The organism is Ructibacterium sp. SJQ-7 (genome assembly GCF_054696575.1).
Genome location: NZ_CP195193.1, coordinates 2,479,872 through 2,536,806, shown reverse-complemented (window position 1 = coordinate 2,536,806; position 56,935 = coordinate 2,479,872). Strand labels below are relative to the sequence as shown.

Genomic DNA, 56,935 nt, shown 5'->3' with positions numbered 1-56,935 from the left:
ACAGAAGTTGAAACACCGTATGTAACAGAAAACAACACTACATTGGTACCGTTAAGAGTAATAACAGAGGCTTTTGGTGCAAAAGTTGACTGGGACGGCGATACTCAAAAAATAACTCTTACATACCCTGCCGTAAATATTGAACTTCAAATCGGCAATATCGTTGCAACTGTAAACGACCATACAGAAACACTTCTTGAATCACCTGCACTTTCCGAAAACGGCGTTACAATGGTTCCGCTAAGATTTATTTCCGAAACATTCGGTGCAACAGTAGGTTATGACAACGACACTCAAGCAATACTCGTAACAAAAGAAAATATGGACAATTCTTCTACCGTTACAGGTATCACCGATATGACAAAAACAGGTGACAGCTATTATTTATGGAGCATTGACACTCCTACTCAAATGAAAATGGCTGACAGAACTCTTGACGCAATGACAACAAAATTTGTCGCCGATGACGAAAGTTCGATATATATAGATGTTTGTCCTATAACAGAAGATACTGTTGATTTTGACGAAGAATATTCATTTATAAAAGATTCTCTATCTTCACTCACACTTGTTAATGCAGAAAAGTTACCTGAATCAAACGGAATACAGCATATGCACTTTCAAGCAAAAAATAAAGAGGAAATTGTTGATTTACACGAATACTATGCAAAGAACTACAAATATTTAGTTTCGTCACTTATAAAAATTAATGACGATACATCAACAAAAGATATGATACTTTCTTTAGTGGATTCATTTAAAATCGGTAAAATAGATAATGAAACTTATGATCTTTCTACGGTAAAAACAGAAGGTACAAGACAATACCGTGAAATCACTGACGATACATATAAAGTAAGTTTCTATGTACCTGCCGATTACCAAATGGACGAAGATAATCCCGAAAATGAATTCACATTCTTTGATCCTGAAAATGAATCAAAAGCGCATATCTCATTGAGCATTTATTCAAAAACAGGCGACACGACTGCTTATTCGCTTGCCACACATGACCACGCTATAAGAGAAAAATATGCAAGTACAAAATATTCTACTCTTACCCCTGTATCAGAAACAGATACTAATTCATACAAGTACACTCAAACCATTTCGGGTTCAACAAATTCCGATTTATACACGGTTGATACTTTCTTTGAAAAAGGTGATTATGTATACAATTTTGCCGTAACGACTAATTTAGATTATGACGAAATGGAACTTAACACAATTTTAAACAGTATAAAAGCAGAAGAACTTGATTCTTCAAAAATCGGTAAATTGATAAGAAACGACCCTGAAGATACTTTAACTACGGTAAAAGTCGACAATTATCAGTTCTCCGTCCCTGCATCATGGAAACCGTTTGCAAAGTCAAATCAAGGTATTTCTTATATAAACACATACACAACTTCGGGAATTATTTATTCTTACCAAAACAATTCCGAGTTCAAACAAACTAACCTTTCTTCAGTTGCAAATGCATACTCAAAGCATTTAACTCAAGACGAGGGAAACGAAATATACAAAAAGATTGAATACACTTCAATAAACGGTAAACGTTATGCTTATTTTACATTCACGACAAAAAGCAAGTCCGATTCTAAAACATACGGAACAGTATATATAACTTGCGATAACGGAACGGCTCATATATTCACGCTTATACAAGACGAAGTATTCTACGGTTCTGCCGAAACAAATGATTTTGAAGACATTGTCAGCTCACTTCAAAGCAAATAAAATACGTAATTAATTTTTTTATCCGAACTTTTATTTATATATTTTTTAAAAATAAATATATATAAATTGTAAATTTTTTTTTAGGTTTGTTGACTTTTCACAAAAAATATGTTATATTAAATTACAATTAATAGTGGTGCAGTATCCTAGTCAGTACGGCTCTTCGGAAAGCGGGCCTAAAAATCCGCCAAATGGCACATCGATGAAGTTTCTGGTGTTTTGCTTTGAACGCCCAGTTCGGGGCTGATGCTGGGAGTTAAGGTTTAGGGGCGGTTTCCAACGGCATGGTAACCTTACCCCCTTTTCCGTGGAGGCCTATGACTGTGGCGGCCCATACCTCCTAAGGGAGCAAGTCGTTACGGCATAGGGGAAAACCTGTTTTGCGGTTAGTAATTCACGCCCTCACAAGGGACGTGGTATGAATGCTGTGGGCAGCGTAGCCAGCCTTGAGTGGATATGGCGGATAGACGCCCAAAACTTTTTCGCCGCTCGGCCAGTGGCAAAAAGGCAATGCGTCTTGAAACCATATTTGCAAAAGAGGATACGGAAAGCTCAGGCTGTTTGGGAAAACTTCTAGGCTGTCGTAATTGAATGAACAGGGGATTGCAGTGCGGACTCAGTGGCAATCCGGTAACTACAAAATAGTATAAGTCTTTAATGGGAAACCGCTTTTTCGGCGACGATTAAGCAGATTTATGGGAAAGCCAACCGGACCTATGCCGCAAACTTTACTCTGTTCATTACCCTATTTTAAATATTGAAATTCTTGATCGGCATTTTGCCGATTTATTATTATAGAAAAGGGGATTTAAAAACTTGGATAAATCTGACTCTCACAGGCGAAAAAAATTTAAAGTACCAAAACCTGATTCAAATGTTTCGACTTCACACAAATGGACGATTTTCGTAATCTTCCTTTCGTTCGTGTTGTCATTGGTATTCAGTCTTATAACATCGGTTGCAATGCAATCGCTCAATTTATTTTTTGCATTTATAGTTTTGTTCGCTATCATTGCAATAAATATTTTATTCGATATGATTGGTACGGCTGTTCAGTCTGCGGAAGAAAAGCCTTTTCATTCCCTTGCGGCACGCAAAGTCAAAGGTGCAAGAGAAAGTATTTCCGTAATACGTCACGCACCTCAGCTTGCAAACTTATGCTGTGACGTAATCGGCGATATTGCCGGAATTATTTCCGGTGCAACGACAACTCTTATTGTTTCGGAACTTGTCGCAAAATTTAACCTGAGCGGTATATTGCCGAGTCTTATACTTACAGGTATTGTCAGTTCTCTTACTATCGGCGGTAAAGCTATGTCCAAGGGAATCTCTATGAATAACGGTAACTCAATCGTTTTTACGGTTGGAAAAATAATGAGTGTTTTTAAACGTTGCAAATAACATTAATGGGGCATTGGTGATGGAGAAAATTTTAAATAAAATCGAATCACCCGATGATTTGAAAAAATTAAATAAAGACGAATTGAAAACTCTTTGCAGTGAAATTCGTGAGTTTCTGATTGACAGTGTATCGGAAACCGGCGGTCATCTCGCCTCAAACTTGGGGATTGTTGAATTGACCGTTGCTATTCACACTGTTTTTAATGTGCCTGAAGATAAGATTGTCTTTGACGTAGGTCATCAGTCTTATGTGCATAAAATTCTTACCGGCAGAAAAGACGGGTTCAAGTCGCTCCGTCAGTTCGGCGGAATGTCGGGATTTCCGAAAACAAGTGAAAGTGATTGTGACGTATTTAATACCGGTCACAGTTCAACTTCAATTTCAGCCGCACTCGGTATTGCCAGAGGGCGTGACCTTGCCGGTGACAATTACAATGTAATTTCAGTATTCGGTGACGGTGCTCTTACGGGCGGTATGATGTACGAGGCTATGAATGACGCAGGTCATTCAAAAACACCGCTTATACTTATTTTGAACGACAACGCAATGTCTATTTCAAAAAATGTCGGTGCGGTGTCAAAACACTTGCGTTCACTCAGAATGTCGCCTTTTTATTTTCGCTCAAAACACGCGGTTGAAAATTTTTTAAAAAAAATGCCTACAATAGGCAAACCTACCGCAAATATATTAAAGCAAATAAAACGTTTCTTCCGCAGGCTTGTAATCCCTACAACGATTTTTGACGATATGGGATTTATATATATGGGACCTGTTGACGGTCACAATCTAACAGAAATTATACAATGTCTTGAATACGCAAAAGAAGAAAAACGACCTGTCTTTATACACGTCCACACGAAAAAGGGCAAAGGTTATGCCCCGGCGGAAAACAATCCGCAAAAATTCCACGGCATATCACCTTTTGACAAAGCTACGGGTGAAACGAAAAAAGGCAGTGAAACATACAGTGCAAGATTTGGCAATACGCTTGTCAGATTAGCGAAAAACAACAAGAAAATAGTTGCAATCACAGGCGCAATGCCTAACGGCACAGGACTTGACGAATTTCAAGAGCAATATAAAGACAGATTTTTTGATGTCGGTATTGCCGAACAGCACGGTGTTACGCTTTCAGCAGGACTGGCAACGGTCGGATACACTCCTGTTATACCGTTGTATTCATCATTCTTGCAACGTGCATACGACCAAACTTTGCACGACGTCTGTCTGCAAAAACTTCACGTTGTATTCCCTATCGACCGTGCCGGTATAGTCGGTGCAGACGGTGAAACACACCAGGGTGTATACGATATTTCGTACTTATCACATATGCCGAATATGACAATTCTTTCACCTGCCACGCTCGATCAGCTTGAATATATGCTTGATTTTGCAATCAATAAATTCAATGCACCGATTGCAATACGTTACCCACGCGGCGGAACAGAGGCTGAAAACGTGCCTTCCGCTTTCACTTTGGGACAAGCACAGTGCATACAAAACGGCTCGGATGTTACAATTATCGCAACAGGCAGAATGGTTAAACGTGCCGAAGAAGTTGCAAAACTTACAACGAAATCCGTTGAAATTTTAGCTATGCCTACAATAAAACCGCTTGATACAAAGAGCATAATCGAGTCGGCAAAAAAGACAGGCAGCGTTATAACCATTGAGGACAACGTAAAAATCGGCGGTATGGGAAGTATGATAGGCACATTGCTTGAAGAAAACCATATCGACTGCAAATTTAAAATATTTGCTTTCCCCGACCAACCGATTACGCACGGCTCAATAGATGAACTTGATAAATTATACGGACTTGATGCAAAGACGATTGCATCAAAAATAGATTAAAAGGATAAGAACTATGGGAAAAATAAGACTTGACGCACTTCTTGTCAAAAACGGACAGGTACAAAGCCGTGAAAGAGCGAAGGCTCTAATTATGGCAGGACAAGTGTATGTAAAAAACCAAAAATGCGACAAAGCCGGACAGATGGTTGACGAAGATACAACCGTTGCGGAAATTCGCGGCGAAACTTTAAAATATGTAAGCCGCGGCGGATTAAAACTTGAAAAAGCTATGCAGGAATTTCCGATTACCCTTGAGGGTAAAACCACAATGGACATAGGTGCGTCAACCGGCGGTTTCACCGATTGTATGCTCCAAAACGGTGCTGTTAAGGTATTCGCCGTTGACGTCGGCTACGGTCAGTTCGCGTGGAAATTACGTCAGGACGAAAGAGTCGTAAATATGGAGCGTACCAATATCCGCTATGTGACACCTGAGGACATTGGCGAAGAAATTGATTTTGCGTCTGTTGACGTGTCATTTATTTCGCTTAAACTTGTACTTCCCGTTGCAAAAACACTTCTTGCCGATAACGGCGAAATTGTCGCACTTATAAAGCCACAATTCGAGGCGGGACGTGAACAGGTCGGTAAAAAAGGTGTTGTAAAAGACATAAAGGTACACTATGAAGTTATAAAGAAAATTCTTGACTTCGCACGAAGTATTGATTTGCACGTTGCAGGTCTTTCATTCTCACCTATCAAAGGTCCGGAGGGCAACATTGAATATCTTGCATATTTGAAGAAAGCCGAATGTGAGGATAACATCACAGATGAAAAAATACAAGAAATAGTAGATAAATCACACAATCTGCTTTAAGAAAGGAATGAACAGAAATGCTTGCCGAAAATACAGTTTTAACAGGCAGACGTGCGATAACACGTTCATATGCAAAAATAAATCTTACACTTGACGTACTTTCAAAACGTGAAAACGGTTATCACGACATTAAAATGATTATGCAGACAGTATCGCTATTTGACCTTATTTTAGTCGATAAAACGCACAAAGGTATTTCTATTTCAACAAATTTGCCGTATTTGCCTTGCAATGAAAAAAACATCGCCTATAAAGCGGCAGACGCATTTTTCAAAGCGACATGTATTCGCGGCGGTGCAAAGATTGTAATTCACAAAAATATACCCGTAGCCGCAGGGCTTGCCGGCGGCAGCGGTAATTGTGCGGCGGTTCTTACCGCAATGAATATGCTCCACGGCAATCCTCTTTCTAATGATGAGCTTATGCATATCGGTGCGTCACTCGGTGCAGATGTGCCGTACTGTTTTGACGGCGGTACACAGCTTGCGGAGGGTATCGGTGAAATTTTAAAACCGCTCTCTCCTATGCCGAATGCGTACATCTTACTTGTAAAACCGCCTATCAACGTATCTACGGCGCTTATTTACGAACAAATCGACAACGCACCTATCGAAATTCGTCCCGACACAGACGGAATGATTGACTCTTTAAATAATAACGACCTTTACGGCGTTGCAGACAGGCTTTGCAATGTTATGGAAAACGTGACCGCTAAAATGTATCCGATTGTCGGCGGTATCAAAACCAAAATGATGATGAACGGTGCCGTTAATGCCGTTATGAGCGGTTCAGGTCCGACTGTTTTCGGCATTTTTGATAATTTTGAAAAGGCGAAAAAATCCGCCGACAGTTTTGCTTATCAGTTTAAGGACGTATTTCTTACGCAAGTTTTAAATTAAACGAGGTGATTATTTTTGGAGAAAGACAAGGATATTATAGAAGTAATCATTGACGAACAACCGACAAACAACAAAAAAATCAAGTTTGCATATTGGGATAATCTCGCAAAGGATTTATCACCGCTGTTTATAAAAATATCATCGGCAATATGTATTGTGATTGTTTTGGGAGTATTTTTTGTCGGCTTTTTTATACCGAAAAACGATAACAAAATAACAAAACGACTTGAAAAATTACAAAATACAAATTCGGAATATATTACGGCACAAAACAATTATTCATCGCTTTCCGATGAAATAAATACTCTTAATTCGGATTTAGCCGATAAGAAAAAAAACTATGAAGAATTTACAACGTCGCAAAACGGTCTTGAAAAAATAAATGACGAAAATGATAAACTCGAAAAGGAAAAAGAGGAATTGCAAAATTCAGTCAATACAAAGCAAAGCACACTCGATTCCTTGAATAACCGGGTATCATCGACTTCTCAATCAACCTTGACTTTGACATCAGGCACTTATACAGTAGGTGAAAATATAAAAGCGGGTAAATATACAATTATGGGTTCGGGAAGTATTGCGATTTCGTCATCAGGAAAAGCAAGAGTAAACTCGAATTTAACCGCTGACGGAAAAGATTACGTATTAAACGATGATGAAACAATAAAAATCAAGGGCAAGGCTCAATTTATTCCGATAAAATAATGAAAGGATATGACGATTATGACGCAAAAAAAATTATATGTTATAATACTTTCGTTTTTCACGATTATAATCGGTGTGGTTTGTTTTTCACTCGGCAACTATTTTGACACAAATTCTCTTGCAACAGAAAAACTGAAAACTCAAATATCTGCACTTGAAGAAAATACATCATCACTTACCGATACAAAAAATGATTTGGAAAGTCAGATAAATGACCTAAATTCGGAATTGAGTACAAAAACCACCGTAAACAATTACTTTATGGAGGCAAAGAAAAAGAACGACAAATTAAAAAATGACATTACCGAATTAAATCAAAAGTCATCTGAACTCGACTCACAAATTGAGGAACTGCAAAATCAAAACTCGTCATTACAAACAACTGAAAAGACAGGCAAAACATATACATTAAAGAAAGACCAAAGCTATACTTGCCCGTCAGAAATCCCTGCCGGACGATACATCGCCACAGGTACGGGAACTCTTGTAATTTATTCATCAAACGGTAAAGCTCGTGTAAGCGAAGATTTGGCTGTTGCTTATAATAATTCGTATTCCTTTACACTTTCCGAAAAAGAAAAAATCAAAGCGACTGATGATATTAAATTAACTGAAATTAAATCAAATTAGCAAGAAGGGACACTAAAATTTAGTGTCCCCGCAGACTGTCGACAAATTGTCCGGAACGTGCAAAATATTATTTTTTATATTTTACAATTTAATTTATAGCTATAACAAATAACAGGCAAGCCTATCTTCGATATACGGCTTGCCTGTGCACTTTTTGCGAAAATAAACTCTAACGTACCATCGTACGCCGACGAGTTCATTTTCACAAAATCCGAACTAATTTCTCGACCTCTGCCGGTGTGTAGACACTTTTGTTTATATATCAATATCTACTCTGTTGCGTTTACCGCCCATCATAAACGTTTCTATATTCTTAACAATCTCATTCATACATCTGACTCTCGCTTCATACGCACCCCATGCCATATGCGGAGTTAATATAACATTACTGCGGTCTAAAATCCGATTGTACGGGCTGTCATTCGTAATCGGCTCAACCGAATACACATCAACACCCAGTCCGCCTATTTTGCCGTTTTCAACCGCCGTAACAAGTGCGTTTTCATCTGCCACAGCACCGCGTGAAACATTAATAAATATAACACCGTCTTTCATTAATGAAATGCGTTTTTCGTCTATCATACCTTTAGTTTGACTTGTAAGCGGTACATGAACGGATATAATATCCGCAACTTTACACAATTCATCAAGTTCAAGCCACTCATAACCCTCATGGTATCTGCGTGAATTTGACACGATTTTCATACCGAGTGCATAAGCAATATCAGCCGTTCTCTGACCGATATTACCAAGTCCGATTACACCCCAAGTCTTACCTTTAAGCTCATTAAAATACGGTTTCAAGTGGTTTTGCACACCGCTTATCATATACTTTCCGCTTTTGACATAGTTATTAAATTCATTCAAATGACTTGCCAATGACAATGCCATAGAAACGGTAATCTGTGCAACGGAATCGGTTGAATAGCCTTTTACGTTGCACACACCTATTCCCTTGTGCCAACAATAATTTATATCAATATTATCATAACCTGTTGCCGTAACGCATATCAATTTCAATTTTTTTGCGTCGGTCAAATTATCTTTGTTAAGTCTGATTTTGTTTACGATTATAATATCGGCGTCCTTTATTCTGTCTTTAAGCTGCAGAGATGACGTTGTTTGATATACGCTCACATCACCCAACTTATTAAACACAGAAAATTCAATATCGTCACCAAGCGTCTTTGCGTCAAGGATTACTATTTTCATATTTTAATCCTCCAAAAGGTCGTGCATTTTGTTCCATATTTCAGGATATAGCTTTTTAAGATTTATCGGTACAAATTCACGGTTTACAAATCCGTGACCGGTCTTTCCGACAGTCATAAGCTTCTTTTCCGGAAGTTTATAGACTTCGTAAGTGAATTCACATCTTGCAACGGTAAGCTTTGTCATTTTACAAGTTACAAGCACTTCGTCCTCATATTTTAAACCGTAATAATACTTTGCAGCTGTTTCGGTAAGCGGTAACATTATCCCCATTTTCTCCATTTCGGTATAGCTCATACCGATTTTTTTGATAAAATCCGTTCTCGCAACTTCAAACCAAGGATAATATCTCGAATGATGGACAATTCCCATCATATCGGTTTCTGCGTATCTTACTGTCAAATGCGTTTCACTTACAAATGCCATTTTTCTTTTCCTTTCCGATGTATATTATTTGGAGCTGTCGACATTTTGCTGGCAAGCTCAGTTTATCTCTTCCATTCCCGAATAAACAAGTCCGCGTTTTGCGTCCATAGTAATGGTCGTGCCGCTCTTTAGTACTTTTGTGGCACCTGCCGCCGCAACAATTACAGGAATATCAAGTGCAACTGCAAGCACGCTTGCATTATTCGCCTCGCCCACTTCTTCAGAAATAATACCTGCTGATTTTTTCAAAATAGGTATCATATTCTTTGTGACGTTGTTTGTTACAACAATATCGCCGTCACAGAAACTCTTTTTAAGTTCTTCATAGCTTGTAGCAACACATACATTAGCCGTTGCATTAATCGAATCAAGTCCGCGGCCGCTTACAAGTATATGACCGACAAGGTGAACTTTCATAATATTAGTCGTACCCGCAACGCCCATAGGTGCACCTCCTGTTATAACAACAAGGTCGCCGTCTTTGATAAGACCTGTCTTTTGAGCACATTCAACCGCATGGTCAAAAAGTTCGTCGGTATTCTTTCTTGTTTCACTCATAATCGGGATAACGCCCCACGAAAGATTAAGCTGACGTCTTGCTTTTACACTCAATGTCGGTGCAATAATCGGACAAGTAGGTCTGAACTTTGAAAGCTGCATTGCAGTACCGCCCGAATATGTCAACGCAATTATAGCCGCCGCGTGCAAATCATGTGCCGTTGTACAAGTAGCATGGCTGATAGCGTTTGTAACGTCCATACGCGAATCGAAATTCATTCTGTCAAGACGTTTTACATAGTCAATATCATTTTCCGTTCTTTCCGCGATTGTTGCCATTGTCTTGACCGTTTCAACCGGATATTTTCCGATAGCCGTTTCACCCGAAAGCATAATCGCACTTGTACCGTCATAAATTGCATTTGCAACGTCAGTTGCCTCCGCTCTTGTCGGTCTTGGGTTTCTTATCATTGAATCAAGCATTTGTGTTGCCGTAATAACAACCTTACCTGCTCTGTATGTTTTCTTGATAAGGCTCTTTTGAAGCACAGGCAAGTCATGCATATCAATTTCAACGCCCATATCACCTCTCGCAACCATTATACCGTGAGTTTCACGAATAATATCATCAATATTATCAACGCCCTCGGCATTTTCAATCTTTGCGATTATTCTTATATCTCTTCCGCCGTTATCTCTCAAAAGAGTTTTAATTTCTCTTATATCATCGGCAGTTCTTACGAATGACGCCGCAATAAAATCAACGTCCTGTTCGATACCGAAAAGAATATCGTCAATATCTTTTTGGCTCATATAAGGCATTGAAAGTGCGACATTTGGGACGTTAACACCTTTTTTATTTGAAACAACTCCTCCGTTTTTAACCTTACAAAGAATTTTGCTATTCTTTACGCTGATAACTTCCATCTCAATAAGACCGTCGTCAATAAGAATTTTACTTCCCACCTTAACGTCATTCGGAAGATTTGCATAAGTGATAGAAACTTGATTTTCGTCACCCACAACGTCATCTGTGCACAAAGTGAACTTTTGACCTTCTTTAAGTTCAACCTTGCCTTCCTTAAAGTCCTTTATACGAACTTCGGGGCCTTTTGTGTCAAGCAAAATTGCAACAGGAATATTAAGTTCATCTCTGACCTTTTTAATTCTGTTGATTCTTTCTAATGCTTCTTCATGACTTCCGTGTGAAAAATTAAGACGCGCAACGTCCATACCGTTAAGCATCAAATCCCTAAGCACATCTTCGTTGTCGGTCGCCGGACCCATTGTACAAATAATTTTTGTTCTTCTCATAAATCTATTCTACTCCTTTAATAAGTGTTATACCCCATTCTCTTTTATATCAAACGTAACCGTTTGTTTTTTACCCTTATCTAACAAAAGGCGGACAAAAATGTCCGCCTCATATATTATACTGTTAACTTCTTTGCTAAATCAACTAAATTCTGAGGCAATTCTTTCTTCATTGCAAGACCTTCTTCAATATCAACATCAACAATTTCATGTTGTTGCATACATACGATTCTGTTCTGCTTACCTTCAAGTAAAAGCTCAACTGCCTTACAACCCATTTCACTTGCCACAACTCTGTCACGAACTGTCGGACTGCCGCCTCTTTGAACATGACCAAGAATAGTAGCTCTTGATTCAATGCCTGTCTTTTCTTCGATTTCTTTAGCCATTTCAATAACACCGCCGATACCTTCGGCAACGATAATAATAGAGTGCTTTCTTCCTCTTGATTTACTCTCAAGAATAGGACGAAGTACGTCTTCGTCAAAACTCCACTTTCTTTCAGGAACAAGAATAACCTCAGCACCGCAAGCGATACCTGCCTGAATAGCAATATAACCTGCCGCTCTGCCCATTACTTCGATGATTGAACATCTTTCGTGGCTCTGTGCTGTATCTCTGATTTTATCGACTGCGTCTTTAACAGTGTTAAGACAAGTGTCGTAACCAACTGTATACTCACTGCAACTGATGTCATTGTCGATTGTACCCGGAAGTGCGATAGTCGGAAGACCTGCCGCACATAAATCTCTTGCACCTCTGAATGAACCGTCACCGCCGACGACAACAAGACCGTCAAGACCGAATACCTTTGCAATCTCAACAGCTTTCTTTACGCCTGCCTCTTCCTTAAATTCAAGACAACGCGCTGTTTGAAGAATAGTTCCGCCTCTTTGAAGAATTTCAGAAACAGATCTTGCATTCATTTCTTCCAATTCACCGTTTATAAGACCGTTATATCCACGTCTTACGCCAAAGACTTTAAGTCCGTAATATGAACCTACTCTGACAACCGAACGAATTGCCGCATTCATTCCCGGTGCGTCACCACCACTGGTTAAAACACCTATTGTTCTTACATTTTTGTTCTCCATAATTTGTCAATCCTCCCACGAATTTTTAAAACAGTTCGTTTTCAAAAATTAAATCCTGTGCTGTTTCCAGCTCCGTACTCGGTACAAGTACCTCGTAACAACTACTCTCATTTCCATTGCAGTTATTTGTGCGTCTTAATTTGGAAATTACTTTATTCGTCAAAAGTACATCTATAAGCTTTTTTGCTGTTTCGATTGACTGCGATACATAAATTACTGTCCACATAAAATAAACCTCCTGCCGATAAGGCAAACCTTATCTCGCATCTGACATTAGCTTACCATGTTTCGTGTATATCTCAGCAGCACCGTTAATCTTTATTGCTGTTGTAACATCTGTGAATTGAGCAAGAAATACCTCTCCCTTATCAAGTTTCTCCGTATGATGAAACTTTGTATCCTTGCCGCTTGTAAGCCCTATAATATTCACACCGTTTTCAAGTGCTTTTACTACAATATACTCATCCATAATTAATACCTCGTTTCGGTAATTTTGCAAAATACTACATCTATAATATAATATAGCATTTCGCAAAATATTTCAAGAGTAAATACAATAAAATTTTTAATTATGCAAGTTTATGTTTTCGTGAATATTGCTACTTTATTTTAACATTATCCTCTCCGAAGATATTTTTCAAGTCATAAATTGCATTTTCTGTACCGTTAAACCATAATCTTCTCGGTACAGACGACATTTTTCTTGTATCTTTAAAGAAAAGTCTTACTTCCATATCACCTTGATACGGTGACAGATACTTTTCTACGTTTTTCAAATTTTCGTCATTTCTCGTTTCAAGCTGAATGTACAGTCTTTTCGGCTCTTTTTTTGCCATAAGTGCCTCGTCTAAAAGCTGAACGGACTGCATTAATATTTTAGGAGCCTCGTCTTCCCTTATCGACAATCTGCAAGCTATCGCAACCAGATTGTCTTCCTGCAAAAGCGGTGAAAATTCATTCAGAACTTTAGGGAATACTATACATTCGACAGAGCCGTATACGTCCTCCACATTAAGAAAAGCCATCTGTGCATTTGAACGTGTCGTTTTATTTTTTCTTGACGCTATGGCGGCGCATATAATCATCATATCGCCGTCCTGAAGTCCGCCCTCAACCGCGTGATAATTGCCGTCCTCGTCCTTATGCACACTGGTTAAAACATCGCTTATATTATATTTTGTAAGTTTTTTTATTTTATCCGTATATTCCTCCATCGGATGTCCGGAAAAATATAGTCCGGTAGACTGTTTTTCCATCTTTAACATCGTCTTTTTGTCAAGTTCGTCAATATTCGGAAATTGCATTTCACTTTGTTCCTCTATTGTATCAAAAAGCGACATTTGACCCGCAACATTATCCCTTGCGGCTTTTGCCGTACCGTCAAGTGCTTTTTCGTAAACAGCCAAAAGCTGTGAACGTTTAACGCCCATGGAATCAAACGCACCGCATGAAATCAATCCCTCAAGCGCACGTTTATTCATATCCCGACCTGCCATACGGTCGATAAAATCAGAAAAGGTTTTAAATTCGCCGTTATTTTTACGCTCATTGACAAGATTTAAAATCATCGCACGACCGACATTTTTAACCGCCGACAATCCAAAACGAATACTGTTATTTTCAACAGTAAACGTATCCTCACTTTTATTTACGTCAGGCGGCAAACGGTCGATACCCATTTCCTTGCAGTTCGCGATATAGTGGTTTATCTTGTCAAGGTCATCAATACTCGATATAAGTGACGCCATATATTCAACGGGATAAAACGTCTTTAAATATGCGGTCTGATACGTTACAAATGCATATGCCGCCGCGTGTGATTTGTTGAAAGCATAATTTGCGAAATCGTTTATTTCGTCAAATATCGAAATTGCCGTCTGTTCGTCAATTCCGTTTTTGATACAACCCGGTATATCTCCGTCGTCACTGCCGTAAATAAAGTTTTTACGTTCAATAACCATTTGGTCAGCTTTTTTCTTACTTATAACTCTTCTCATAGAGTCAGCCTTACCGAGCGAATATCCCGCAAGTGTACGCACAATTTCAAGCACCTGTTCCTGATACACCATACAGCCGTATGTAACGTCAAGAATATTTTTCAAAAGAGGATGCTTATATTTAATTGTTTCAGGATTTTTCTTACTTTTTATATATCGCGGAATTTGTTCCATCGGGCCCGGTCGATAAAGTGCAATACCCGCTATAACATCTTCAAGCGTATCAGGCTTTAATTCCTGCATAAACGACTGCATTCCGGCACTTTCAAGCTGAAATACGCCGTCTGTATTACCGCTTGAAATTAGTTCATATACTTCCTTACAGTCATAATCAATTTCGTCCATATTGAGGTCAATACCCCTTGTACGCTTGATAATTTTTACTGCGTTTTCAATTACGGTAAGATTTCTAAGTCCCAAAAAGTCCATTTTCAAAAGACCGAGATTTTCAACCGTATCTTTCGTAAACTGCGTCGTTATAAAATTTTCACTGTTTAACTGCAACGGCACATAATTTACTATCGGCTCACTTGTTATAACCACACCTGCCGCGTGCGTTGACGCGTGACGCGGAAGTCCCTCAAGTGCCATTGACGTATCAAGCAATTCCTTTATTTGGGGATCATTTTCATAAAGTGCATGAAGTTCCGTACTTATGTCAAGTGCTTTGCTTATCGTCATTTTCAAATCAAACGGCACAAGTTTCGCAACTTTGTCAACCTCCGCATACGGTATATCAAGAGCACGTCCGACATCGCGAATCGCAAGTTTTGCTTTCATTGTACCGAATGTAATTATCTGTGCAACTTGTCCTTCACCGTATTTTTCAACAACGTAATCTATAATCTTCTGTCTGCCGTTTGGCGCAAAGTCTATATCAATATCCGGCATACTTACACGTTCGGGATTTAAGAAACGTTCAAAAATAAGTCCGTATTTTATCGGGTCAACCGTAGTTATGCCAAGACTGTACGCAACGATACTGCCTGCCGCACTTCCACGTCCCGGTCCGACCATAACACCGTTATTTTTTGCAAAATGTATGAAGTCCCATACAATAAGAAAGTAGTCCACAAACCCCATACTTTTTATTACACCGAGTTCGTAATCAAGACGTTTCTGTAATTCGTCCGATACCGGTGAATATCGTTTTTCAAGACCGCTTTGACAAAGTTCACGCAAATATTCAAACGCGTCCTTACCGTCCGGCACCGCATAAGCAGGCAAGTGCCTTGTACCGAAATCAAAATCAACATTACATCGCTTTGCGATTTTTTCCGTATTCTCAATCGCTTGCGGTACATATTCAAAAAGCGACATCATTTCTTCCGGTGACTTGATATAAAATTCTTCCGTTTCAAACTTCATTCTGTCGGGATCGTCAACCTTTTTTTCCATTTGAATACACATCAAAACGTCTTGATACTTTGCGTCCTCTTTTTTCAAATAGTGTATATCGTTTGTCGCAACAAGTCCGATACCCGTTTCCTCCGACAATCTCAACATATCCGGAATTATTCTCTTTTGTTCGCTGAGTCCGTGGTCTTGAATTTCAAGGAAATAATTATCCTTACCCAAAACCTCCGCATATTTTAAAGCGATTTTTTTAGCCTCGTCATAGTCGCCTCTAAGCAATGCTTTCGGCACTTCACCCGCAATACAAGCCGACAGTGCGATAATACCCTCGCTATGCTCTTTAAGCATTTCAAAATCAATTCTCGGCTTATAATAAAATCCGTCAATATATCCCGCCGAAACAAGTTTTATAAGATTTTTATAACCCTTTTGATTTTCGGCAAGCAAAATAAGGTGACTTGTTTTATTATCAATATCGTGTACCTTATCAAAACGACTTCTCGGTGCCATATACACCTCACAGCCTATAATCGGGTGTATTCCCTGTGCTTTTGCTTCACGATAAAAGTCAACCACACCGTACATTGAGCCGTGGTCGGTAATGGCACACGAATCCATGCCAAGTTCTTTAACTCTTGCAACAAGTTTTTTTATACTTGCCTCGCCGTCCAAAAGACTGTATTCAGTATGTGTATGAAGATGGCAAAACTGCATATGCCCCAAACCTCCTTTATATCGTTTCCGCTAATTCAACCAATCTGCTCAGTCTGTGATTTACACCCGATTTGCCAATCGGCGGATTTGTTTTTTCGCCCAATTCTTTCAAACTGTCCTCGGGATATTCTTCGCGTAAAATCGCGATTTCCTTTAATACATCTGGCAGTTTGTCCCATTGTTTTGCGTCCTTGATTTTTTTTATCGCAAACAAATGCTTTGATGACGCCTTCGCGGCTTTGTTCGTATTAGCATTTTCACAATTTACACGTCTGTTGACTTCGTTACGCATTTCTTTTTCAATCTGTACCGAAAACAGTTCAAACGCTCCCTGTGCCGCGCCCATATATCCGAGTATATCCGCAATTTCTTCGCTACCCTTGATATAAACAACATTATACCCTTTACGGTATGTTATTTTTGAATTAAAGCCCTCATTTTTAAGCAATTTCTGCAAACGAAGTGCCTGCTCATCGCTTTTCGTATTAAATTCCATATGATACCCTTTTTGAGGGTCTGTAACAGAGCCGCCGCCCAAAAACGCACCTCGCACAAACGATGCTCTGCAACACGAAAACGGTATATCGTCCGATTGCGATATACCGCCTGTGATATTTTCAACCTGATATATATTATCTATAATGATACGCTGTACTTTTGAAATAACCTGTGTTTCCACCTGTATTCCGTAAGCCGTATTTATATCCGCTGTTATTCTCTTTGCAATGTTTTCGTTTTCTGTTGCAAACTTAATGCTGTCACTGCCTATATTTCCGCCGAACATCAATGCTCCGGACAATTCATATGCAGCGCAGTTCATACAACCGTATTCACTCTTACACAGCTTTTCTTTTATCTGTGATGAAAAAGACATTAAAATAATCCTCTCATATCTTTATCTTATTTATTTTCAAAATAATTTACGTCACTGCCCAATCTCATAATAGTTCTTGCCAAACGGCTGAAATTGTGACGGATTTTATCGTTTCGTACAAGCAAAAGATTACCTTGCACAAGTTTCGCTCTTTTGAGAACGTTTATTGAGTCAATCATAACTTCACGCGCATGTTCGGACGCGTACTTAATTCTAAGACTTTCGGGAATTATTGCGTTATTCGCAATAACTATATCCGCAATACCCTCATACGAATGACGTTCAATCGCCGCAAGGTGATCGGACACCGTATAATTTTCCGTTTCGCCTGCCTGGCTCATTATGTTGCACACATAAATTTTTACGGCATTACTCTTTTTGATTGCGTCAACAACACCGTCCACAAGCAAATTAGGTATAATACTCGTGTAAAGACTTCCCGGGCCTAAAACAATTATATCGGCTTTTTCAAGAGCCTTTATAACTCCGTCAACAGCCTTTGGTTTTTCGGGATTAACCATTAATTTGACTATACCGTTTTTAGGGCCGTCATGGTGTACGCCGATATGCGACTCACCCTCAATCAGTCTGCCGTCCTCAAGCAATGCGCTTAACGTTACAGACTCATTCGTAACAGGATACACCGTTCCTACCACGCCTGCAAGGTGGCTGAATTTTTTTACCGCCTCATCAAAGCTTGACGAGGTTTCATTAAGTGCCGCCAAAAAAAGATTGCCGAGACTGTGACCTTTTAAACTTCCGTCTTTAAATCTGAAATTCAAAAGTTCGCCCATTACGGGATCAACCTCTGCCAACGCACTTACGCAGTTTCTCACGTCACCGGGTGCAAGCATACCGAGGTCACTTCTGAGTATTCCCGATGAACCGCCGTCATCGGCAACCGTTACAACCGCTGTTATATTATGAGTATGTAGCTTTAGACCCTTGAGCATAGTCGAAAGACCTGTTCCTCCGCCTATCGCCACAACCTTTGTATCTGAAATCATCTGCCATTAACTCCTTTCACAAAGCTAACGTCGGCGAAATATTCGCCTTTTAAACTATTCCCTGCCCATATCACGATACGATACATTAACCGTATAGTCACATGATTTTAAATAATCCGCAAGTTTATTTGTCATAGTAACACTTCTGTGTTTACCGCCTGTACAACCGATTGCGATTGTAAGAGAAATTTTTCCCTCCTCAATGTAAAGAGGTATCATAAATTCCATAAAATCTTCGAGCTTTTCCATAAAAGTAACCGATTTCGGAAAGCTCATAACATAGTCCTGAACTTCTTTATCATTACCTGTTTTATGCTTTAATTCATCAATATAGAACGGATTCGGAAAACATCTTACGTCAAACACAAGGTCGGCGTCAAGCGGCATACCGTATTTAAAACCGAATGCCATTACATTAATTTCAAGTCCCTGCTTTGTATCGCCTGACGCATAAATTTCTTTTAATTCCTGCAAAAGTCCCTGTGCCGTAAGATGTGACGTATCTATAACATAGTCCGAAGCCTCATAAAGAGCGGAAAGCATTTTTCTTTCCTGTCTTATTGATGCCAAAAGCCCGTTTGTATTTTCAATAGGGTGCATACGTCGTGTTTCTTTATATCTCTTTACAAGTGTTTCATCATCCGCATTGATGTACAAAAGCTTGCAATCGTATCCCTTTTGCTTTAAATCATCAATCTGTGCCAAAAGTTCATTTATCATATCGCCGACACGGGTATCGACAACGAACGCAACATTATTAAATTTACCGTTTACCGAAGTCAGCATTTCCGAAAACTTCGGTATAAGCATAGGAGGCATATTATCTATACAGAAATATCCCATATCCTCCAAATATCTTATTACTTTAGTCTTTCCGCTGCCCGACATTCCTGTTACTATTGTATATTGCATCCGATTTCTTCTCCTTACTGTTCCCCTATAAGCCTTACTTCAGGCTCTAATTTTACTCCGAATTTTTCTTCCACGGTATCTTGTACATACTTAATTAAATCCAAAACATCTTTAGCCGTTGCACCGCCTTTGTTCACAACAAAGCCTGCGTGCTTGTCGCTGACCATTGCACCGCCTACGGAATATCCCATAAGTCCCGCGTCCTGTATCAGCTTACCTGCAAAATAGCCCTCCGGACGTTTAAATGTACTTCCCGCTGACGGCTGTGACAAAGGCTGTTTATCACTTCGTCTTTTATTGTAATCAGCCATCAATGCCTTAATTTCGTCATAATTGCCTTTTTTAAGTTTTAATTTACAAGATAAAATAGTATAACCGCCGTTTTCAAACATACTGTGACGATAACCGAAATCAAGCTTATCTGCCGTTTCGGTTTTTATAAGTCCGTCAGGACATATAAATGTTACGTTTTCAATTATATCCTTAAGCTCACCGCCGTACGCTCCTGCATTCATATATATACCGCCGCCGAGTGTACCCGGTATTCCGCCGGCAAATTCAAAACCGGTAAGATTAGCCTCAAGAATTTTCTTTGAAAGCGTTGACATCAGTATTCCTGCGTCGGCATATACTTCTTCACCCTCAATTCTGCACTTTGACATACCGTTTCCGATGTGTATGACAACACCTCTTATACCGCCGTCACCGACAAGCATATTTGAGCCGTTGCCCATAAGCATATACGGTGTATCGGTATCTTTGCAAAAATGAATAATCTTTTCAATTTCAAGTGCGTTTTCAGGCGATACAAACGCGTCTGCCGTGCCGCCTATTCTGAATGTTGTATGCTTACTCATAGGTTCATCGTAAACAACATTGTCAGTAATAGCCGAAAGTCTTTCTCTGTCTAACATATATTCCGCCTTTCCGTAATTACATATGCCACTTAAACAGTTCTTTTCCCTTTTCTTTCATATATGCTTCAAATGATTTTAAATCTCTGTTTATAACCAATTTTTCGGGGAATGAAATTTCACTGAGCATACCAAGCGCATTATTGTAATTACCCAAATCAAACGTAATGTGTGCGTCAGAACTTACAACTATTCCGACTTCTTTTTCTTTGCATATTTCCGCAATTTTTCTGCAATTCGGAATACTTGCTTTTCTGACATCAAACGAATGATTGTTTATTTCTATTAGCTTATGATTTTTCTTTGCAAGGTCTATGATTTTTTCATAATCATACACAAACGCCGGTGAACCGCTGTGACATATAACATCTACAAGAGGGTTGTTGACTATCGCCAAATATGCACTCGTATGATCTGTCGCGTCACCGTCCTTGTAGCAAGGTGCGTGTATGCTTGCATTTACAACGTCAAGTTTTTCAAGCACCTCATCGGCAAGGTCTATATTACCCTCCAAGTCAAGTATATTCACTTCCGCACCGTATAATATCTTTACACCGTATATTTCACGCGGAATGGCCTTCAAATTCTGAAAATGCCAAGGATGTGCACCGTCGGGAATAGCAGGCGCATGGTCTGTTATCGCAATAGCCTCCATTCCAGCCTCCGACGCATATTTTGCCATTTCAAGAACCGTTGAATATGCGTGTGTACTTGCCAATGTATGTGTATGTGTGTCCAATAATATCTTCACGTTATATCTTCCTTATCTAAAAATTACAATAGTTTGGAGCTGTCAACATTTGTCGACAGGCTCTTTACAAATTACCAAGCTGACTTTCCATCTGGCTCATAAGTCTGTTGTTAAGCTCAACAGCCGCATTATATCCCATACGTTTCTGTCTGTTGTTCATTGATGCAACTTCGACAATTACCGCAAGGTTTCTGCCAAGTTTTACAGGTATCGTAAGTGACGGTACGTTTATACCCATTATATTTGTATACTCGTCCACCATACCGAGTCTGTCATATTGCTTGCCCTCTTCCCAAGGCTCAAGATGAATAATCATATCAATATTTTCAGTGTCTTTAACCGCACCTATACCGAATATTTCCTTTACGTCAATAATACCGATACCGCGCAGTTCAACAAAGTGACGTATAATTTCAGGTGACGAGCCAACCAAAGTCTTGTCCGAAACTCTCTTAATTTCAACCGCGTCATCGGCAACAAGTCTGTGACCTCTTTTAACAAGCTCGATAGCCGTTTCACTCTTTCCGACACCGCTTTCACCCAAAATAAGAATACCCTCGCCGTATACTTCGACAAGCACACCGTGACGTGTACGTCTTGGCGCAAGCTGTACATTAAGATACGCGATAAGCGCACTCATAAATGCCGAAGTACCGCTCTCACTTCTCAAAAGCGGAACATTATACTTTTCAGCCAATTCAATCATTTCAGGGAAAATCTGAAGTCCTCTTGTGACGATAAGTGCAGGAATATGCTGTGACATAAGTTTTTCAATCTTCTCCGCTCTCTCGTCGGCATGTAACTGTTCAAGGTAAGTAAATTCAACCTTTCCCATAATCTGAATACGATTATTGTCAAAATAATCGAAAAATCCCACCATTTGAAGTCCCGGTCGGTTTACGTCTGTATTTGTTATCATTACAGAATCAAGATCATCCGTTTCGTAAATCTTTTCAAGTTCAAACTCCTCAATAACCTTTTTTAGCGGGAGCTTATATTCATCAACATTCATCATTTGGAACGTCCGCCTTTCATGACATTTTTATAAATATCCTATTCTATTATTATAACCCATACCGATACATTTTTCAATAAAAAATACATAAGTTTTTAGCTGTATTTACGGTCATAATATGTGCAAAAGCATAATTTTAAAAAAATTTAATAAAAAAGTAATAAAAGTCTTGCATTATTAAAAATTTTGTGTTAAAATATTTCTTGATGTTTTAACAAACGTGTCAGGAGGTGTAATGAAATGGCAAAATGTGATGTTTGCGGAAAAGGCGTTGCTTTCGGTATTAAGGTCAGCCACTCTCACAGAAGATCTAACAGAACTTGGAAGCCAAACGTAAGAAAGGTTAGAGCAGTTGTTAACGGCTCAGTTAAGTCAATGCATGTTTGTACTCGTTGCCTACGCAGCGGAAAGGTAGAACGTGCTGTTTGATTACTTTTTTAGATAGAGACAGCTTGCTATTTTTTAGGCAGGCTGTTTTTTTCTTACTTTTATTCATTACATACCGCAATTTATTTTCAAAAAATAAGTCAATTTTTTTATAAATTAAATTGCTTTTTATTGGTTTTTCTGTTATAATAGTTTAGAATAGATTTTGAAGGGGTGTATCGGATTGGAGAAACTCTTAGTCAAGGGTGGTAACAAGCTTAAAGGCGAAGTTACTATAAGCGGTGCAAAGAATGCCGCAGTCGCAATATTGCCGGCTTGCCTTTTGGTTAAAGGTAATTGCAGAATTGAAAATCTGCCTGATATAAAAGACGTAAAATTATTTTTACGAATACTTGAACAGCTTAATGCTGATGTTAAATATATAGATAAAAATACTGTTGATATAGATTGTACAAATGTTGATTCATATCGTCCGTTGGGTGACCTTACACGCAAAATGCGTGGTTCAAGCTATCTTATGGGCGCACTTTTGGGTCGTTTTTCTAATTTTATTGTTGACCCGCCGGGCGGATGTGACTTTGGTACACGTCCTATCGATCAGCATATAAAAGCATTTGAAACGCTCGGTGCTGACATTGACACATCAAAAGGTGTTATCGAAGGTTCTGCCGAAAATCTTTCTGGCGGAAATATTTTCTTTGACGTTATAACCGTCGGAGCGACAATCAACGCTATGCTTGCGGCGACAACCGCAAACGGTATTACCGTTATCGAAAATGCCGCAAAAGAACCTCATATTGTTGATCTTGCGAATTTTCTTAACAATATGGGTGCAAACATAAGAGGTGCGGGAACTGATACAATTAAAATTAAAGGTACAAAAGATTTGCACGGCGGAACATACACAATTATCCCCGACCAAATTGAAGCAGGTACATTTATGATAGCGGCAGCCGCTACAAGAGGCGATGTTGTTCTTAAAAATGTAATTCCGCGTCACCTTGAAATCATAAGTGCAAAACTTATCGAGGCAGGCGTTAATATTTCAGAGGGTGAAGACAGCGTAAGAGTTTGGGTTAATGACGATACAAAGTTTAAACACATTAATTTTATCGCTATGCCTTATCCCGGATTTCCTACCGATATGCAGCCTCAGCTTGTAACGTTCCTTACAACAATCGAGGGTACAAGTATGGCGCGTGAAGGTGTTTGGGACAACCGTTTCAGATATGTAAACGAATTAAAGCGTATGGGTGCTGATATTCGAGTTGAGGGCAAACTTGCTATTATTGACGGTGTTAATTCGCTTATCGGTGCACACGTTAAGGCAACAGACCTTCGTGCAGGTGCGGCAATGATTATTGCCGGTCTTATGGCTGAGGGTACTACCGAAATCACCGACATCTATCATATTGACAGAGGTTACGAAAACTTTGAAGAAAAGTTCGTTAAACTCGGCGGCAGTATTGAAAGAGTACAAGTCGTTGATGATTTATTGGATTAATTCAAAAATACAAGCCTGCTTGACTTTTGTCGGCAGGCTTAATTAATTTTAGGAAGGTTAAAATGGCTACTTTTGTTTCACTTATAAGCGGTTCGTCCGGTAATGCGACATTCGTTTCGGACGGCAAAACAAATTTACTTATAGATTGCGGTATGTCGGGTGCAAAATTAAAAGAATCGCTTCACGCTATTGACGTAATGCCAGAAAGCATTGACGCACTCCTAATAACGCACGAACACGTTGACCATACAAAAGGTGCAGGGGTTATTTCAAGACGCTACAATATTCCTATTTACACCACACAAGGGACTCATACAAGTATGGATATAGGCAATATCGCCGATGAAAATATTAAAATAATCACCGAAGATACAGATTTTGAAATAGGCAATATCGGAATATGTCCTTTTGCAATTCCGCATGACGCCGCACAACCTGTCGGTTTTAATTTTATGATTGGCGATGAAAAATATTCGCTTGCAACAGATATAGGTAAAATAACAAAAAGTATTTTAGAAAAGATAACAGGCAGTAAAAAAATATTGCTTGAATCAAATCACGACGTTGAAATGCTGAAATGCGGTACATATCCGTATCCGCTGAAACGCAGAATATTGGGTGAATACGGTCACTTGTCAAACGAAACCGCCTCAAAAGTTGCTCTGCACCTTGTACAGAACGGCACCGAACACATTATGCTCGGTCATTTAAGCAAAGAAAACAACCGTCCGGAAATAGCTATGCTCGAAACATACAATTTACTTTCACAGTCGGGTGTTGATGTCGGCAAAGATATGACTTTGCAGGTTGCCGACAGATATAAGCCCACTTTATTTTAAACGGAGGAAAATATGAATATAACTGTTATTTCCGTAGGCAAAATTAAAGAAAAATATTTCACTGCCGCTATTGACGAATATTCAAAGCGACTTTCAAGGTTTGCGAAATTAAATATAATCGAAGTAGCCGATGAAAAGATACCTGATAATGCATCAGAAAAAGAAATGGAGCAAATAAAAGAAAAAGAGGGAAATAAAATCCTTGCAAAACTTCCGCAAAATTCGTTTGTCGTTACACTTTGTATTGAGGGTAAGGAACATTCTTCCGAAGAATTAGCGAAAAAAATCGCCGATATTTCAATGACTTCAAGTCATATTACATTCATAATCGGCGGCTCACTCGGTCTGTCCGATACCGTAAAATCAAAGTCGGCATTAAGATTGAGTTTCGGTAAAATGACACTTCCCCACCAGCTTATGCGTGTCGTTCTTCTTGAACAAATTTACCGTGCATTTAAAATTAATAATAATGAAAGTTATCATAAATAAAGGAGTGGCTTAGCCACTCCTTTTGAATTATCTGTTATTGTTTATAAATTCAACAACGTCATTAACTGCGTCATCAATATTCTTTTCAACAGCATTTTCTGCTGTTCTTTCCTTATATTCAACAACGCCCTCGCCGCATTTTTTACCTATGACAATTCTTACAGGAATACCGATAAGGTCAGCGTCTTTGAACTTAACGCCGGCTCTTTCGTTTCTGTCGTCAAGCAATACTTCTATTCCCTTTGCCTTTAGGTCATTATATACTTTTTCGGCAATTTCACTCTGTTCTTCATTCTTAGAATTTACAGGGATAACGATTGCGTGATACGGTGCGATTGATACGGGCCAGATAATACCGTTTTCGTCATTGTTTTGCTCGATAGCCGCTGCAAGACAACGTGTAACGCCTATACCGTAGCAACCCATAATAACAGTCTTGCTCTTTCCTGTTTCGTCAAGGCTCTTTAGTCCAAGTGCGTCAGAATACTTTGTACCAAGCTTGAATATATGTCCTACTTCGATACCTTGAGCAGTCTTTATAGGCTTACCGCACTTAGGGCAAACGTCGCCTGTTTCGATTGTACGAATATCAGCAACTTCTGTCGGTGTGAAGTCCTTATTGATATTTACGTTCTTGTAGTGCATATCTGTTTCATTTGCACCAACAATAAAGTTCTTCATCATTGCGACTTCTTTATCAACGTATACAGGAATATCAAGTCCCACAGGACCTGCAAAACCGACTTCTGCATTTGTAATCTGTCTTACCATAAACGGCTCGGCAAGTTCCAAATCGTCTGTGCAGCCGACAAGATTTTTAAGCTTAACTTCGTTAACTTCTCTGTCACCTCTTACCATTGCGGCAACATACTTATCGTCAGCCTTATATATTATAGTCTTTGCAAAGTTATAAGCCTCTGCATTTAAGAAACTTACAAGTTCTTCGATTGTATGAGCATTCGGAGTATGGATTTTTTCCATATCAAAATCACCCTCAGGTGACGGCTTTTCTTGAGGAATACATTCAGCTTTTTCATAGTTAGCCGCATATCCGCAATCGTCACAATACGCAATACCGTCCTCACCGATTGGCGACTTAACCATAAATTCCTGACTTCCGCTGCCGCCCATAGCACCGCTGTCAGCGTCAACGATAGTGAAATCAAGTCCAAGACGGTTGAATATTCTGCAATATGCGTCATACATTTTTTGATATGACTTATCAAGCCCTTCTTCCGTAAGGTCAAAGCTGTACGCGTCCTTCATTATAAATTCACGGCTTCTTATAATGCCGAATCTCGGACGTCCCTCGTCACGATACTTATGCTGAATTTGATATAAAGTCATTGGATATTCTTTATATGAACGGACACTGTCAATTACAGTTTGAGTGAAAAGTTCCTCGTGTGTAGGACCAAGACAGAAATCACGGTCGTTTCTGTCTTTCATTTTGAACATACTCGGTCCGAACACTTCCCATCTGCCCGAAGCCTGATAAGCCTCTGCCGGCAAAAGTGCAGACATCAAAAGTTCCTGTGCACCAGCGTTGTCCATTTCTTCACGGACAATCTGTTCAACCTTTTGCAAAGTGCGAAGTCCAAGCGGAAGATATGAGTATATACCCGCCGCAAGTTTTCTGATAAGACCTGCTCTCAACATTAATTTATGACTTGTTATTTCCGCCTCTGCCGGTACTTCTCTAAGCGTCGGCATAAGCAAGTTAGACATTCTCATTATATAAATTCCTCTCTTTATTAATATTTATCACTCTTAATAAGCGTGCCAATACCTGTCTTTGTAAAGATTTCAAGTAACAGGCAATGCGGTATACGTCCGTCAATGATATGCGCACCCGTAACACCGCCGTCGATTGATTCAAGACAGCCAAGTACCTTTGGTATCATACCGCCGCTGATGCTGCCGTCATGTATCATTTCGTATATTTCATTTTTATGTATTTCGGCAATAACATTACCGTCTTTATCCTTAATACCCTCAACATCAGTAAGCAAAATAAGTTTTTCCGCCTCAACAGACGCCGCAACTGCCGCCGCAACCGTATCTGCATTAATATTGTAGCTGTTACCGTCCTCATCTGTACCGATAGGAGCGATAACAGGGATATATTGATCCGATGACAATAAGTCAATCAAGCAATGCTTAACGTGAACAATATCGCCGACATAACCTATATCAACCTTTTCGCCGTCCACTTCCGTATACTGCTTTTTACACTCGATAAAACTGCCGTCAATACCGCTGATACCGACTGCACGACCGCCGTTTGTATTAAGAAGTGCGACAATTTCTTTATTTGTTTTACCTATAAGTACCTGTTGAGCAGTCTGCATTGTAATATCGTCCGTCACACGCAAACCGTTTACGAATTTACTCTTTACACCGCGTTCGTTAAGTGCCTTTGAAATATCGGGACCTCCGCCGTGTACGACAATCGGATTAAGTCCGATGAACTTCAAAAGAGTAATATCCTCCATTACGGAGTTCTTTAATTCTTCGTTTATCATAGCATTACCGCCGTATTTGATAACAACGGTTTTGCCGGAAAATTTCTGTATATACGGAAGTGCCTCTATAAGTATTCCCGCTTTTTTTATAAGTTCTTGCATTACTTCCACCCTCTATTATAAATAAAATCCCGGATTTGTAAGGGCTGTCTTTTCGTCCAAGCCGAATAATAAGTTCATATTCTGAACGGCTTGTCCCGCAGCACCCTTTACAATATTGTCAAGTGACGATACGACTACGGCTCTTTGAAGTCTTTCATCATAGCACACGCCTATATCAACGAAGTTTGAACCTGCAACGTGTTTTGTTTCTGGCAAGTCGCCCACTTCCTTAACTCTTACAAAAAATTCGTCTTTATAAAATTCCTTGTACATTTCCGTCAGTTCTTCCGCACTTGACTTTCTGTTTAGATTTACATAGATTGTCGAAAGTATTCCGCGTTTTTGCGGAATAAGGTGTGGCGTAAACGAAATCATTATTTCTTCACCGGCAACATTGCTAAGCTCCTGCTCAATTTCAGAAGTATGACGGTGAGTTGCTACCTTATACGCTTTCATATTTTCAGTACATTCGCAGAAACTGTTTTGAAGTTTAAGACCGCGTCCTGCACCTGTAACACCGGATTTTGCATCAACAATAATATTCTTTGTTTCAGCAATTTTATTTGCCAAAAGCGGAACTGTTCCGAGTATTGAACAAGTTGTGTAACAGCCGGGGTTACCGATAAGTCTTGCATTCTTAATCTTATCTCTGTGAAGTTCGGGAAGTCCGTAAACAGACTCCTTTAAAAGTTCCGGTGATGAATGTTTTTCACCGTACCACTTTTCATACACTGCCGCATCATCATATCTGTAATCACCGCTAAGGTCGATAACTTTAAGACCTTTTTCAAGTAATGACGGAATTACCGATTTTGACGCACCGTGCGGAAGTGCGGTAAATGCCACATCACAAGCACCGACCTTATCAAGGTCAAGTTCTTCACATTCCTTTTCAAGTACATGATTGAAGTTCTTATAAACATCACTTATCTTCTGTCCCGCAAAACTGTGCGAACCGAGTATTTCAATACTTACCTCCGGATGTGATGTTAATAATCTTACAAGCTCAATACCTGCATATCCCGTTGCTCCGAGAACTGCCGCTTTTATCATTTCGTATCCTTCCTTCCAAATAAAAAATAAGGCACTACCCTATTTTTTGCTACTATCTTATTAATTATAATACACATTTTGAAATTTGTAAAGGGTAAAATGCCACATTATTGTAATATGCTCTTAACAAAAATCAAGTTGAATTGTCACAGATTTCCTTGTATAATGTATAATATTAAGAATTATGTAAACATAGGGGGGTGTGATGTTGAAAAACAGAATATTCAGGTTGTTATCTGTTTTCTGTTCGATTGTAATTTTAATGTCCTGTCTTACGTTCAGCACTGCTGTTGCTGATGAGCCTGTCGGCAAGATGGCGGCGGTATATGCTTATGTACTTAATAATTATTTGTACACTTACAGTTCAATGCACACCGAAAACGCAGGTGATTCTCTTTCAATTTCGGAGGACAATATACCTAACGGCGTTGTGTACAGTGATATAGTAAATTTTGACGCAAATGAAAATCCGTATCTTGTTATTTTCCTTGCGGACAGCGGATACACTACCGCTTCATGTCACGTTTGGAAATATGACGAAGAAACAGAAAATGCGGAACGTATCGCTATTTTAGACGTTAATTACAATCAAATACCGCTTGGTCAATCAGGTGTATTTTCTCTCGGTTCAAACGCTGAAAAACGTTATATAACATACAAGGTGTTTGAAGGTGACGAACTTGTTCACGCGGATTATTACACCGTTATCGACGGTGATGCATTTGAATATGTAAACGCACCGCAAGTGCTTTCGGAAACAGGTGTTATGGACTTCAGTTCGGAATATTTCCACCCAAATGTTGACGTTTCTCATTATAACCAAAATATCGGCAACTTTTTCGACAAGCTGAAAAACTCAGCCGCAGACAGTGTTACATATGAGGATATTGCGGAACGTTTGAGCGATGAGGACGAACATCAGATTGAAGAAGTTCTTAAAAATGTAGTAAGCTATACCGATTTTGATATTGCAAACTACACTACTATGGACGAATATCAAAACGCACTTAACGTCGAACCGAACGGTGACAGATTTTATCTGATTTCAGAGGCATATAATCTTGGTGACGAGATTTATTACGTTCGTTTCTCTACCGACCGTTCATATTACAACTATGCACTTTTGCGCAGAAGTGATATGGCTGATAACGGTTATCAGATTTTGAAGGTCAGAACGGACTGTATACCTCTTTCGGACAGAGAACTTAAACAGATAAAAGCCGATTACGACAGAAACACTTTACTTTATAAAAAATCAAAAGGTACTCTGAAGCTTTCAAAAACATCAAAGTATGATGACAGCGACGGTCTTTCAGAACCTACAAAAGAACCGACTATTCAGATTGAGAAATCATTAAAGAGTTCAACCCGTCTGCCGGCAGTATGCTTGGGCGGCGGTATTGCAATAGCCTTGCTTACAGTTTTGTGGGTTTACCTTTACAGTGACAACAACTAAAAACAAAAATCCGATGGTTTGAAACCATCGGATTTTTTGATTATTTTTTATTTTTCTTTTTTAATTTCCACGTTTTTTCTTTAAGTTTTGCAAGCTGTTCTTCGTATCGTCTTGATGTCAAATTCGGGAATGCTTTAATAATACGTTTTTGGAATATATGCGTTTCTTTAACAAGATTATCGTACTTCGCTTTAAGTTCGTCCAAATCGTCCTTATGCTTTGACTTGATTTCTTCTTTCTTATGCTCGTACTTCTCTTTCATATCGTCCAAATTCTCACGAATTTCCTGTACATTTTCACTGTTGTATATCTCAATGCCCTTTTTCATAATATCGTTGGCACTGTCATAAATATGTTCGCCGACTTCGTCGGAAACATTATGAATTTTCTTTGCAATATCATTCATAAGTTTAACACGTTTTGTAAGATTATTAATGGTTATAACGGTTATAATAACGTCAGCCACAAACACTGCCGCAAAAAATACAACTGCAACCAGTCCCAACATATGCGGTATAAATCTTACAAATCCGAGTATAACAGGGTGAATACCTTTCATAAGCGCGATACACACAAAACCCCAATATATCGAAAATTTAAGGCATATGTAACCGCCTATGTTAAACGGCATATCCGTATAATCCCACCAACGTGCGTGGAATATTTTGTCGAGTGCAAAACCTGTAATCAGTTCCAATATTGACGTAAGCAACGCCGAGCCTACGAAAAGTAAAAATAAATTATCTTTTATCGGCGTAAGACATAATACAACTATCACACCTCCGACACCGTATATCGGACAAACAGGTCCGTTTAGGAAACCGCGGTTTATAAAATGACCTTCATTCAGTCCGCAAAATACCACTTCGATACACCAACCGAAAAATGCGTAAATGAAGAACAGCCATAAAAGTTCATAAATTGAATAGCCTAATATCATTTGTTTGTTCCTTTCATTAATAATAATTATTTGGTATCTTTGTTGATGTATTCCGCTTTCAACTTTGAATACATGATCTTTTGACTGCTGTATAATCCGTAATATCCCGATAACATATAACTCACGCCTGCCGCAATGGCAAAAAGTATAAAGCCTTTTGAGCCGAACAATTCAATACTTAAAACTATCGACGCAATCGGACAGTTAAGCACACCGCAGAACATTGCAATCATTCCGATCGCCGCCGCAAATCCCGGATTTAAACCGAACAAATGACCGACAACACAACCGAATGTCGCACCGATAAAGAATGTCGGAACAATCTCTCCGCCTTTAAATCCCGCACCGATTGTTATTGCGGTGAACACGATTTTCAATGCCCACGCCCAACCTTTTGCGTGACCGCCGACAACGGCGTGTTCGATTATATCCATTCCCGAACCGTTATAATCTCGTGAGCCTGTTAAATATGTAAGTGCGATTATCGCCAACGCACCGACAACTACTCTTATATATGGATTTTTAAACCATATTTTTAAATATCTTGCCGTATAGTGCATTGTCGTACAGAATATTATGCTCAGTTCCGCACACAATGCTGAAATAAGTATTGTCTGTAAAATTGTTATAACGCCTGTTTGCGGAATAACGGTGATTGCGAACTGAGTCGGTTCAAGTCCCGCAAATCTTGTAACCAAAAATGCCGCCAGTGACGACATAAGACACGGTACAAGTGCCGAATAATACATAATTCCCACGCTTGTTACACCGAGTGCAAACACAGCCGCCGTTATCGGTGTACCGAACAGAGCCGAAAACACCGCACTCATTCCGCACATTACAACCATATGCATATCTTTTTCGTCAAGCTTAAAAAGCCTGCCGATATTGCTTCCTATACTTCCGCCAAGCTGAAGTGCCGCACCTTCTCTGCCGGCACTGCCGCCGCAAAGATGCGTTATAACCGTACTTACAAATATAAGCGGTGCAAGTGAAATAGGTACTTTTTCATCATTTCTTATTGACGAAATAATACTGTCCGTACCCTTGTTTTCAAGCATTTTACACGCTTTGTACATTGCCACGATTATAATACCGCCTATCGGAAGAAACAGTACAAACCAATCGTGCATTGTAAAAATAATATTCGCATAATTTACACTCATATGAAACAACGCGCCGACGCACCCACCGACCACTCCGATTATTATTGAAATCAACGCCCATTTCAAAAACGTAATAACGTAATTTGACGCAGATTTCATTTTTTCAATCGCTATATCCTTTATCATATTTATCTCCCTGTTTCTTTTTATAATATATTAAATTATATCATTTTACGCCGTTTTTTTCAACATATTTATATTCTAAATATTACTAATAAAATTTTTGAATATAATTTTCATCAATGTACAAAATATTAGTGTAGTCGATACAATTCGACACAAAATTTTAAATAGATTAAGACTTTGGTTTTAAGGAGGGAAACAAAATGAGTAAAAACAAGATTCAAGTTCCTGAGGCAAAGCAAGCTATGGAACAGTTCAAAATGGAAGCAGCTAACGAAGTAGGCGTAAACCTAAAGCAAGGTTACAACGGTGACCTTACAGCAAAGCAAGCCGGAAGTATCGGCGGTCAAATGGTTAAAAAGATGATAGCTGATTACGAAAGCAGAATGAAATAAGACATTCTGAAAGTAAACTTACTATCATAATTTAATCAAATCACAAAAACGGTGATTAAAAATGAAAATCATTTTTAATCACCGTTTATCTTTTGCTTTATTTCCTGAACTATTTCAACCAACTTAAATTTAACAACAACTTCTTTATCGTTTTTGGTAATTATATCGTAAGTATCTTTATCAAGTTTTTCGCGAAGAATTTTTTCGCTTTCTTTACTGAGCCGAACTTCCTCACCCTCTTTAAAGCACAACGGCGGATACATAACGCACCACCAATTATGTCCTTCACCGCTGCCGAGAACAATCCTTACGCCGTAATATTCGCCCGCCGGCAAAACCATTGACTTATATGTTTTTTCGGGAAATTCAAATTTACCGTATTCGGCGTGTGCCGTATATGAAAAACCGTTTTCGCGAAGTACGTCATTCGCTATATCTTCAAATTCATTCAAATCATTTATTATCTCATCGCGACATTCGTTTTTGTCCGTTTTTGATAGTCTGTCGCCGACATTTTTTAAAATTGCGTCACGCACCTTTAATTTAACTGCTTGGTCGTTATCATCGTCACTGTCCGCGATAATATGTAATCTTATCAAGTTATCCTGCAAATCCGCCTGTACACCGTCCGAATATGCAGTTACACAAACCGTCATACAAAGTGCCACCAAAAATACCGCTATTATCTTATTCATAATTCATACCTCACTGATTTAATCTTGTATTGAAATTATTAACCTATTTTTCATCTCGCATACATATTTATTACGATTTTATGGAAATACTAAAGAAAAATCACAAGGAGGAAGTAATATGAAAAAATTAATATCTGTCGTTCTGGCATTTGCATTGATAACTTGCGGCGTCATTTATTACACTAACGAAAACAACGCATATGCGGTAAGTGCCTCATCAAACGAAAAACAGCTTTTGGCAAGAGCGGTAAACGGCGAGGCACGCGGCGAGCCTTACGAAGGACAAGTTGCCGTTGCGGCAGTTATTTTAAATCGTGTACGTCATTCGTCATTTCCTAACACAATTTCGGGTGTTATCTATCAGCCCGGTGCATTTACGGCGGTCAGTGACGGACAGATAAATGTTCCTATCGACGAAAATTCTACGGTTTACAAAGCCTGCAATGACGCTTTAAACGGTTGGGATCCGTCCGGCGGTGCGATATACTATTTTAATCCCGACACCGCCACAAATGCTTGGATTTGGTCAAGACCGCTTATAAAAACCATCGGCAAACACAGATTTTGCAAATAATATGAGAGAGAGGAAAATAATATGGAGAGAAAAAAAAGCATACACGTTTGGCTGTATACAATACTTATTGTAGGAATAATCGCCGCAGTCATATGGGGTGCTACCGCAACGAAAAATGCAAAAGCACTTGAAGTCACCACAGAAAATCAATACAACAGAGCGTTCCACGAGCTTGTCGGTTATGTTGACGATATAGACACTCTTTTGAGCAAAACACAGCTTACAAAAAGTCCCGCACAGCTTGCAAAACTTTCAAGCGATATTTTCCGACAAAGTGCAGAGGCAAAGTCATGTCTTGGTCAGCTTCCCACATCAGAGGTACAGCTTGACAACACGTCAAAATTTCTTTCACAAGTCGGCGATTACACCTATGTGCTTTCGCAATCAATGATTAACGGTGAAGAAATTTCACAAGAAGAATATGACAATCTTGCGTCAATGAACGAATATGCCGCAACACTAAAAAATACACTTTCGGAAATAGAAACAAAAATTTACAACGGAGAAGTACGCATTTCACAGTCAAGGACAAGACAGCGCGGAACGGTCGCAGACGCGGCAGATTCAAACGTACTTGACGATTTGGCTAACGTAGAAAAATCGTTTGACGAATATCCGTCACTTATATATGACGGTCCGTTCTCGGAGCATATTGAAAACAGAGAGCCTGCACTTTTGAAAAACGCACACACAATTTCACAAGAGGACGCACTGAACACAGCTGAGAAATTTGTCGGTACAAAAGGATTGGCTTTTGAAAGTCTTTCGGAAAATACCGCAATACCGTCATACACATTTGTGAAAAACACCGACTCAAATCAAATTTCAATAAGTATAACAAAAGACGGCGGATATATTCTTTCATATCTGAACAGCAGAAATATTGACGGCGAACGTCTTGACATTAATTCCGCAACAGACAAAGCGGCTGAATTTTTGCAGAAAAACGGTTTTTACAGTATGCAGAGCAGTTATTATGAAAAATCAGGCGGTATCGCAACGATAAACTTTGCATATGTACAGGACAACGTAACGTGTTACAGTGACCTTGTAAAAGTTCGTGTTGCACTCGATACAGGTGAAATTGTAGGTCTTGAAACAAACGGATATATTATGAATCACGCAGAGAGAAACTTATCAGCCCCTGCACTTTCCGTTGATGACGCAAAATCAAAAATATCCACAGGACTTGACGTGACCGCAACAAAACTTGCTCTTGTTCCGAAGGACAGTATGAGAGAAGTGCTTTGCTATGAATTTAAGGGTGCTTTTAACGGCAAAAACTTTTTAATCTATGTCAATGCCGAAAACGGTCGTGAAGAAGAAATATTCCTGCTTATCGAATCGGAAGAAGGAATTTTGACAGTATAATTTAATATATTGACTTTTTCGTGTATTTACGATACAATATATAATAGTATATTATAGGTACATTGTAAATATAGGAAAGGAAATAAAACCAATGAGTAAAAGATTATTTACTTCGGAATCTGTAACAGAAGGTCATCCCGATAAAATCTGTGACCAAATTTCTGACGCAATTCTTGATGAAATACTAAAAGAAGATCCGATGGCAAGAGTCGCTTGCGAAACTACTTGTACAACGGGTATAATCTCAATTATGGGTGAAATTACAACATCTTGCTATGTTGATTTCCCTAAGGTTGCAAGACAGGTTGTTCTTGACATCGGCTATGACAGAGCTAAATATGGCTTTGACGGTACAACTTGTGCCGTTGTTACGGCTATTGACGAACAGTCGCCTGATATTGCGCAAGGCGTTAATGACGGTTATGAAAACCGTGAACAAGGCGGTAATGACAACGAAAATTCAACAGGTGCCGGCGACCAGGGTATGATGTTCGGTTACGCTTGTGACGAAACACCCGAATTTATGCCAATGCCGATTTCTCTTGCACACAAAATGGCAAAGAAACTTACACAAGTAAGAAAAGACGGTATCCTTGATTATCTTCGCCCTGACGGCAAAACTCAAGTTACTGTTGAATATGATGACGATAAGCCTGTAAGAGTTGACGCAGTTGTTGTATCAAGCCAGCATTCTCCTGATGTTGATATTCAAAAACTTCGTGAAGATATTAAGAGAGAAGTTATTTTAACAACTGTTCCGGCTGAACTTATCGATGAAAACACTAAGTTTTATATCAATCCGACAGGCAGATTTGTTGTCGGCGGACCTAACGGTGACAGCGGTTTAACAGGAAGAAAACTTATCGTTGACACATACGGCGGTTATGCAAGACACGGCGGCGGTGCTTTTTCGGGTAAAGACCCTACAAAGGTTGACAGAAGTGCCGCATACGCATCTCGTTGGGTTGCAAAGAATGTTGTTGCGGCAGGACTTGCAAAGAAGTGCGAAGTTCAGCTTGCATATGCAATCGGCGTTGCACACCCTGTTTCAATAATGGTTGATACTTTCGGTACTGCAACAGTTGATGAAGATAAGATTGAACAGGCAATCGAAAAAGTATTTGATTTAAGACCGCACGCAATTATCAAACAACTTGATTTGAGAAAGCCTATCTACAAAAACCTTGCCGCTTACGGTCATATGGGACGTGAAGACTTAGGCGTAAGTTGGGAAAAACTTGATAAAGTTGAAGAATTGAAAGCTGCAATTAAATAACTAATAAAATCCGATGGCATTAACCATCGGATTTTTTATGCACTCAAAAAGCACATCTTACGATGTGCTTTTTGTAATACAAATAACTTTTTCATTAGAAATCTACTTCTGTACCGTAGTATGTGCAAGCAAACAATTTCTCCATCTGTTCCGGAGTAATTGAACGTGGGTTTGAACCTGTGCAAGCATCACCTACTGCAAGTTCGGCGATTGATGACAATTTTTCTTTAAATTCATCTTCCTTAACACCGAATTCCTGCAATGTCTTAGGGATATTCATAGCTCTGTTAAATTCTTCAATCTTAGCGATTAGAGCATTTACCTGTGCCTTTTCAGATGTTCCGCCAAGTCCTACACGTCTTGCAATATCTGCATAACGGTGCATAGCCTCTGGCTCGTGTGCGTTGTACTTAATTACATACGGCAAATAAATTGCATTTGCACATCCGTGAGGAATATGACCTGTTGAGAATGCCGCACCTGTTTTATGTGCCATTGAGTGAACTATACCAAGCAAAGCATTTGAGAATGCCTGACCTGCAAGACATTGTGCATAGTGCATTTGTTCTCTCGCGTCCATATCGCACTTATACGACTGCGGTAAGTAATCAAGCACCATCTCTATTGCCTTAATTGCAAGAGGGTCTGTAAACGGTGAATTAAGCGTTGATACATATGCCTCGATTGCGTGAGTAAGTGCGTCCATACCTGTGTATGCAACTTGCTTTATCGGCAATGATTCAACAAGCTGTGGGTCTACGATTGCAACGTCCGGTGTAATCTCAAAGTCTGCAAGAGGATACTTGATACCCTTTGCATAATCTGTGATAACCGAAAATGCAGTCACTTCAGTAGCCGTACCCGATGTTGACGGAATAGCTACAAATTTAGCCTTTTGGCGAAGTTTCGGGAATGAGAAAGGTGTACAGAGTTGCTCAAAAGTAACCTCCGGATATTCATAGAATGCCCACATAGCCTTAGCCGCGTCAATCGGTGAACCGCCGCCGATTGCTACGATTACATCAGGCTGAAAATCTGTCATAGCCTTTGCACCCTTCATAACAGTTTCAACTGACGGGTCAGGCTCAACACCTTCAAACAACTGTACTTCCATTCCTGCTTCTTTTAAATATGCTTCTACTTTATCAAGAAAACCGCCGCGACGCATTGAACTGCCGCCCGATACGACGATAGCTTTTTTACCGTCAATATTCTTTAGGTTTTCAAGTGAATCCTTTCCGTAATACAAATCTCTTGGTAATGTAAATCTTCCCATAATAAATAACCTCCTCTAATAATAAGAAAAAAGTAGTTGTTAAATTATTATCAATCTAACAACTACATTATATCACTTTATATTCAATTTTTCAATGATTTAAACCTATTTTACAAAAAATTTACCTTTTGCATAAATTTCTTGGTTTATTTTGTACACTTTTCAAAATCATAAATTAAAAAATCTTGTTGCGATATTGAAAAATATCAAAATACTCGTTGCATCGACAATGGTCGTTATAAGCGGTGCCGCCATAACAGCGGGGTCAAGCTTACAACGCTTTGCAAGCATAGGCAGTGAACAGCCTATAAACTGCGAAATTATGACTATAAATATAATCGACAGACTCACCACAGTCGCAATTTGCAAATCACCTGACATTATCCATATTCGCACACCGTTTACGATTGCCAATATAACGCATATTACAAGCGAAATTCTGAATTCGGTAAATATGACTTTTAAGAAGTCTTTCAGTTTGATTTCGTCAACCGACATTCCGCGAATTATCATTGTTGAGCTTTGCGAACCACAGTTACCGCCCGTGCTCATAAGCATAGGAATAAACGATACAAGTGCAGGTATCGCCGCACACGCGTCCTCATATTTTGTCAAAATAGTTCCCGTTATCGCCGCCGACAACATCAATATCAACAGCCAAAAAATTCTGTTTTTAGCGTGTTTAAAATCAGACGTTTTAAAATACGACTCCTCCGTCGGATTGATAGCCGCCATTCTTTCGATATCCTCTGTCGCCTCGTCCTGCATAACGTCGATAGCGTCATCAAATGTTACAATACCGACAAGTCTGCCCTCGTCGTCAACAACAGGCATTGTTACAAAGTCGTATTTATTCATATCCTTTGCAACGTCCTCTTTATCGCTCAAAGTATGCACGCATATTATGGTCTTATCCATTATATCGCATACTTTTTCATTCGGCTCGGCAAGCAAAAGATTTTTTACCGACAAATATCCCAGCAGTTTTCTGTTGTCATCAGTGACATAACAAGTATAAATCGTTTCAGCCTCATTGATTGTACGTCTTATACGTTTGATTGCGTCACTGATTGTCATTTTCGGTCTAAGACTGATATAATCGGTCGTCATAAGACTTCCGGCACTGTCCTCCGGATATTTCAATATCTCATTTATCATCTGACGCATATCAGGCTCTGTATTTTTAAGAATACGTTTCACCACATTTGCAGGCATTTCCTCAACTATATCCGCCGCATCATCAACGTAAAGCTCATCAAACACTTCCTTGATTTCATTATCCGAAAAACCGCGTATCAAAAGTTCTTGCTCATCGGTGTCCATAAGTGCGAATGTATCCGCCGCCAAATCTTTCGGCAAAAGTCTAAATAAAAGCGGTAAACTGTCCGAAGAAACCTCTGAAAACATTGCCGCTATATCCGCCTCATTCATTGACGAAAGTACATCTCGAAGTGATGAATATTTTTTGTTTTCAAGTAATGTTTCGATTGTCTTAGCCAACGCTGTCATTTTCATCACTCCTATCATTTTTAGTCCTATATATAGTATAACCTTATTTTTGCTTTGTGTCAATTTTTAATTCCGATTTTTGTGTAAAATATATTTTTGAAAAGTTTTTTTATTTTTTTTAAAAAAACTATTGACATTTGTCTAAATATAAGTTATAATAGTCAAGCAGTCAAGAGTTGGCCCGGTAGTTCAGTTGGTTAGAACGCCAGCCTGTCACGCTGGAGGTCGTGAGTTCGAGCCTCATCCGGGTCGCCAACAAAAAGGAAGTACGATGTACTTCCTTTTTTATTTGTTAATTAAATCGTAATACAAAAACGGACGACCAATGGTCGTCCGCTACGAAGTTGCTTTATTTAATATTTTCAAAAGATTTCGTTCAAACCGTTCGTCATCTTCTTTTGTTCTCTTTTTCGGGTTAAACGTCTTACCGCCTTTTCTGCCGGCTCGGCGTACTTTCTGTCCCAAAAACCTTTCAAACATAAGTTTATCAATATTATCGTTATCATAAATAAGTCCGCTGTTACCGATTGCGTACGCACTGCGTCCGAGTGCAAGCGACGCAACACCGTAATCCTGTGTAACAATGACGTCACCCTTTTCACTGTCGTTTATCAGTGCAAGGTCAACTGCGTCCCTGCCCTTACTTATCGTTACAATCTTACTGTAATCCGAACTTAAAATATGACTTGAATCAATATACATAACAACTTCGATATTCTTCTGTTTTGCAACCTTTTCAATAATTTCTTTAACAGGACACGCGTCCGCATCAACAAGTATCTTCATCATACATACCTTATAATCGCAATTATTACGCCCAAAATAGCACCGGCAAAAACTTCAATCGGAGTATGTCCCAAAAGTTCTTTCAGACGTTTTTCTGTTTTTGAAAAATCGGCATTCATAACAGACTCAACCAATTTATTAAGTATAGCAGCCTGCTGACCTGCACTTCTTCTGACACCTGCCGCATCATACATAACCACAAACGACATAACCGCCGATATTGCAAAAGCCACACTGTCAAAGCCTTGCGTAAAGCCGATAGACATTGTAAGTGCCATTACAAAAGATGAATGTGAACTCGGCATACCGCCCGAACCGATTATTCTCTTAAAATCAAACTTCTTTTTATCCCAAACGAGTATCATCTTTAGTACCTGTGCCGCAAACCAACCTATAAGAGCCGTTATAAGCACCGAATTTGAAATAAGCTGTTGTAAATATGACATTAACTATCTCCTTTAGAATTTTCTATCAATTAAGTAATCTGTAAGATTTATAAGAAATTCCGCTTTTTCACCGAACATTTCAAGTGACTTCTTTGCTTTTTCCGAATATTCCTTTGCCAATTCCTTTGACTTTTCCAACCCTACAAGCTTTACATATGTATTTTTGTTTTCTTCCGCATCCGAGCCGATAGGCTTACCAAGCTCTTTTTCATCGCCTGTAACGTCAAGAATATCGTCCTGTATCTGAAACGCAACACCTAGATTTTGAGCAAATTCATCAACAGCTTTTATTTCTCCGTCACTCGCACCGCCCATCAACGCGCCGACTGTACAGGCACTTCTTATAATTGCGCCAGTCTTGTTAAGGTGAAGATATTTAAGTTCATCAAGGGTAATATCCTTGCCCTCACTCTCCATATCGACAATCTGACCGCCTATCATACCCTCTGTACCTGACGATACGGCGAGCATATTCATTGCTTTAATCGCCCTTTGAGGATTGTTGCCGTTGTACTGCGACACAACTTCAAATGCCTTATTCAAAAGTGCGTCACCTGCCAAAATAGCGGTTGCCTCACCGAATTTAATATGACTGGTCGGCATACCGCGTCGTAAATCGTCATTATCCATTGCGGGCAAATCGTCGTGAATAAGCGAATATGTGTGTATCATTTCAAGTGCACACGCAAACGGAATAACCTCATTCACATCACCGCCGCACATTTTACAAGTATTCATCATAAGTATCGGACGAAGTCTTTTACCGCCCGCAAAAACACTGTATCGCATTGCCTTGTATATAATATTCTGCGGATTGTCTTTTTCGGCAAGGTACTTATCAAGATAACCGTCTGTAAATTCAATCTGCTCTTTCAGCAATTCCTTTATATTATTCATTGTCCGCACCTGTAAAGTCCTCTTTTACTATTTCTCCGTCATCATTTGTCATCAGTATAGAAACTTTCTTTTCTGCCGTATCAAGCATTTTCTGACAGCTTTTCGATAACTTTATTCCCTTTTCAAAAAGTCCGAGCGACTCGTCAAGAGTTACGTCACCGTTTTCAAGCTGTTCAACAATTTCTTCAAGTTCAGCTATTGACTGTTCAAATGTCTTTGCCATATCTATTCTCCCTTTACTACACAATTTGTCTGTCCGTCTTTCATTCTAAGCGTAAATTCCATACCCTTTTCCATATCATTCGCACTTCTTATAACAGTTCCGTCCTCTTTTGTCGGAATCGAATATCCTCTTGAAAGAGTTTGCAGAGGACTTAACGCGTCAAGTTTTGCCGCCTGTTCCGCAAGCTGACGTCTTAGCGACATAGTTTTCATTTTAATGCAGTTATCCATAGATTTAACAAGCGAATCTATCTTCAAATAATAATCGTCAATCCTATCCTTAGGAGTACGCATTTTAAATCGTTTTAAAAGCAATTTACAGCTTTCGATACGCTTGACTATATTTTGAGAAATACGGTTTTTATCGGTATCTATTCTGTTTCTGAGTTCAATCATTGACGGTACTGCTATTTCTGCCGCCGCTGACGGAGTAGGCGCTCTCAAATCCGCAACGAAATCGGCAATCGTAAAATCTGTTTCGTGTCCGACAGCCGATATAATCGGTATTTTTGAATTAAATATAGCCCTTGCGGTTATTTCCTCATTAAATGCCCACAAGTCCTCTATACTGCCGCCTCCGCGTCCGACAATAAGCGTATCAACCTCATTTGTTGCGTTAAAGTATTCAATCGCTTTAACAACGCTTTCCGCCGCACCGACACCCTGTACCTGTGCAGGATATATCACAATTTCAGCCATAGGATAACGTCTTGTTATAACATTTATAATATCCCTTACCGCCGCACCTGTCGAAGCGGTAACAACTCCGACACGTTTAGGGAATTTCGGAATAGGCTTTTTGTATTCGGGACGGAAAAGACCTTCTTCTTCAAGCTGTTTTTTTAATTGTTCGTATGCAATATAAAGTTCACCCACGCCGTCGGGTATCATTTCCTCTATATAAAGCTGATACGAACCGCCTGCTTCATACACACTTATTCTTCCTCGTGCAAGGACTTTCATACCGTCGCTCGGTTCAAAGTTAAGCGACTGCGCACTGCCTCTGAACATTACCGCTTTAAGCACTCCGCCCTCGTCTTTAAGCGTTATATAAAGATGTCCGGAATAATGATGTTTAAAATTCGATATTTCGCCCTTTATCCAAACATTATTAAGTATTATATTATGGTCAAGTATTTTCTTTACATAACCGTTTATCTGTGAAACGGTAGCAATTTTAGGTTCCAAGCCTATGCCTCCTTATGTGCCAGATGTGCAAGATATGCTGTTCCGACTGCATTATCGGTTGAATATTCCGCTTTTGCGAAATACACATCACCGTCAAGTTTTTTTGTAAGTCCGTTTCTTATAATTCCGTTTGACGCAACACCGCCCACAATCAACACGCGGTGAGTGTTTGTGTCCGTCATTGCCTTATTTATCGTTTTAACAAGTGTATCACGAACATTTTCAAGTACGCCGAGTGCAAGAGCGGATTTATCGCATTTTCCACTTTCCGCCATGCGTGACGCTTTTGTTTCAACACCCGAAAAATTCATATACGCACCGTCAACGGCTATCGGAAGTTTTTCACTTTTTTCAGCCTTTAGAGCAAGCTGTTCCAAAGCCTTACCGGCAGGAAAATGCAAGCCCATTTTTACGCCCACTCTGTCAATAAATTGTCCGGCACTTATATCCTTACTTCCGCCGACAATTTCATTGTCAAAATTAAATCCGTTGTAACGGCTTTTCAAAATTTCCGTTGTACCGCCCGAAAGGTGTACCGATATAAAATCGTTTTCAAGCAATTCAAAAGAGCCGCTTGAATATATTCCCGCCATTATGTGTCCGTCTTGATGCGAAAATTCATACAAAGGCACACCCAAAGTATCAGCGACAACCTTTGCATACCCCTCACCTGCAAGGAATACGGGCATATATGATCCCTCTACACATCTCGGTCTTGTACTGACTCCAACCGCCTTAACATCTTTAAAATCAATCTGCTCCGACAATTTTTCATACATCACCGGCATTAATTTCATATGCTGAAAAACACCGTCACTTTGACGTATTCCTCTTTCACCGTCTTTGACGTATAAAATCTGTCGTACATTTATATCGGTTTTTCCGTCAGTCCACGCAGTTGACGTTGTGTAATTGCTTGTATCAAAGCCTATTGTACTCACGCTAACTCCTTAAATACATTACCCAAAAGTCCGTTTACGAATGTAGGGTCACCGTCATCGCCGTAACGCTTTGCAAGTTCAACCGCCTCATTTATCGCAACTTTCGGAGGTACGTCGTCCATATACTTCATTTCAAATATTGCAAGCTTCATTATTGAAAGTGACGCTTTTGAAATTCTTGAAAGCGTCCAACCTGCTTTCAAATACTTTGCAACCGTATCTTCAAGCTCGCTTTCGTGTTCTTTCACTCCGTCAATAATCTGTCTTATATAACCGAGATTTGTTTCACATTCGGGACGCGCATTTAAAAGCTCCTCCAAAATTACGTCCATATCATCCTCGTGCATATTCATTTGGAACACTTGTGTAAAAGCAGCGTCCCTTGCTTGACTTCTCGTCTGTTTTTTCATATTTTTATTCCTTTCCCAAAATAATAAGGCTACTTAAATTCTATGTTAAAACTATACCACAATAACATAAAAAAATCAAGGCTTATGCCTATAAGACACAATCCTTGATTTATTTTCTCAGTCTTGAATATCCTCATCGTCCATAGAATCTTCATCAGTGTCAACAGTCGGTAAAGGTGTTTCGTTTACGTTGCTGTCAAGTTCGATTTTTTCTTCTTTTTCCTTTTCAAAGCTTACGCCTTCGATATGGATATTAACCTTTTGAACATCAAGTCCTGTCATTGTTTCAACGCTGTTTTTAACGTTCTCTTGAATTTCCCAAGAAAGTTCCGGTATTCTTACACCGTAATCCACCACAATATAAAGGTCAATCGTTGCAGTTGTTTCGTTCATATCAACCTTAACGCCCTTTGACGGATTTTTCTTTGCACCGAACATTTCGGCAATACCGCCGGCAAATGTTCCGTACATTCCCGCAACACCGTCAATCTCTGTTGTTGCGATACCTGCGATTGTTGATACAACGTCAACTGAAATTTTTATATTTCCGATTGGTTCTTCTTCAGCTTCTGCATTTGCAGTTGTTTCTTCGGCAGTTTCTTCGTTTATGCCGTCTTCGTTTTGAACATTCTTAATTTCTTCATCCATAATGCTACCTCCGTAAATTTTTCCGAATAAATTATTATATGTATATTATAACAGATAAATCACTTTACTTCAACTATTTTTATGTTTTGTGCTGAAATTTTAAGTTGTTCGGTTGCGATTGACGTAAGTTTTACTACATCTTCGTCTGAAAATCCGTCTTTTCGCACCATAATATTTGCCTCACTGCCGTCTACATACACACATATTTCACTGTAGCCCTTTGACTGTGCGATACTTTCGATTTCCGATTCTTTCTGTACGTTGTTTGCCTCTTCAAGAATTTTGTCACCGGCTTTTTTACGAATATCGGCGTCAAAGCTTTCGTTTTCGGCAGTTTGATTTAATATTTCAAGTGACTTTGAACGTGATGTTTCTTTATTCATCTTTGCCTGTTCAAAATAATTGCCCGAATCTGACGCGGTTTCTACCGTTACATTGCTTTCCTGACTGTCCGTTGCCTGTTCGCCGTTATCTTCCGTTACAGCCGTTTCCTCCGCTTGCTCGCCGTTGTTTTGTTCGGCGTTGTCCGTTGATGTTTCCTCCGCTACCGTATCGGAAGAAACATACTGTGCCTCACCTAGTTTCTTGCCGGTTTCAACGTAGCTTTCGCCGTCCTGTACCCTTATTGTATCTTGATACGACCAATTCAAGTATCCGGCAACTCCTATAAGTACCACAAGCGATGCCGCTATTATCTCCTTCTTCTTCAAAACCATTTTATTTTACCTCCTTCTTAAATATACATATTCTGTGTGCAGGCACGTCAAGTGATGCTGTAACCGCCTCGGAAACAGCACTTCTGACTGCGCTGTTCCCGCCCCCGTCGGCAGTCACGATAACACCTCTGACTTTTGGATACACCTCTTTTACCACCATAGGTTCACCGTCTGTCATAACAGCCTTTTTATCCTCGCTTTCTTCCTTTTCTCTTGATGAAACTTTCGTTTCGTAAGCAATATTCTTTTCCGAACTTGAATAATAGGTTATCATAACAGATACCTCTCCGGCACCGTCAATCTGTGAAAGAATGTTCGCAAGACGCTTTTCTTCATCTTCAACACTTGTTACGGCTGCCGTAGGTTGTACGTCAGCTTTTTTATTTTTGTCCACACTTGCCACTGCCATAAGTACAACTCCAATTATTAATATTAAGCATATCAGTCTGTTATTCTTATTTTTGAATATTTTAAGTAAATCTTCCTTATTCATCATGCACCTCATAAGGTTTCAAACCGTATACCTCGCATATTCTGCTCCTTGCACGGTCCGTTAATTTATCCCCGTAAACGCGTACACTGTCTACCCCCGTAATCTCACCTTCGTCATTCACCATTATTTCACATTCCGCCGTAACCGATAATTTAAACTCTTTTTCCATTCGTGCCTTAACATCCTCGTTTATCCTGTTTTTCAGTTCTTCTATAACAAGTTCCGTCTGCATATTACTGCTGTCGGCTATGTTTTCCTGTACACTGTCAAAGCCGTCGAATACATCACTTTTTACGATAGCCGTCACAGGAGAAATGATACAGCTTATTATAACCAAACCTGTTATAACCTGTACATAACTGCGCCACTTTTCAGGTGCAATAATCCCAGCCATAGCTGAAAGCAAAGTCGCACCGATTATGGTTATGATATATTCTTTCATCGCTTATCCTCCTATGCCAGTGGCGGCTAACATAATACTTATATTAATCATAAAAAGTACCGCTACCATAACCACTACCGCAAATATCGTTGTAACTGACTCCGACACCTCCCAAAGCATAGACGAAACACGCTTATCCGTAAGCGGTTCGGCTATTGATGATGTGAGTTTTAGCATTAACTGTATCACGCCGATTTTAAGTATCGGCAATACGCATATAACGCACATCACAATAATTCCCGATGTTCCGACCGCATTTTTCATAAGCCTTGTTCCGCTCACAACCGTTTCAAGCGTATCGGATAAAAACGTACCGACAACAGGTACAAGACTTCCTACCGCAAACTTAACCGCCTTACCGCTTACCGCGTCAAGTGCAGGAGAAGAAAAGCCGTATATCGCACTTATGCCGGTAAAAATCGTTATAATCGCCGCCATAAGCCACTTTGAAATCGACTTAACCACCTTACAAAATCCCGAAAGCTGTACCTTGTCACTGATATTCCCTGCAACCGCAAGCACCGAGCTGAACGCTATAAGCGGTACAAGGCACTTCTCAATAATTATCGACACAACATACACCGCCGCCGACATAACAGGCTGAAAAGTTGACGCCGATACCACCTTACCGCTTGTCGCAATCATAATCATCAACAGCGGTGAAAATTTCGTTATAAAGTCCGTCATTGCCGTAACAACTGTTGTTCCGTACTCCATAGCCGTTCCGAAACATTTTATCGCCGCCGCCGACATGAGCGTAAAGCAGGCGAAAAACGCCGCCTCACTTGTCGATTTATTTCCGAACGATGTTGAAATAGTTGTTATAATCCCCGAAATCGCCGCTATTATAAAAAGTATTATTACATCATCGGTACATTCCCTTATCTCCCCCATAATGTCGTCCGACAGCATATTTAATATATCAGTCGGATTTAACGACAAATCACCCGTCATACTCCTCTCCACCGTTTGATTAAACAAATCCTCACCCTCAAGTGTCGGTACGTCCGCATAAGCGGTTATCGGCATTATCAGCGTAAGGATAATGATTATTTTACACAGCAGAAAGTGCATTTACACACACCTCCAAAAATTCCGTAACTATCGGCAGAGTCAGTCCCAATATAAACACCTTTCCGGCAAGCTCTACCTTTAAAGCAATCGCCCCCTCGCCGCCGTCACGCAATATTTCCGCTCCGAACTGCGTTATATATGCCACACCGACCACTTTCATAACTGCCGTAAAATATCTTGTGTCCACACCGCTTTTCTCGGTTATAAGCGAAATCTGCGAAATTGCGGTTTCAAGCGTATCAAGCGTAAAAAACAATATCACCGTCACTGTCGCAAGTGCAACAAGCAAAGCATATTCTTTTTTGTATTGTTTTACGGTCATTGACAAAATTCCGCCTATCAGCCCCACTCCTATAATCTTAAATATATCCATTCTTCTCACCTAAAGACTAAAAATATTTTTCACCGTATCAAACAAATCTCCGATTTGCTGTGACAGTATAAAAAGTACTGCCACAAGTCCGGCTATCGTTGTAAGCAAAGCTTGTTCGTCACGTCCTGCTCGCGTTAAAAGCTGATTCAATACCGCTACGATTATTCCGACACCGGCTATCTGAAATATCAAATCTACATTCATAACTATATCTCCATTATATCAGCATAATAACAATCAACAGTCCGACAAGTACACCGCCGTTTCTGTACATTTTTCCGAAATGGCGGTATTCGCTCTGTGCCTGTTTTTCCTGCTCGGCTATCATACTTTTTATATATTTTATATTCTTTATCTGGTCATCAGTATCCGTTCTTCCTATGTTTTTCCCAAGTGTCATAAGTATATCTTTGTCCGCGTCTTTTAATGACAGTTTAGTACTGCATTCATTCACCGCATTTGTCCAAGCCGTTTTTACGCCTTTTTCATCCATATTTTCTGCGGCGAATTTAAACAATCCACATTTGTCCACACGCATAAATGCTTGTTTCAACTTATTCATACTGAAATTTATTTCACTTTCGAGCATTTCAAGCGAAGTGATTATATTATTTAAACTTTCCGCCCTTATTTTCATTGCATAACTTATTTTAAGCCCTAAATATCCACACGCAAAACCTGTCATTATCGCTCCGAGAATTTTCACCATTCCGTAAGAGCCTCCTCCACCGTTCCGATACCCTTTCGCCTGCTTAACGTTATAATTAAATCGAAAAATTTCAGCATACGTTTTAAATCGTCGCGTCTTTTTATCATATCGATATTTCTTCCGTGTATCGTTGCAATAACAGCCGCTCCGCTGTTTGTTATTCGTTCGATTGCGTCAATGTCCGACTGCTTGCCTATTTCATCTGTGACAATTACATCAGGACTCATCGAACGCAATACCATAAGCATTCCCTCCGCCTTGTCCACGCCCTCAAGAACATCGGTTGAAAAGCCTAAATCGAATGCACTTCTACCCTCACAAAGTGCCGCAATTTCACTTCTTTCGTCCACAACACTCACACGATACGACTTGTACGAAAGCTGACGTACAATATCTCTGAGCATTGTTGTTTTTCCCGCTCCGGGCGGTGATATTATAAGCGTGTTTTTTATTCCTCCGCCTTTTAATATCATCGGTACAGCCTCGTCCGCCGCTCCTATAACTTCACCTGCAAGACGGTAATTCAGTCCCGATATATCCTTTATAAACGAAACCTTGTCCTCTTTTATAACCGCCGTACCCGTTATACCGATTCTGTGACCGCCGGCTATTGTTATGTAACCGTTTTTTATTTGGTCACGCACCGAATATACAGACGAACTTGTTGCAATTTCAATCGCTTCATCTATATGCTCACGAGTGACTTTAAGCGTTGAATTCGGTATCGGCGTCAAGTTGCCTTTTGCGTTAAGATAAAACCGACCGTCACCGTAATTTATACAAAGCGGTTTGCCGAGCCTCATATGTATTTCACAAGCTCCGTCAAGATTTACGCCGTACATATATCGCCGTATCCCCTGTGGCATATAATTCAATATACCTTTTGAAGAAACAGCCGTTTCATTGTTTGCTATGTACATCTCCCTGTCCTCCATTCGTGTTTTGTATTTGATATATATTACTTTTCGGACACGTTTAGAACAGAAAATTTTGAAATAAAAAAACTGCTATTCAAGAAATTAATCTCAAATAACAGTCTTTAAAATCACACATTATATAAGCGGATAACCGAATTTATCACTGAAATTGCCAAGCAAAAGCATTATCAAGTCAATTAAAACACCTACTCCGAACAACCCTGCCGTAAATAAGTACAAAAGCCCTGTACCGACCTTACCGACATAAAATCTATGTCCGCCGAGCCAGCCAAGCAAAATGCATAATATAATTGCTGTAACTTTACTCTTTCGAGATACCGGCAAACCGCCGTTTACGTTTTGATTTGTGTTTACATTTGAGCTTGTGTTTGTAATATTGATTTGCGGCATAGCAGCTGCGGCATTTTTACTTTCCTTTTCATCAAATACCTTATCCAAATCATTCTTACAATACATTTTTCCCTTAACTTCCACAAGACAATCTTTACAGAACGGTTTACCGCAATATGTACACATTCCGCTTGCCTCTACATTTTCATGATTTGTACAATTCATTTTTAATCCTCCCACTTTTTGTTTTTTATAAAATCGACAATATTTTCAAAACCGATTTTTGCGAATATTAACAAGAAAACTGCTAAAATCAGACACAAAGAAATCAGACCGATCAAAAGAACAATTCCGACATTAAACAAATTCATGGCTGATATATCAAAAATATTTGTTGCATTTCCACCCATAATTACAGCTAAAGTTATTGTCAATCCGAGTCCTACGAACGCCACTATCACCATTATTATAAGCAAATTAAATAACGATTTTTTCTTCATATCAATGCACCTCCCTTATTTTTACTAAATTTATTATATCTCAACAAAAACATTTTGTCAATAGTAATAGCTAAATATTTAGTTATTACTATCTGTATTGTTTCATATCTTATTTATATAATATTAATAAGATTACAACAAGAGGTATTAATATGAGTATTGATTACAAAATCATCGGAAAGCGAATTAAAGAAAGACGAAAAATATGTCAAATAACCCAAGAAACACTTGCCGAAAAGTTAGGAGTTTCCGTCGGTTATATCAGTCAAATAGAACGCGGTATCGCTCATGCGAATTTGGATACTCTCGCAAATATTTCGCACGAGTTAAATTGTGATATCACCGAATTTCTTTCCAATGTAACTGAAAAAAATAAAAACTACTTAAATAATGACTTTTTAAATCTTTTAAATACAATGAACGATAAACAGAAAAAAATGCTTTTTGATATAGCGGAAATCATAAAGCAGAATCATTAAAATACGCAAAAAAAGAGAATGCCATAGACATTCTCTTTTAATTTAACAAGCCGAATTAATCCTCAACTTTTTTTATAACTTCCTTGCCGTTGTAATATCCGCAGGACTTACAAACTTTATGAGGCATTTTAAATTCGTGACACTGTGGGCATTCAACCATATTTGGCACACTTAGCTTCCAGTTTGCACGTCTTTTATTTCTTCTGGCTTTTGAAACTTTACCCTTAGGTACTGCCATGATTACACCTCCATAATTCTCTCTGACTTTATCTTACTTATCTTTTTCCATAATATCTACCAAAGCCGCCCAACGCGGATCTATGTTTTCCTGACTGCAGCCGCAATCGCCTTCGTTAAGGTCCGCACCGCAATGCTGACAAAGACCTTTACAGTCCTCACTGCACAAATACTTACCTTCAACATTCATAAGAAAATTGTTAGCTACTATATCATCAATATCAATTTTAACGTCCTCAAACAATATAACATCATCATCTGACGATACACTGCCGTCGTCCTGAGCAAGATTTTCGTCAATGTCGAAATCAATATCAACTACTATATCTTTCATACATCTTGCACACTGCGTAGTCATATGACCTGTACAGTTAGCCTTTAATATCAAAGATTTTCCGTTGTTTGAAACACTGCCCGAAACCTTAACAGGCTCGTTAAAATGATACATTTCCCCAAGAAAATCGGTATCAGACATTTCAACGTCACCGTTAATATCAATCTTTCCGCCAAGTTCCTTTAGAATTGTTGATACATCTATTGTCATAACATACTCCTTGATAAATACGAATCAGAGCAAAATTACTTTAATTCTACCTTAGCGCCTGCTTCTTCAAGCTTAGCTTTCATTGCTTCAGCATCTTCCTTAGCAACAGCTTCCTTAATTGTACCAGGAGCACCGTCAACAAGAGCCTTTGCTTCCTTAAGACCAAGACCTGTAAGTTCTCTAACAACTTTGATTACGCCAAGCTTTGATGCGCCTGCTTCTGCAAGTACAACATCAAATTCTGACTTTTCAGCACCGCCTGCAGCAGCACCGTCAGCAGCACCTGCAACCATAACCGGTGCAGCAGCGCTTACGCCAAACTCATCTTCCATCATTTTTACTAATTCAGCAACTTCAAGTAGCTTTAATTCCTTAATTGAATCAAGAATTGCATTCAAATCTGCCATTTTAATTTCCTCCTATTAATTATAACTAATTTTCAAATAAATTATTCAGCATCTGCTGTTTCTTCAGCCGGAGTTTCCTCAGCCGGTGCAGCTTCTTCAGCTGCAGGAGCTTCCTCAGCGCTCTTCTTTGCTATTAGGTCTGCGATTTCTTCGCCACCGTCAGCAATAGTTGCAAGCAATCTTGCAAGTGAAGAAATAGGTGAGTTCAAGCTTCCCATCATCTTTGCGATCAATGTATCCATGTTTGGTGTAGCTGCAAGCTTATTAACCTCGTCAAGAGAAATTACAGCGCCGTCCATGAAACCTGTCTTAATTTCAAGCTTATCGTTTTCCTTAGCAAAATCAGCAATAACCTTTGCAGGTGCAACTGCGTCTTCTGAAGAAACAGCGATAGCTGTCGGTCCGTGAAGTGCTTCATCAAGAGCATCAAGACCAACTTCCTTTGCAGCAAGACGAAGAAGTGTATTCTTAATAACGAAATACTTAACGTTAGCTTCTCTAAGCTTTCTTCTAAGTTCGGTATCCTCTTCAACGTTCAAACCACGGTAGTCTACAAGCACACCTGTCTGAGCAGCCTTCAAAATTTCAACTGTTTCGGCAACTTGTGCTTTCTTAGCCTCTAAAACCTTTTCACTTGGCATAATTCGTTTCACCTCCTGTAAGAATAATCACCTTTGAAAATCCAAAAGCAATGTCTTACATATAAAACAAAAAGCTCTCAGTCATAGACCAAGAGCTTTGTAATAATCATTACTAAAACACCCTCGGTAGGACTTATGTCTGCAATGTACATTGCAAGCCGCCGACTGTCTACGGATTTTCAACTTTTATAGTATAGCATAATTTAAACAGCTTGTCAATAGTTTTTTTGATTTTCATTAAAAAAATTTTAACAAAATGCAAAAACCGCTCATATTGTGAGCGGTTTTTTATTGCTATTAAAATCAATTAGCCAATTTTAGCTGCATTAATCTTTATACCAGGTCCCATTGTTGATGCTACAACAACGCTCTTTAGGTATTGACCTTTAGCAGCAGCCGGCTTAGCCTTAACGATTGCACTCATTAGTGCGTTAAAGTTTTCCTGAAGTTTTTCAGCACCGAATGATGCCTTACCGATTGGGCAGTGAATGATATTTGTCTTATCAAGTCTGTACTCAATCTTACCTGCTTTAATTTCGTTTACAGCCTTTGTAACGTCCATTGTTACTGTGCCTGCCTTTGGTGATGGCATAAGTCCCTTAGGACCAAGTACCTTACCAAGACGACCAACAACGCCCATCATATCAGGAGTTGCAACAACAACGTCGAAATCGAACCAGTTTTCACCCTGGATTTTTGCTACTAAGTCAGCATCACCAACGTAATCTGCACCAGCAGCCTTTGCTTCGTCAGCCTTAGGACCCTTAGCGAATACCAAAACCTTTGAAGTCTTACCTGTACCATGCGGAAGTACAATAGCACCTCTGACCTGTTGGTCAGCGTGTCTTGAGTCAACACCAAGTCTGATGTGAGCTTCTACAGTTTCATCAAACTTAGCCTTAGCTGTCTTTGTAATAAGGTCCATAGCCTCATTTGTATCGTAAAACTTTGATTTTTCAACAAGCTTTACGCTATCTTGATATTTCTTTCCTCTAAACATTTCGTATCCTCCTTCGTGGTTAAACGAGATTTTATATCTCTCCCACTTCTCTTAACAAATTAGTCACCGATTAGAACGCCCATACTTCTGCAAGTACCTGCGATCATGCTCATAGCAGCCTCTACGCTTGCAGCGTTAAGGTCAGGCATCTTCTGTTCTGCGATAGCTTGAAGATCTGCCTTTGAAATTGTAGCTACCTTTGTCTTGTTAGGAACACCTGAGCCGCTTTCGATCTTACAAGCCTTCTTGATAAGAACTGCAGCCGGTGGTGTCTTTGTTACGAATGAGAAAGAACGGTCAGCATATACTGTAATAACTACAGGGATAATTAGACCTGCGTCCTTTGCTGTTTTTTCGTTAAATTCCTTTGCAAACTGCATAATGTTTACGCCGTGTTGACCTAGAGCAGGACCAACCGGTGGTGCCGGAGTTGCTTTGCCGGCAGGAATTTGTAATTTAATATAACCTGCAACTTTTTGTGCCATAATGGCCACCTCCTTGAATTTTTCATAGCATATCGCTATATGAATGTGGTAATTGCGGGCATAAAGCCCTCCCACTGTTACCAGAGGGATATTATAAACAACATTTGCTGTCTATATCAAAATAATTTGATTGACTATTCCATATGTTCAACCTGTGTATAGTCAATTTCAACAGGGGTTTCACGTCCGAACATCGAAACAGCGACGTTAATCTTACGTGTTTCATTGTTAATGCTCGTAACTTTACCCGAAAAGCCTTCCATAGGGCCTGATTTAATTGAAACAAGATCTCCTACGGTAAAATCAATATCTTTCATACGAATAACTTCAACACCCATGCGTTCAACTTCTTCGTCCGAAAGCGGAACAGGCTTTGAACCCGGTCCCACGAATCCTGTAACACCACGTGTATTTCTGACAATGTACCAGCTTTCATCAGTCATTATCATCTTGATAATAACATAGCCCGGGAAAATCTTGTGCTGAACTACTTTCTTCTTATCACCGTTTTCCTCAACGACTTCTTCGGTCGGCACCTTGACATCAAGAATTAAATCCTGCATACCACGGTTTTCAACAGATTTCTCAATATTGGCTTTTACCTTGTTTTCATAACCCGAATATGTGTGTGCCACATACCATTTTGCTTCTTCTGCCATAACCGTTCTCCTTCCCTAACAATTCTTTTAATGAATTATAATATGTTAGTTAATAGTTGGAACAATTTTGCAAAACCAAAATCAAGTACGGACAAGATGATTGTAATTATTAAGATAAACACAATAATTACGCCTGTGTTATGAATAAGCTGTTCCTTGTCAGGCCATGTGACCTTTTTTAGCTCAGCCTTAGTATCCTTAAAGAATCTCTTGACTCTTGTACCAAAGCTTGGCTTATTTGCTTTAGATAAATTTGTATCAGCCATTTTTACACATCCTTACTCAATCAAAATTACTTGGTTTCCTTGTGAAGAGTGTGCTTTCTGCAGAACTTACAATACTTGTTCATTTCAAGTCTGTCAGGGTCATTCTTCTTATTCTTCATTGTATTATAGTTTCTCTGCTTGCATTCGCTGCACGCTAATGTAACCTTTACTCTCATTTTTTACACCTCCGCATTTATATATGTTCAGCTCTCTTTTCAAGCATAAAAAAAAGAGCTTTTATTCGAGCAAAATTATTATAACATTATTACAATTATAAGTCAAGCTATTTTTTCATATTTTTTCTTTTATTTTGTTTTTCACGTGTATATTTTCGCGATTTCCTGTATTTATGTACTTTTTTTTGTACTTTAAATATGATATAATTACCTTAATATATATTACGAAAGGATTAAAATTATGGGAGTCAGTATTATACGAGGCGCTATCTCCTCCGGCAAGAGTGATATGTGCCTTAAACAAATAAGTGAAATACACGAAAAAAATCCCGATTCAAAATGTATAATGATTGTCCCTGACCATTATTCATACGAAACCGAACGAAAATTTGTTGATTTTTTCGGCGGTATAGGACTTAACAATATTGAAGTTCTTACGCTAAGACGTATGTCTATAAACTTTTTAAGTGCCAAACAACAAAACCATCTTACCGCACCAGGTAAAATGATGCTTATATACAAGGCTGTTTCGGCGGCGTGTGACGAGCTTTTGAACGTAAAGGATATGGATATAAAACTTATCACCTCTATGCGTCAGCAGGGTTTTCTTGACGTTATGTCGTCACTGATAAGTGAAATGAAGCGTTACCTTATCACACCCGAAATACTTTTTGAAAAGGCAAATGCATTAACGGACAACAAGACTTTAAAAAACAAACTGATTGCACTTTCAAACGTATTGGAGAAATATCTTTCTTACGTCGAAGAAAGTGGCTGTACCGACAGCGAGGACGACCTTTTTTATCTTGCCAACCGTATCGAAAACGGCACCGAATTTGACGAAAACACTTATATATGGGTAAATCGTTTTGACAAATTTATGCCGCAGCAGATTTGCGTACTTGAGGCACTTCTGAAAAAAGGCGTACATATGACGATAAGTGTATGCTGTCCTGTTACAGAATACGAGAACGAACGCGAAATTTATCTTCAGACCGAAAAGACTGTACAAAAAGTTTACGAACTGTCGCAAACATACGGTCTTGAAAACGAATACACCGCCTCTGACGGACTTTGTCACTTAAAAGGCAAAGACGACCTATACAAGCTTTTCAGA

At 39.3% G+C, this 56,935-nt stretch carries 65 protein-coding genes, 1 tRNA gene, 1 pseudogene and 1 other annotated feature (2 of these 68 only partly in view); of the genes and pseudogenes, 19 read left to right on the top strand and 48 right to left on the bottom strand.

Annotated features, from left to right (window positions below; genetic code table 11):
• From ACSAMO_RS11035 to ACSAMO_RS11005, 7 genes are all read left to right on the top strand, one after another.
• On the top strand, window positions 1-1,740 hold the 3' portion of the coding sequence (locus ACSAMO_RS11035; RefSeq protein ID WP_499209311.1) for a copper amine oxidase N-terminal domain-containing protein. Its footprint begins 153 nt before the window's first position; the window shows 1,740 of its 1,893 coding nt (coding positions 154-1,893); its start codon lies off the left edge, out of view; its stop codon occupies window positions 1,738-1,740.
• 816 nt (window positions 1,741-2,556) lie between these two features.
• Window positions 2,557-3,141 (top strand): hypothetical protein, encoded by a 585-nt coding sequence (locus ACSAMO_RS11030; RefSeq protein WP_022230440.1) that lies wholly within the window; start codon window positions 2,557-2,559, stop codon window positions 3,139-3,141.
• 19 nt (window positions 3,142-3,160) lie between these two features.
• The gene (gene dxs, locus ACSAMO_RS11025; RefSeq protein ID WP_499209310.1) at window positions 3,161-4,996 is read left to right on the top strand and encodes a 1-deoxy-D-xylulose-5-phosphate synthase; all 1,836 of its coding nucleotides are present in this window, start codon (window positions 3,161-3,163) and stop codon (window positions 4,994-4,996) included.
• A 13-nt stretch (window positions 4,997-5,009) separates the two neighbouring features.
• Window positions 5,010-5,813, top strand: a complete 804-nt coding sequence (locus tag ACSAMO_RS11020; protein WP_022230438.1) for a TlyA family RNA methyltransferase — start codon at window positions 5,010-5,012, stop codon at window positions 5,811-5,813.
• Window positions 5,814-5,830: 17 nt separating this feature from the next.
• Window positions 5,831-6,712: a 4-(cytidine 5'-diphospho)-2-C-methyl-D-erythritol kinase gene (gene ispE / locus ACSAMO_RS11015; protein WP_499209309.1), complete on the top strand. Its 882-nt coding sequence runs from the start codon at window positions 5,831-5,833 to the stop codon at window positions 6,710-6,712.
• Between the two features lie 15 nt (window positions 6,713-6,727).
• Window positions 6,728-7,417, top strand: a complete 690-nt coding sequence (locus ACSAMO_RS11010) for a hypothetical protein (protein WP_499209308.1) — start codon at window positions 6,728-6,730, stop codon at window positions 7,415-7,417.
• Between the two features lie 18 nt (window positions 7,418-7,435).
• Window positions 7,436-8,047 (top strand): hypothetical protein, encoded by a 612-nt coding sequence (locus tag ACSAMO_RS11005; RefSeq protein ID WP_499209307.1) that lies wholly within the window; start codon window positions 7,436-7,438, stop codon window positions 8,045-8,047.
• A gap of 255 nt (window positions 8,048-8,302) precedes the next feature.
• Here the strand turns inward: ACSAMO_RS11005 and ACSAMO_RS11000 are convergent, their stop codons facing one another.
• The 13 genes from ACSAMO_RS11000 to hprK form a co-directional block, all read right to left on the bottom strand.
• Entirely contained in the window at window positions 8,303-9,259 is a 957-nt protein-coding gene (locus ACSAMO_RS11000; protein WP_499209306.1) for an NAD(P)-dependent oxidoreductase, read from the bottom strand.
• A gap of 3 nt (window positions 9,260-9,262) precedes the next feature.
• Window positions 9,263-9,685, bottom strand: coding sequence for an acyl-CoA thioesterase (locus tag ACSAMO_RS10995; RefSeq protein ID WP_337600024.1), 423 nt, complete (start codon window positions 9,683-9,685; stop codon window positions 9,263-9,265).
• Between the two features lie 57 nt (window positions 9,686-9,742).
• On the bottom strand, window positions 9,743-11,497 hold the full coding sequence (gene pyk, locus ACSAMO_RS10990) for a pyruvate kinase (protein ID WP_308456395.1): 1,755 nt from the start codon (window positions 11,495-11,497) through the stop codon (window positions 9,743-9,745).
• Window positions 11,498-11,613: 116 nt separating this feature from the next.
• Window positions 11,614-12,591, bottom strand: a complete 978-nt coding sequence (gene pfkA / locus ACSAMO_RS10985) for a 6-phosphofructokinase (RefSeq protein ID WP_022230420.1) — start codon at window positions 12,589-12,591, stop codon at window positions 11,614-11,616.
• Between the two features lie 25 nt (window positions 12,592-12,616).
• A complete protein-coding gene (locus tag ACSAMO_RS10980) occupies window positions 12,617-12,817 on the bottom strand; it encodes a hypothetical protein (RefSeq protein ID WP_022230419.1) in 201 nt (66 codons plus the stop codon).
• A 30-nt stretch (window positions 12,818-12,847) separates the two neighbouring features.
• Entirely contained in the window at window positions 12,848-13,060 is a 213-nt protein-coding gene (gene mtrB, locus ACSAMO_RS10975) for a trp RNA-binding attenuation protein MtrB (RefSeq protein WP_022230418.1), read from the bottom strand.
• A gap of 130 nt (window positions 13,061-13,190) precedes the next feature.
• On the bottom strand, window positions 13,191-16,658 hold the full coding sequence (locus tag ACSAMO_RS10970) for a DNA polymerase III subunit alpha (protein ID WP_499209305.1): 3,468 nt from the start codon (window positions 16,656-16,658) through the stop codon (window positions 13,191-13,193).
• A 16-nt stretch (window positions 16,659-16,674) separates the two neighbouring features.
• Entirely contained in the window at window positions 16,675-17,532 is an 858-nt protein-coding gene (gene whiA, locus ACSAMO_RS10965) for a DNA-binding protein WhiA (protein WP_022230416.1), read from the bottom strand.
• 26 nt (window positions 17,533-17,558) lie between these two features.
• A complete protein-coding gene (locus ACSAMO_RS10960; RefSeq protein WP_022230415.1) occupies window positions 17,559-18,539 on the bottom strand; it encodes a gluconeogenesis factor YvcK family protein in 981 nt (326 codons plus the stop codon).
• A 54-nt stretch (window positions 18,540-18,593) separates the two neighbouring features.
• Window positions 18,594-19,451: an RNase adapter RapZ gene (gene rapZ / locus ACSAMO_RS10955; protein WP_022230414.1), complete on the bottom strand. Its 858-nt coding sequence runs from the start codon at window positions 19,449-19,451 to the stop codon at window positions 18,594-18,596.
• 14 nt (window positions 19,452-19,465) lie between these two features.
• Window positions 19,466-20,365, bottom strand: coding sequence for a UDP-N-acetylmuramate dehydrogenase (gene murB, locus ACSAMO_RS10950; RefSeq protein WP_022230413.1), 900 nt, complete (start codon window positions 20,363-20,365; stop codon window positions 19,466-19,468).
• A 19-nt stretch (window positions 20,366-20,384) separates the two neighbouring features.
• Window positions 20,385-21,116 (bottom strand): phosphatase, encoded by a 732-nt coding sequence (locus ACSAMO_RS10945; RefSeq protein ID WP_022230412.1) that lies wholly within the window; start codon window positions 21,114-21,116, stop codon window positions 20,385-20,387.
• Window positions 21,117-21,180: 64 nt separating this feature from the next.
• Window positions 21,181-22,128, bottom strand: a complete 948-nt coding sequence (hprK, locus tag ACSAMO_RS10940; RefSeq protein WP_482490231.1) for an HPr(Ser) kinase/phosphatase — start codon at window positions 22,126-22,128, stop codon at window positions 21,181-21,183.
• A 243-nt stretch (window positions 22,129-22,371) separates the two neighbouring features.
• Here hprK and rpmB point away from each other — a divergent pair, with 243 nt between their 5' ends.
• The 4 genes from rpmB (at window position 22,372) to rlmH (ending at window position 25,350) form a co-directional block, all read left to right on the top strand.
• Window positions 22,372-22,560 carry a 50S ribosomal protein L28 gene (rpmB, locus tag ACSAMO_RS10935; RefSeq protein ID WP_022230410.1) on the top strand — a complete coding sequence of 63 codons (189 nt, stop codon included), beginning with the start codon at window positions 22,372-22,374 and terminating at the stop codon, window positions 22,558-22,560.
• A gap of 181 nt (window positions 22,561-22,741) precedes the next feature.
• Window positions 22,742-24,022, top strand: a complete 1,281-nt coding sequence (gene murA, locus ACSAMO_RS10930) for a UDP-N-acetylglucosamine 1-carboxyvinyltransferase (RefSeq protein ID WP_022230409.1) — start codon at window positions 22,742-22,744, stop codon at window positions 24,020-24,022.
• A gap of 62 nt (window positions 24,023-24,084) precedes the next feature.
• The gene (locus tag ACSAMO_RS10925) at window positions 24,085-24,861 is read left to right on the top strand and encodes an MBL fold metallo-hydrolase (protein ID WP_022230408.1); all 777 of its coding nucleotides are present in this window, start codon (window positions 24,085-24,087) and stop codon (window positions 24,859-24,861) included.
• A 12-nt stretch (window positions 24,862-24,873) separates the two neighbouring features.
• On the top strand, window positions 24,874-25,350 hold the full coding sequence (gene rlmH, locus ACSAMO_RS10920) for a 23S rRNA (pseudouridine(1915)-N(3))-methyltransferase RlmH (RefSeq protein ID WP_117965099.1): 477 nt from the start codon (window positions 24,874-24,876) through the stop codon (window positions 25,348-25,350).
• Window positions 25,351-25,377: 27 nt separating this feature from the next.
• Here the strand turns inward: rlmH and ACSAMO_RS10915 are convergent, their stop codons facing one another.
• Genes ACSAMO_RS10915 through argC form a run of 3 tightly spaced genes read right to left on the bottom strand, consistent with a single transcriptional unit; the run spans window position 25,378 to window position 29,030 of the window.
• Window positions 25,378-27,084, bottom strand: a complete 1,707-nt coding sequence (locus ACSAMO_RS10915; RefSeq protein ID WP_499209304.1) for a proline--tRNA ligase — start codon at window positions 27,082-27,084, stop codon at window positions 25,378-25,380.
• A 20-nt stretch (window positions 27,085-27,104) separates the two neighbouring features.
• On the bottom strand, window positions 27,105-27,977 hold the full coding sequence (argB, locus tag ACSAMO_RS10910; RefSeq protein WP_022230405.1) for an acetylglutamate kinase: 873 nt from the start codon (window positions 27,975-27,977) through the stop codon (window positions 27,105-27,107).
• A 15-nt stretch (window positions 27,978-27,992) separates the two neighbouring features.
• Window positions 27,993-29,030, bottom strand: a complete 1,038-nt coding sequence (argC, locus tag ACSAMO_RS10905) for an N-acetyl-gamma-glutamyl-phosphate reductase (RefSeq protein WP_147513528.1) — start codon at window positions 29,028-29,030, stop codon at window positions 27,993-27,995.
• A 208-nt stretch (window positions 29,031-29,238) separates the two neighbouring features.
• On the opposite strand from argC, the gene ACSAMO_RS10900 reads away from it, so the two are divergent.
• Complete coding sequence (locus tag ACSAMO_RS10900; protein ID WP_412579046.1) at window positions 29,239-30,486, top strand: hypothetical protein; 1,248 nt, start codon at window positions 29,239-29,241, stop codon at window positions 30,484-30,486.
• A gap of 40 nt (window positions 30,487-30,526) precedes the next feature.
• On the opposite strand, the gene ACSAMO_RS10895 is transcribed toward ACSAMO_RS10900, so the two are convergent.
• Both ACSAMO_RS10895 and ACSAMO_RS10890 read right to left on the bottom strand, forming a co-directional pair.
• The gene (locus tag ACSAMO_RS10895; protein ID WP_308456387.1) at window positions 30,527-31,426 is read right to left on the bottom strand and encodes a putative ABC transporter permease; all 900 of its coding nucleotides are present in this window, start codon (window positions 31,424-31,426) and stop codon (window positions 30,527-30,529) included.
• A gap of 26 nt (window positions 31,427-31,452) precedes the next feature.
• On the bottom strand, window positions 31,453-32,718 hold the full coding sequence (locus ACSAMO_RS10890) for a chloride channel protein (RefSeq protein WP_412579048.1): 1,266 nt from the start codon (window positions 32,716-32,718) through the stop codon (window positions 31,453-31,455).
• 200 nt (window positions 32,719-32,918) lie between these two features.
• On the opposite strand from ACSAMO_RS10890, the gene ACSAMO_RS10885 reads away from it, so the two are divergent.
• Entirely contained in the window at window positions 32,919-33,110 is a 192-nt protein-coding gene (locus tag ACSAMO_RS10885; protein ID WP_022230400.1) for an alpha/beta-type small acid-soluble spore protein, read from the top strand.
• Window positions 33,111-33,184: 74 nt separating this feature from the next.
• Here ACSAMO_RS10885 and spoIIR read toward each other — a convergent pair whose 3' ends face one another.
• Window positions 33,185-33,805, bottom strand: a complete 621-nt coding sequence (gene spoIIR, locus ACSAMO_RS10880) for a stage II sporulation protein R (RefSeq protein ID WP_412644484.1) — start codon at window positions 33,803-33,805, stop codon at window positions 33,185-33,187.
• A 229-nt stretch (window positions 33,806-34,034) separates the two neighbouring features.
• Here spoIIR and ACSAMO_RS10875 point away from each other — a divergent pair.
• The 3 genes and pseudogenes from ACSAMO_RS10875 to metK all read left to right on the top strand — a co-directional run.
• A pseudogene (locus ACSAMO_RS10875) lies at window positions 34,035-34,379 on the top strand (cell wall hydrolase); the annotation flags it as partial.
• A gap of 21 nt (window positions 34,380-34,400) precedes the next feature.
• A complete protein-coding gene (gene ypeB, locus ACSAMO_RS10870) occupies window positions 34,401-35,750 on the top strand; it encodes a germination protein YpeB (RefSeq protein ID WP_308456384.1) in 1,350 nt (449 codons plus the stop codon).
• A 91-nt stretch (window positions 35,751-35,841) separates the two neighbouring features.
• Window positions 35,842-37,026, top strand: a complete 1,185-nt coding sequence (gene metK, locus ACSAMO_RS10865; protein ID WP_147513522.1) for a methionine adenosyltransferase — start codon at window positions 35,842-35,844, stop codon at window positions 37,024-37,026.
• A 94-nt stretch (window positions 37,027-37,120) separates the two neighbouring features.
• On the opposite strand, the gene ACSAMO_RS10860 is transcribed toward metK, so the two are convergent.
• Window positions 37,121-38,302, bottom strand: a complete 1,182-nt coding sequence (locus ACSAMO_RS10860) for an iron-containing alcohol dehydrogenase (protein WP_499209303.1) — start codon at window positions 38,300-38,302, stop codon at window positions 37,121-37,123.
• A 168-nt stretch (window positions 38,303-38,470) separates the two neighbouring features.
• Window positions 38,471-39,811 (bottom strand): magnesium transporter, encoded by a 1,341-nt coding sequence (gene mgtE / locus ACSAMO_RS10855; RefSeq protein ID WP_337600102.1) that lies wholly within the window; start codon window positions 39,809-39,811, stop codon window positions 38,471-38,473.
• A 178-nt stretch (window positions 39,812-39,989) separates the two neighbouring features.
• On the opposite strand from mgtE, the gene ACSAMO_RS10850 reads away from it, so the two are divergent.
• Window positions 39,990-40,066: transfer RNA gene (locus tag ACSAMO_RS10850), tRNA-Asp, on the top strand.
• A gap of 81 nt (window positions 40,067-40,147) precedes the next feature.
• Here ACSAMO_RS10850 and ACSAMO_RS10845 read toward each other — a convergent pair.
• The 18 genes from ACSAMO_RS10845 to ACSAMO_RS10760 form a co-directional block, all read right to left on the bottom strand.
• Complete coding sequence (locus tag ACSAMO_RS10845; RefSeq protein ID WP_337600107.1) at window positions 40,148-40,597, bottom strand: YaiI/YqxD family protein; 450 nt, start codon at window positions 40,595-40,597, stop codon at window positions 40,148-40,150.
• On the bottom strand, window positions 40,597-41,043 hold the full coding sequence (locus ACSAMO_RS10840; protein ID WP_022230387.1) for a divergent PAP2 family protein: 447 nt from the start codon (window positions 41,041-41,043) through the stop codon (window positions 40,597-40,599). The genes ACSAMO_RS10845 and ACSAMO_RS10840 overlap by 1 nt, the downstream gene beginning before the upstream one ends.
• Before the next feature lie 12 nt (window positions 41,044-41,055).
• Entirely contained in the window at window positions 41,056-41,940 is an 885-nt protein-coding gene (locus ACSAMO_RS10835) for a polyprenyl synthetase family protein (RefSeq protein WP_412598997.1), read from the bottom strand.
• Window positions 41,933-42,163 carry an exodeoxyribonuclease VII small subunit gene (gene xseB / locus ACSAMO_RS10830; protein WP_022230385.1) on the bottom strand — a complete coding sequence of 77 codons (231 nt, stop codon included), beginning with the start codon at window positions 42,161-42,163 and terminating at the stop codon, window positions 41,933-41,935. Before xseB ends, ACSAMO_RS10835 begins: the two co-directional genes overlap by 8 nt.
• Window positions 42,164-42,165: 2 nt before the next feature.
• Window positions 42,166-43,350 (bottom strand): exodeoxyribonuclease VII large subunit, encoded by a 1,185-nt coding sequence (xseA, locus tag ACSAMO_RS10825; RefSeq protein WP_412598996.1) that lies wholly within the window; start codon window positions 43,348-43,350, stop codon window positions 42,166-42,168.
• Between the two features lie 2 nt (window positions 43,351-43,352).
• Window positions 43,353-44,291: a Kae1-like domain-containing protein gene (locus ACSAMO_RS10820; protein WP_499209302.1), complete on the bottom strand. Its 939-nt coding sequence runs from the start codon at window positions 44,289-44,291 to the stop codon at window positions 43,353-43,355.
• Complete coding sequence (gene nusB / locus ACSAMO_RS10815) at window positions 44,288-44,701, bottom strand: transcription antitermination factor NusB (protein WP_147513516.1); 414 nt, start codon at window positions 44,699-44,701, stop codon at window positions 44,288-44,290. The genes ACSAMO_RS10820 and nusB overlap by 4 nt, the downstream gene beginning before the upstream one ends.
• A 117-nt stretch (window positions 44,702-44,818) precedes the next feature.
• Window positions 44,819-45,349, bottom strand: coding sequence for an Asp23/Gls24 family envelope stress response protein (locus ACSAMO_RS10810; protein WP_412578309.1), 531 nt, complete (start codon window positions 45,347-45,349; stop codon window positions 44,819-44,821).
• A gap of 59 nt (window positions 45,350-45,408) precedes the next feature.
• Window positions 45,409-46,065, bottom strand: a complete 657-nt coding sequence (locus ACSAMO_RS10805) for a SpoIIIAH-like family protein (protein WP_022230380.1) — start codon at window positions 46,063-46,065, stop codon at window positions 45,409-45,411.
• Window position 46,066: 1 nt separating this feature from the next.
• Entirely contained in the window at window positions 46,067-46,558 is a 492-nt protein-coding gene (locus ACSAMO_RS10800) for a SpoIIIAG-related protein (protein WP_499209301.1), read from the bottom strand.
• Window positions 46,551-47,000, bottom strand: a complete 450-nt coding sequence (locus ACSAMO_RS10795; protein WP_499209300.1) for a stage III sporulation protein AF — start codon at window positions 46,998-47,000, stop codon at window positions 46,551-46,553. The genes ACSAMO_RS10800 and ACSAMO_RS10795 overlap by 8 nt, the downstream gene beginning before the upstream one ends.
• Before the next feature lie 3 nt (window positions 47,001-47,003).
• Window positions 47,004-48,074 carry a stage III sporulation protein AE gene (locus ACSAMO_RS10790; protein WP_499209299.1) on the bottom strand — a complete coding sequence of 357 codons (1,071 nt, stop codon included), beginning with the start codon at window positions 48,072-48,074 and terminating at the stop codon, window positions 47,004-47,006.
• Window positions 48,055-48,447: a SpoIIIAC/SpoIIIAD family protein gene (locus tag ACSAMO_RS10785; protein ID WP_022229967.1), complete on the bottom strand. Its 393-nt coding sequence runs from the start codon at window positions 48,445-48,447 to the stop codon at window positions 48,055-48,057. The genes ACSAMO_RS10790 and ACSAMO_RS10785 overlap by 20 nt, the downstream gene beginning before the upstream one ends.
• Before the next feature lie 9 nt (window positions 48,448-48,456).
• Window positions 48,457-48,651 (bottom strand): stage III sporulation protein AC, encoded by a 195-nt coding sequence (spoIIIAC, locus tag ACSAMO_RS10780; protein ID WP_022229966.1) that lies wholly within the window; start codon window positions 48,649-48,651, stop codon window positions 48,457-48,459.
• Between the two features lie 13 nt (window positions 48,652-48,664).
• Window positions 48,665-49,156 (bottom strand): stage III sporulation protein SpoIIIAB, encoded by a 492-nt coding sequence (spoIIIAB, locus tag ACSAMO_RS10775; RefSeq protein WP_337869950.1) that lies wholly within the window; start codon window positions 49,154-49,156, stop codon window positions 48,665-48,667.
• The gene (locus ACSAMO_RS10770; protein ID WP_337869948.1) at window positions 49,150-50,076 is read right to left on the bottom strand and encodes an ATPase, T2SS/T4P/T4SS family; all 927 of its coding nucleotides are present in this window, start codon (window positions 50,074-50,076) and stop codon (window positions 49,150-49,152) included. The genes spoIIIAB and ACSAMO_RS10770 overlap by 7 nt, the downstream gene beginning before the upstream one ends.
• 132 nt (window positions 50,077-50,208) lie before the next feature.
• The gene (locus ACSAMO_RS10765; protein ID WP_337869946.1) at window positions 50,209-50,649 is read right to left on the bottom strand and encodes an NINE protein; all 441 of its coding nucleotides are present in this window, start codon (window positions 50,647-50,649) and stop codon (window positions 50,209-50,211) included.
• 2 nt (window positions 50,650-50,651) lie between these two features.
• The gene (locus tag ACSAMO_RS10760) at window positions 50,652-50,924 is read right to left on the bottom strand and encodes a hypothetical protein (RefSeq protein WP_337869944.1); all 273 of its coding nucleotides are present in this window, start codon (window positions 50,922-50,924) and stop codon (window positions 50,652-50,654) included.
• A gap of 152 nt (window positions 50,925-51,076) precedes the next feature.
• On the opposite strand from ACSAMO_RS10760, the gene ACSAMO_RS10755 reads away from it, so the two are divergent.
• Window positions 51,077-51,403, top strand: a complete 327-nt coding sequence (locus ACSAMO_RS10755) for a helix-turn-helix domain-containing protein (RefSeq protein WP_337869942.1) — start codon at window positions 51,077-51,079, stop codon at window positions 51,401-51,403.
• 55 nt (window positions 51,404-51,458) lie between these two features.
• Here ACSAMO_RS10755 and rpmF read toward each other — a convergent pair whose 3' ends face one another.
• The 9 genes from rpmF to rpmG form a co-directional block, all read right to left on the bottom strand.
• On the bottom strand, window positions 51,459-51,641 hold the full coding sequence (rpmF, locus tag ACSAMO_RS10750; protein ID WP_022229963.1) for a 50S ribosomal protein L32: 183 nt from the start codon (window positions 51,639-51,641) through the stop codon (window positions 51,459-51,461).
• A gap of 33 nt (window positions 51,642-51,674) precedes the next feature.
• A complete protein-coding gene (locus ACSAMO_RS10745; RefSeq protein ID WP_022229962.1) occupies window positions 51,675-52,184 on the bottom strand; it encodes a YceD family protein in 510 nt (169 codons plus the stop codon).
• A 35-nt stretch (window positions 52,185-52,219) separates the two neighbouring features.
• Window positions 52,220-52,591 (bottom strand): 50S ribosomal protein L7/L12, encoded by a 372-nt coding sequence (gene rplL / locus ACSAMO_RS10740; RefSeq protein WP_022229961.1) that lies wholly within the window; start codon window positions 52,589-52,591, stop codon window positions 52,220-52,222.
• 41 nt (window positions 52,592-52,632) lie between these two features.
• Entirely contained in the window at window positions 52,633-53,232 is a 600-nt protein-coding gene (gene rplJ, locus ACSAMO_RS10735) for a 50S ribosomal protein L10 (protein ID WP_117965152.1), read from the bottom strand.
• 58 nt (window positions 53,233-53,290) lie between these two features.
• Window positions 53,291-53,425, bottom strand: a sequence feature (ribosomal protein L10 leader region).
• 114 nt (window positions 53,426-53,539) lie between these two features.
• Complete coding sequence (rplA, locus tag ACSAMO_RS10730; protein WP_022229960.1) at window positions 53,540-54,232, bottom strand: 50S ribosomal protein L1; 693 nt, start codon at window positions 54,230-54,232, stop codon at window positions 53,540-53,542.
• A gap of 59 nt (window positions 54,233-54,291) precedes the next feature.
• Window positions 54,292-54,717, bottom strand: a complete 426-nt coding sequence (rplK, locus tag ACSAMO_RS10725) for a 50S ribosomal protein L11 (RefSeq protein WP_022229959.1) — start codon at window positions 54,715-54,717, stop codon at window positions 54,292-54,294.
• Between the two features lie 134 nt (window positions 54,718-54,851).
• Entirely contained in the window at window positions 54,852-55,376 is a 525-nt protein-coding gene (nusG, locus tag ACSAMO_RS10720; RefSeq protein ID WP_117965156.1) for a transcription termination/antitermination protein NusG, read from the bottom strand.
• Window positions 55,377-55,411: 35 nt separating this feature from the next.
• A complete protein-coding gene (gene secE / locus ACSAMO_RS10715; RefSeq protein ID WP_117965157.1) occupies window positions 55,412-55,642 on the bottom strand; it encodes a preprotein translocase subunit SecE in 231 nt (76 codons plus the stop codon).
• Window positions 55,643-55,668: 26 nt separating this feature from the next.
• Window positions 55,669-55,818, bottom strand: coding sequence for a 50S ribosomal protein L33 (gene rpmG / locus ACSAMO_RS10710; RefSeq protein WP_022229956.1), 150 nt, complete (start codon window positions 55,816-55,818; stop codon window positions 55,669-55,671).
• A 241-nt stretch (window positions 55,819-56,059) separates the two neighbouring features.
• Between rpmG and ACSAMO_RS10705 the strand changes: the two genes are divergently transcribed.
• On the top strand, window positions 56,060-56,935 hold the start of the coding sequence (locus tag ACSAMO_RS10705) for a PD-(D/E)XK nuclease family protein (RefSeq protein WP_499209298.1). 2,625 nt of this gene lie beyond the right edge of the window; the window shows 876 of its 3,501 coding nt (coding positions 1-876); it begins with the start codon at window positions 56,060-56,062; its stop codon lies beyond the right edge, outside the window.

Excerpts from the sequence above, each read along its gene's own strand:
- dxs (WP_499209310.1), top strand. The coding sequence starts at position 3,161 with ATGGAGAAAATTTTAAATAAAATCGAATCACCCGATGATTTGAAAAAA.
- ACSAMO_RS11020 (WP_022230438.1), top strand. The coding sequence starts at position 5,010 with ATGGGAAAAATAAGACTTGACGCACTTCTTGTCAAAAACGGACAGGTA.
- ispE (WP_499209309.1), top strand. The coding sequence starts at position 5,831 with ATGCTTGCCGAAAATACAGTTTTAACAGGCAGACGTGCGATAACACGT.
- ACSAMO_RS11005 (WP_499209307.1), top strand. The coding sequence starts at position 7,436 with ATGACGCAAAAAAAATTATATGTTATAATACTTTCGTTTTTCACGATT.
- ACSAMO_RS11000 (WP_499209306.1), bottom strand. The coding sequence starts at position 9,259 with ATGAAAATAGTAATCCTTGACGCAAAGACGCTTGGTGACGATATTGAA.
- ACSAMO_RS10995 (WP_337600024.1), bottom strand. The coding sequence starts at position 9,685 with ATGGCATTTGTAAGTGAAACGCATTTGACAGTAAGATACGCAGAAACC.
- pyk (WP_308456395.1), bottom strand. The coding sequence starts at position 11,497 with ATGAGAAGAACAAAAATTATTTGTACAATGGGTCCGGCGACCGACAAC.
- pfkA (WP_022230420.1), bottom strand. The coding sequence starts at position 12,591 with ATGGAGAACAAAAATGTAAGAACAATAGGTGTTTTAACCAGTGGTGGT.
- ACSAMO_RS10980 (WP_022230419.1), bottom strand. The coding sequence starts at position 12,817 with ATGTGGACAGTAATTTATGTATCGCAGTCAATCGAAACAGCAAAAAAG.
- mtrB (WP_022230418.1), bottom strand. The coding sequence starts at position 13,060 with ATGGATGAGTATATTGTAGTAAAAGCACTTGAAAACGGTGTGAATATT.
- ACSAMO_RS10970 (WP_499209305.1), bottom strand. The coding sequence starts at position 16,658 with ATGCAGTTTTGCCATCTTCATACACATACTGAATACAGTCTTTTGGAC.
- whiA (WP_022230416.1), bottom strand. The coding sequence starts at position 17,532 with ATGTCTTTTTCATCACAGATAAAAGAAAAGCTGTGTAAGAGTGAATAC.
- ACSAMO_RS10960 (WP_022230415.1), bottom strand. The coding sequence starts at position 18,539 with ATGATTTCAGATACAAAGGTTGTGGCGATAGGCGGAGGAACAGGTCTT.
- rapZ (WP_022230414.1), bottom strand. The coding sequence starts at position 19,451 with ATGCAATATACAATAGTAACAGGAATGTCGGGCAGCGGAAAGACTAAA.
- murB (WP_022230413.1), bottom strand. The coding sequence starts at position 20,365 with ATGTTAGACAGAGAAAGACTTTCGGCTATTACTGACAATGTTGTTTAC.
- hprK (WP_482490231.1), bottom strand. The coding sequence starts at position 22,128 with ATGAATGTTGATGAATATAAGCTCCCGCTAAAAAAGGTTATTGAGGAG.
- rpmB (WP_022230410.1), top strand. The coding sequence starts at position 22,372 with ATGGCAAAATGTGATGTTTGCGGAAAAGGCGTTGCTTTCGGTATTAAG.
- ACSAMO_RS10925 (WP_022230408.1), top strand. The coding sequence starts at position 24,085 with ATGGCTACTTTTGTTTCACTTATAAGCGGTTCGTCCGGTAATGCGACA.
- rlmH (WP_117965099.1), top strand. The coding sequence starts at position 24,874 with ATGAATATAACTGTTATTTCCGTAGGCAAAATTAAAGAAAAATATTTC.
- ACSAMO_RS10915 (WP_499209304.1), bottom strand. The coding sequence starts at position 27,084 with ATGAGAATGTCTAACTTGCTTATGCCGACGCTTAGAGAAGTACCGGCA.
- argB (WP_022230405.1), bottom strand. The coding sequence starts at position 27,977 with ATGCAAGAACTTATAAAAAAAGCGGGAATACTTATAGAGGCACTTCCG.
- argC (WP_147513528.1), bottom strand. The coding sequence starts at position 29,030 with ATGATAAAAGCGGCAGTTCTCGGAGCAACGGGATATGCAGGTATTGAG.
- ACSAMO_RS10895 (WP_308456387.1), bottom strand. The coding sequence starts at position 31,426 with ATGATATTAGGCTATTCAATTTATGAACTTTTATGGCTGTTCTTCATT.
- ACSAMO_RS10890 (WP_412579048.1), bottom strand. The coding sequence starts at position 32,718 with ATGATAAAGGATATAGCGATTGAAAAAATGAAATCTGCGTCAAATTAC.
- ACSAMO_RS10885 (WP_022230400.1), top strand. The coding sequence starts at position 32,919 with ATGAGTAAAAACAAGATTCAAGTTCCTGAGGCAAAGCAAGCTATGGAA.
- spoIIR (WP_412644484.1), bottom strand. The coding sequence starts at position 33,805 with ATGAATAAGATAATAGCGGTATTTTTGGTGGCACTTTGTATGACGGTT.
- ypeB (WP_308456384.1), top strand. The coding sequence starts at position 34,401 with ATGGAGAGAAAAAAAAGCATACACGTTTGGCTGTATACAATACTTATT.
- metK (WP_147513522.1), top strand. The coding sequence starts at position 35,842 with ATGAGTAAAAGATTATTTACTTCGGAATCTGTAACAGAAGGTCATCCC.
- ACSAMO_RS10860 (WP_499209303.1), bottom strand. The coding sequence starts at position 38,302 with ATGGGAAGATTTACATTACCAAGAGATTTGTATTACGGAAAGGATTCA.
- mgtE (WP_337600102.1), bottom strand. The coding sequence starts at position 39,811 with ATGACAGCGTTGGCTAAGACAATCGAAACATTACTTGAAAACAAAAAA.
- ACSAMO_RS10845 (WP_337600107.1), bottom strand. The coding sequence starts at position 40,597 with ATGAAGATACTTGTTGATGCGGACGCGTGTCCTGTTAAAGAAATTATT.
- ACSAMO_RS10840 (WP_022230387.1), bottom strand. The coding sequence starts at position 41,043 with ATGTCATATTTACAACAGCTTATTTCAAATTCGGTGCTTATAACGGCT.
- ACSAMO_RS10835 (WP_412598997.1), bottom strand. The coding sequence starts at position 41,940 with ATGAATAATATAAAGGAATTGCTGAAAGAGCAGATTGAATTTACAGAC.
- xseB (WP_022230385.1), bottom strand. The coding sequence starts at position 42,163 with ATGGCAAAGACATTTGAACAGTCAATAGCTGAACTTGAAGAAATTGTT.
- nusB (WP_147513516.1), bottom strand. The coding sequence starts at position 44,701 with ATGAAAAAACAGACGAGAAGTCAAGCAAGGGACGCTGCTTTTACACAA.
- ACSAMO_RS10810 (WP_412578309.1), bottom strand. The coding sequence starts at position 45,349 with ATGGATGAAGAAATTAAGAATGTTCAAAACGAAGACGGCATAAACGAA.
- ACSAMO_RS10805 (WP_022230380.1), bottom strand. The coding sequence starts at position 46,065 with ATGGTTTTGAAGAAGAAGGAGATAATAGCGGCATCGCTTGTGGTACTT.
- ACSAMO_RS10800 (WP_499209301.1), bottom strand. The coding sequence starts at position 46,558 with ATGAATAAGGAAGATTTACTTAAAATATTCAAAAATAAGAATAACAGA.
- ACSAMO_RS10795 (WP_499209300.1), bottom strand. The coding sequence starts at position 47,000 with ATGAAAGAATATATCATAACCATAATCGGTGCGACTTTGCTTTCAGCT.
- ACSAMO_RS10790 (WP_499209299.1), bottom strand. The coding sequence starts at position 48,074 with ATGCACTTTCTGCTGTGTAAAATAATCATTATCCTTACGCTGATAATG.
- ACSAMO_RS10785 (WP_022229967.1), bottom strand. The coding sequence starts at position 48,447 with ATGGATATATTTAAGATTATAGGAGTGGGGCTGATAGGCGGAATTTTG.
- spoIIIAC (WP_022229966.1), bottom strand. The coding sequence starts at position 48,651 with ATGAATGTAGATTTGATATTTCAGATAGCCGGTGTCGGAATAATCGTA.
- spoIIIAB (WP_337869950.1), bottom strand. The coding sequence starts at position 49,156 with ATGGTGAAAATTCTCGGAGCGATAATGACAGGTTTTGCGTGTGGATAT.
- ACSAMO_RS10770 (WP_337869948.1), bottom strand. The coding sequence starts at position 50,076 with ATGTACATAGCAAACAATGAAACGGCTGTTTCTTCAAAAGGTATATTG.
- ACSAMO_RS10765 (WP_337869946.1), bottom strand. The coding sequence starts at position 50,649 with ATGAATTGTACAAATCATGAAAATGTAGAGGCAAGCGGAATGTGTACA.
- ACSAMO_RS10760 (WP_337869944.1), bottom strand. The coding sequence starts at position 50,924 with ATGAAGAAAAAATCGTTATTTAATTTGCTTATAATAATGGTGATAGTG.
- ACSAMO_RS10755 (WP_337869942.1), top strand. The coding sequence starts at position 51,077 with ATGAGTATTGATTACAAAATCATCGGAAAGCGAATTAAAGAAAGACGA.
- rpmF (WP_022229963.1), bottom strand. The coding sequence starts at position 51,641 with ATGGCAGTACCTAAGGGTAAAGTTTCAAAAGCCAGAAGAAATAAAAGA.
- ACSAMO_RS10745 (WP_022229962.1), bottom strand. The coding sequence starts at position 52,184 with ATGACAATAGATGTATCAACAATTCTAAAGGAACTTGGCGGAAAGATT.
- rplL (WP_022229961.1), bottom strand. The coding sequence starts at position 52,591 with ATGGCAGATTTGAATGCAATTCTTGATTCAATTAAGGAATTAAAGCTA.
- rplJ (WP_117965152.1), bottom strand. The coding sequence starts at position 53,232 with ATGCCAAGTGAAAAGGTTTTAGAGGCTAAGAAAGCACAAGTTGCCGAA.
- rplA (WP_022229960.1), bottom strand. The coding sequence starts at position 54,232 with ATGTTTAGAGGAAAGAAATATCAAGATAGCGTAAAGCTTGTTGAAAAA.
- rplK (WP_022229959.1), bottom strand. The coding sequence starts at position 54,717 with ATGGCACAAAAAGTTGCAGGTTATATTAAATTACAAATTCCTGCCGGC.
- nusG (WP_117965156.1), bottom strand. The coding sequence starts at position 55,376 with ATGGCAGAAGAAGCAAAATGGTATGTGGCACACACATATTCGGGTTAT.
- secE (WP_117965157.1), bottom strand. The coding sequence starts at position 55,642 with ATGGCTGATACAAATTTATCTAAAGCAAATAAGCCAAGCTTTGGTACA.
- rpmG (WP_022229956.1), bottom strand. The coding sequence starts at position 55,818 with ATGAGAGTAAAGGTTACATTAGCGTGCAGCGAATGCAAGCAGAGAAAC.